The organism is Mesorhizobium sp. WSM4806 (genome assembly GCF_055811635.1).
In genome coordinates, this window is sequence record NZ_JBVVQZ010000005.1 from 282,135 (window position 1) to 337,428 (window position 55,294).

55 protein-coding genes, 1 tRNA gene and 4 pseudogenes (1 of these 60 running past the window's edge) are annotated in these 55,294 nt (G+C 62.1%); 31 read left to right on the top strand and 29 right to left on the bottom strand.

From position 1 onward, the window contains the following. Positions 1-87: 87 nt before the first annotated feature. From AC0L2M_RS10820 to dapD, 6 genes are all read right to left on the bottom strand, one after another. Complete coding sequence (locus tag AC0L2M_RS10820) at positions 88-693, bottom strand: hypothetical protein (RefSeq protein WP_027152135.1); 606 nt, start codon at positions 691-693, stop codon at positions 88-90. 2 nt (positions 694-695) lie between these two features. After that, positions 696-1,895 (bottom strand): succinyl-diaminopimelate desuccinylase, encoded by a 1,200-nt coding sequence (dapE, locus tag AC0L2M_RS10825; protein ID WP_473534823.1) that lies wholly within the window; start codon positions 1,893-1,895, stop codon positions 696-698. Positions 1,896-2,185: 290 nt separating this feature from the next. Beyond that, positions 2,186-3,193, bottom strand: coding sequence for a GGDEF domain-containing protein (locus tag AC0L2M_RS10830; RefSeq protein ID WP_473534824.1), 1,008 nt, complete (start codon positions 3,191-3,193; stop codon positions 2,186-2,188). A gap of 247 nt (positions 3,194-3,440) precedes the next feature. Beyond that, positions 3,441-4,163 carry a hypothetical protein gene (locus AC0L2M_RS10835; RefSeq protein WP_473534825.1) on the bottom strand — a complete coding sequence of 241 codons (723 nt, stop codon included), beginning with the start codon at positions 4,161-4,163 and terminating at the stop codon, positions 3,441-3,443. Between the two features lie 21 nt (positions 4,164-4,184). After that, on the bottom strand, positions 4,185-4,556 hold the full coding sequence (locus tag AC0L2M_RS10840; RefSeq protein WP_027152133.1) for a DUF805 domain-containing protein: 372 nt from the start codon (positions 4,554-4,556) through the stop codon (positions 4,185-4,187). A 27-nt stretch (positions 4,557-4,583) separates the two neighbouring features. Further along, positions 4,584-5,438, bottom strand: coding sequence for a 2,3,4,5-tetrahydropyridine-2,6-dicarboxylate N-succinyltransferase (gene dapD / locus AC0L2M_RS10845; RefSeq protein WP_287345581.1), 855 nt, complete (start codon positions 5,436-5,438; stop codon positions 4,584-4,586). Positions 5,439-5,581: 143 nt separating this feature from the next. Here dapD and AC0L2M_RS10850 point away from each other — a divergent pair, with 143 nt between their 5' ends. Further along, positions 5,582-6,421 carry an LOG family protein gene (locus AC0L2M_RS10850; protein ID WP_287345580.1) on the top strand — a complete coding sequence of 280 codons (840 nt, stop codon included), beginning with the start codon at positions 5,582-5,584 and terminating at the stop codon, positions 6,419-6,421. A gap of 37 nt (positions 6,422-6,458) precedes the next feature. Here the strand turns inward: AC0L2M_RS10850 and AC0L2M_RS10855 are convergent, their stop codons facing one another. Then, positions 6,459-7,166, bottom strand: coding sequence for a pyrimidine 5'-nucleotidase (locus tag AC0L2M_RS10855; RefSeq protein ID WP_023801574.1), 708 nt, complete (start codon positions 7,164-7,166; stop codon positions 6,459-6,461). A 162-nt stretch (positions 7,167-7,328) separates the two neighbouring features. On the opposite strand from AC0L2M_RS10855, the gene AC0L2M_RS10860 reads away from it, so the two are divergent. Continuing rightward, on the top strand, positions 7,329-8,090 hold the full coding sequence (locus AC0L2M_RS10860; RefSeq protein WP_023801575.1) for a GGDEF domain-containing protein: 762 nt from the start codon (positions 7,329-7,331) through the stop codon (positions 8,088-8,090). A 103-nt stretch (positions 8,091-8,193) separates the two neighbouring features. On the opposite strand, the gene phhA is transcribed toward AC0L2M_RS10860, so the two are convergent. Next, positions 8,194-9,030 (bottom strand): phenylalanine 4-monooxygenase, encoded by an 837-nt coding sequence (gene phhA / locus AC0L2M_RS10865; protein ID WP_473534826.1) that lies wholly within the window; start codon positions 9,028-9,030, stop codon positions 8,194-8,196. Between the two features lie 135 nt (positions 9,031-9,165). Here phhA and AC0L2M_RS10870 point away from each other — a divergent pair, with 135 nt between their 5' ends. Next, positions 9,166-9,642 (top strand): Lrp/AsnC family transcriptional regulator, encoded by a 477-nt coding sequence (locus AC0L2M_RS10870; RefSeq protein WP_287065917.1) that lies wholly within the window; start codon positions 9,166-9,168, stop codon positions 9,640-9,642. Positions 9,643-9,699: 57 nt separating this feature from the next. Here AC0L2M_RS10870 and argB read toward each other — a convergent pair whose 3' ends face one another. Together argB and AC0L2M_RS10880 are read right to left on the bottom strand one after the other, a co-directional pair. Continuing rightward, positions 9,700-10,593: an acetylglutamate kinase gene (gene argB, locus AC0L2M_RS10875; RefSeq protein ID WP_128184988.1), complete on the bottom strand. Its 894-nt coding sequence runs from the start codon at positions 10,591-10,593 to the stop codon at positions 9,700-9,702. A gap of 75 nt (positions 10,594-10,668) precedes the next feature. Next, on the bottom strand, positions 10,669-12,192 hold the full coding sequence (locus tag AC0L2M_RS10880; protein WP_473534827.1) for an amidase: 1,524 nt from the start codon (positions 12,190-12,192) through the stop codon (positions 10,669-10,671). Positions 12,193-12,406: 214 nt separating this feature from the next. On the opposite strand from AC0L2M_RS10880, the gene AC0L2M_RS10885 reads away from it, so the two are divergent. The 4 genes from AC0L2M_RS10885 to msrB all read left to right on the top strand — a co-directional run bounded on the left by AC0L2M_RS10885 (position 12,407) and on the right by msrB (position 15,152). Beyond that, a complete protein-coding gene (locus tag AC0L2M_RS10885; protein ID WP_128170241.1) occupies positions 12,407-12,946 on the top strand; it encodes a sigma-70 family RNA polymerase sigma factor in 540 nt (179 codons plus the stop codon). After that, on the top strand, positions 12,943-13,641 hold the full coding sequence (locus AC0L2M_RS10890) for an anti-sigma factor (protein WP_473534828.1): 699 nt from the start codon (positions 12,943-12,945) through the stop codon (positions 13,639-13,641). Before AC0L2M_RS10885 ends, AC0L2M_RS10890 begins: the two co-directional genes overlap by 4 nt. Positions 13,642-13,876: 235 nt before the next feature. Next, positions 13,877-14,434 (top strand): fasciclin domain-containing protein, encoded by a 558-nt coding sequence (locus AC0L2M_RS10895; RefSeq protein ID WP_128170233.1) that lies wholly within the window; start codon positions 13,877-13,879, stop codon positions 14,432-14,434. A 217-nt stretch (positions 14,435-14,651) separates the two neighbouring features. Then, complete coding sequence (msrB, locus tag AC0L2M_RS10900; protein WP_128170234.1) at positions 14,652-15,152, top strand: peptide-methionine (R)-S-oxide reductase MsrB; 501 nt, start codon at positions 14,652-14,654, stop codon at positions 15,150-15,152. Between the two features lie 40 nt (positions 15,153-15,192). Here msrB and AC0L2M_RS10905 read toward each other — a convergent pair whose 3' ends face one another. After that, the gene (locus AC0L2M_RS10905; protein ID WP_287238507.1) at positions 15,193-16,725 is read right to left on the bottom strand and encodes a DHA2 family efflux MFS transporter permease subunit; all 1,533 of its coding nucleotides are present in this window, start codon (positions 16,723-16,725) and stop codon (positions 15,193-15,195) included. 82 nt (positions 16,726-16,807) lie between these two features. Further along, positions 16,808-17,989, bottom strand: coding sequence for an HlyD family secretion protein (locus AC0L2M_RS10910; RefSeq protein ID WP_473534829.1), 1,182 nt, complete (start codon positions 17,987-17,989; stop codon positions 16,808-16,810). A gap of 141 nt (positions 17,990-18,130) precedes the next feature. Here AC0L2M_RS10910 and AC0L2M_RS10915 point away from each other — a divergent pair, with 141 nt between their 5' ends. Beyond that, positions 18,131-18,850 (top strand): TetR/AcrR family transcriptional regulator, encoded by a 720-nt coding sequence (locus AC0L2M_RS10915; RefSeq protein ID WP_287173293.1) that lies wholly within the window; start codon positions 18,131-18,133, stop codon positions 18,848-18,850. A 99-nt stretch (positions 18,851-18,949) separates the two neighbouring features. Here AC0L2M_RS10915 and yihA read toward each other — a convergent pair whose 3' ends face one another. From yihA to rpmH, 5 genes are all read right to left on the bottom strand, one after another. Continuing rightward, positions 18,950-19,609 (bottom strand): ribosome biogenesis GTP-binding protein YihA/YsxC, encoded by a 660-nt coding sequence (yihA, locus tag AC0L2M_RS10920; protein WP_473534830.1) that lies wholly within the window; start codon positions 19,607-19,609, stop codon positions 18,950-18,952. Then, the gene (locus AC0L2M_RS10925; RefSeq protein WP_023801588.1) at positions 19,606-20,244 is read right to left on the bottom strand and encodes a CatB-related O-acetyltransferase; all 639 of its coding nucleotides are present in this window, start codon (positions 20,242-20,244) and stop codon (positions 19,606-19,608) included. Before AC0L2M_RS10925 ends, yihA begins: the two co-directional genes overlap by 4 nt. Before the next feature lie 192 nt (positions 20,245-20,436). Then, positions 20,437-22,260: a membrane protein insertase YidC gene (gene yidC, locus AC0L2M_RS10930; RefSeq protein ID WP_128175791.1), complete on the bottom strand. Its 1,824-nt coding sequence runs from the start codon at positions 22,258-22,260 to the stop codon at positions 20,437-20,439. A 13-nt stretch (positions 22,261-22,273) separates the two neighbouring features. Then, on the bottom strand, positions 22,274-22,627 hold the full coding sequence (gene rnpA / locus AC0L2M_RS10935; RefSeq protein WP_128175793.1) for a ribonuclease P protein component: 354 nt from the start codon (positions 22,625-22,627) through the stop codon (positions 22,274-22,276). Between the two features lie 16 nt (positions 22,628-22,643). Next, a complete protein-coding gene (gene rpmH / locus AC0L2M_RS10940; RefSeq protein ID WP_008833937.1) occupies positions 22,644-22,778 on the bottom strand; it encodes a 50S ribosomal protein L34 in 135 nt (44 codons plus the stop codon). A 315-nt stretch (positions 22,779-23,093) separates the two neighbouring features. Here rpmH and AC0L2M_RS10945 point away from each other — a divergent pair, with 315 nt between their 5' ends. Together AC0L2M_RS10945 and AC0L2M_RS10950 are read left to right on the top strand one after the other, a co-directional pair. Beyond that, the gene (locus AC0L2M_RS10945) at positions 23,094-24,581 is read left to right on the top strand and encodes an ATP-binding protein (RefSeq protein ID WP_128175795.1); all 1,488 of its coding nucleotides are present in this window, start codon (positions 23,094-23,096) and stop codon (positions 24,579-24,581) included. A gap of 149 nt (positions 24,582-24,730) precedes the next feature. Next, a tRNA-Arg gene (locus AC0L2M_RS10950) sits at positions 24,731-24,807 on the top strand. A gap of 152 nt (positions 24,808-24,959) precedes the next feature. Here the strand turns inward: AC0L2M_RS10950 and AC0L2M_RS10955 are convergent. After that, positions 24,960-26,207, bottom strand: a complete 1,248-nt coding sequence (locus AC0L2M_RS10955) for an MFS transporter (RefSeq protein ID WP_473534831.1) — start codon at positions 26,205-26,207, stop codon at positions 24,960-24,962. A 194-nt stretch (positions 26,208-26,401) separates the two neighbouring features. Between AC0L2M_RS10955 and AC0L2M_RS10960 the strand changes: the two genes are divergently transcribed. The 4 genes from AC0L2M_RS10960 (at position 26,402) to AC0L2M_RS10975 (ending at position 30,184) form a co-directional block, all read left to right on the top strand. Next, on the top strand, positions 26,402-27,061 hold the full coding sequence (locus AC0L2M_RS10960; protein ID WP_031254041.1) for an ArsR/SmtB family transcription factor: 660 nt from the start codon (positions 26,402-26,404) through the stop codon (positions 27,059-27,061). 89 nt (positions 27,062-27,150) lie between these two features. Beyond that, a complete protein-coding gene (locus AC0L2M_RS10965; RefSeq protein WP_236378022.1) occupies positions 27,151-27,462 on the top strand; it encodes an ArsR/SmtB family transcription factor in 312 nt (103 codons plus the stop codon). 4 nt (positions 27,463-27,466) lie between these two features. Then, on the top strand, positions 27,467-27,952 hold the full coding sequence (locus tag AC0L2M_RS10970) for an SRPBCC family protein (protein ID WP_473534832.1): 486 nt from the start codon (positions 27,467-27,469) through the stop codon (positions 27,950-27,952). 360 nt (positions 27,953-28,312) lie between these two features. Continuing rightward, entirely contained in the window at positions 28,313-30,184 is a 1,872-nt protein-coding gene (locus tag AC0L2M_RS10975; protein WP_473534833.1) for an adenylate/guanylate cyclase domain-containing protein, read from the top strand. 191 nt (positions 30,185-30,375) lie between these two features. Here the strand turns inward: AC0L2M_RS10975 and AC0L2M_RS10980 are convergent, their stop codons facing one another. The 3 genes and pseudogenes from AC0L2M_RS10980 to AC0L2M_RS10990 form a co-directional block, all read right to left on the bottom strand. Then, the gene (locus tag AC0L2M_RS10980) at positions 30,376-31,629 is read right to left on the bottom strand and encodes a DUF5996 family protein (protein ID WP_473534834.1); all 1,254 of its coding nucleotides are present in this window, start codon (positions 31,627-31,629) and stop codon (positions 30,376-30,378) included. 103 nt (positions 31,630-31,732) lie between these two features. After that, a pseudogene (locus tag AC0L2M_RS10985) lies at positions 31,733-31,908 on the bottom strand (pirin-like C-terminal cupin domain-containing protein); the annotation flags it as partial. A gap of 309 nt (positions 31,909-32,217) precedes the next feature. After that, a pseudogene (locus tag AC0L2M_RS10990) lies at positions 32,218-33,105 on the bottom strand (LysR family transcriptional regulator); the annotation flags it as partial. 154 nt (positions 33,106-33,259) lie between these two features. Here AC0L2M_RS10990 and AC0L2M_RS10995 point away from each other — a divergent pair. Then, a pseudogene (locus AC0L2M_RS10995) lies at positions 33,260-33,911 on the top strand (hydrolase). A gap of 627 nt (positions 33,912-34,538) precedes the next feature. On the opposite strand, the gene AC0L2M_RS11000 reads toward AC0L2M_RS10995, so the two are convergent. From AC0L2M_RS11000 to AC0L2M_RS11025, 6 genes are all read right to left on the bottom strand, one after another. Beyond that, positions 34,539-34,745: a hypothetical protein gene (locus AC0L2M_RS11000; protein ID WP_287120178.1), complete on the bottom strand. Its 207-nt coding sequence runs from the start codon at positions 34,743-34,745 to the stop codon at positions 34,539-34,541. A gap of 79 nt (positions 34,746-34,824) precedes the next feature. Next, a complete protein-coding gene (locus tag AC0L2M_RS11005; protein ID WP_473534835.1) occupies positions 34,825-35,349 on the bottom strand; it encodes a prepilin peptidase in 525 nt (174 codons plus the stop codon). A 9-nt stretch (positions 35,350-35,358) separates the two neighbouring features. Continuing rightward, complete coding sequence (locus tag AC0L2M_RS11010) at positions 35,359-35,904, bottom strand: tetratricopeptide repeat protein (RefSeq protein ID WP_473534836.1); 546 nt, start codon at positions 35,902-35,904, stop codon at positions 35,359-35,361. Positions 35,905-35,960: 56 nt separating this feature from the next. Further along, on the bottom strand, positions 35,961-36,911 hold the full coding sequence (locus AC0L2M_RS11015) for a type II secretion system F family protein (RefSeq protein ID WP_473534837.1): 951 nt from the start codon (positions 36,909-36,911) through the stop codon (positions 35,961-35,963). 18 nt (positions 36,912-36,929) lie between these two features. Continuing rightward, the gene (locus tag AC0L2M_RS11020; RefSeq protein ID WP_473534838.1) at positions 36,930-37,901 is read right to left on the bottom strand and encodes a type II secretion system F family protein; all 972 of its coding nucleotides are present in this window, start codon (positions 37,899-37,901) and stop codon (positions 36,930-36,932) included. Continuing rightward, entirely contained in the window at positions 37,901-39,286 is a 1,386-nt protein-coding gene (locus tag AC0L2M_RS11025; protein ID WP_473534839.1) for a CpaF family protein, read from the bottom strand. Before AC0L2M_RS11025 ends, AC0L2M_RS11020 begins: the two co-directional genes overlap by 1 nt. Positions 39,287-39,812: 526 nt before the next feature. On the opposite strand from AC0L2M_RS11025, the gene AC0L2M_RS11030 reads away from it, so the two are divergent. The 10 genes from AC0L2M_RS11030 to AC0L2M_RS11075 all read left to right on the top strand — a co-directional run bounded on the left by AC0L2M_RS11030 (position 39,813) and on the right by AC0L2M_RS11075 (position 48,026). Next, positions 39,813-40,028, top strand: a complete 216-nt coding sequence (locus AC0L2M_RS11030; RefSeq protein ID WP_473534840.1) for a Flp family type IVb pilin — start codon at positions 39,813-39,815, stop codon at positions 40,026-40,028. A gap of 99 nt (positions 40,029-40,127) precedes the next feature. Beyond that, a complete protein-coding gene (cpaB, locus tag AC0L2M_RS11035) occupies positions 40,128-41,162 on the top strand; it encodes a Flp pilus assembly protein CpaB (protein WP_473534841.1) in 1,035 nt (344 codons plus the stop codon). A gap of 44 nt (positions 41,163-41,206) precedes the next feature. Beyond that, positions 41,207-42,655: a type II and III secretion system protein family protein gene (locus AC0L2M_RS11040; protein WP_473534842.1), complete on the top strand. Its 1,449-nt coding sequence runs from the start codon at positions 41,207-41,209 to the stop codon at positions 42,653-42,655. Further along, positions 42,639-42,929: a hypothetical protein gene (locus AC0L2M_RS11045; RefSeq protein ID WP_287064117.1), complete on the top strand. Its 291-nt coding sequence runs from the start codon at positions 42,639-42,641 to the stop codon at positions 42,927-42,929. Before AC0L2M_RS11040 ends, AC0L2M_RS11045 begins: the two co-directional genes overlap by 17 nt. Positions 42,930-42,989: 60 nt before the next feature. Further along, complete coding sequence (locus AC0L2M_RS11050) at positions 42,990-44,543, top strand: TadE/TadG family type IV pilus assembly protein (RefSeq protein ID WP_473534843.1); 1,554 nt, start codon at positions 42,990-42,992, stop codon at positions 44,541-44,543. Between the two features lie 5 nt (positions 44,544-44,548). Continuing rightward, positions 44,549-45,088 (top strand): TadE/TadG family type IV pilus assembly protein, encoded by a 540-nt coding sequence (locus AC0L2M_RS11055; RefSeq protein WP_473534844.1) that lies wholly within the window; start codon positions 44,549-44,551, stop codon positions 45,086-45,088. Between the two features lie 2 nt (positions 45,089-45,090). Next, positions 45,091-45,708: a TadE/TadG family type IV pilus assembly protein gene (locus AC0L2M_RS11060; protein ID WP_473534845.1), complete on the top strand. Its 618-nt coding sequence runs from the start codon at positions 45,091-45,093 to the stop codon at positions 45,706-45,708. After that, entirely contained in the window at positions 45,705-46,868 is a 1,164-nt protein-coding gene (locus AC0L2M_RS11065) for a CpaE/TadZ family protein (protein ID WP_473534846.1), read from the top strand. Before AC0L2M_RS11060 ends, AC0L2M_RS11065 begins: the two co-directional genes overlap by 4 nt. Then, positions 46,852-47,442: a L,D-transpeptidase gene (locus tag AC0L2M_RS11070; protein ID WP_473534847.1), complete on the top strand. Its 591-nt coding sequence runs from the start codon at positions 46,852-46,854 to the stop codon at positions 47,440-47,442. The genes AC0L2M_RS11065 and AC0L2M_RS11070 overlap by 17 nt, the downstream gene beginning before the upstream one ends. Then, entirely contained in the window at positions 47,439-48,026 is a 588-nt protein-coding gene (locus AC0L2M_RS11075) for a hypothetical protein (RefSeq protein WP_473534848.1), read from the top strand. The genes AC0L2M_RS11070 and AC0L2M_RS11075 overlap by 4 nt, the downstream gene beginning before the upstream one ends. 204 nt (positions 48,027-48,230) lie before the next feature. Here AC0L2M_RS11075 and AC0L2M_RS11080 read toward each other — a convergent pair whose 3' ends face one another. Further along, a complete protein-coding gene (locus AC0L2M_RS11080; RefSeq protein ID WP_473534849.1) occupies positions 48,231-48,842 on the bottom strand; it encodes a hypothetical protein in 612 nt (203 codons plus the stop codon). Between the two features lie 282 nt (positions 48,843-49,124). On the opposite strand from AC0L2M_RS11080, the pseudogene AC0L2M_RS11085 reads away from it, so the two are divergent. After that, positions 49,125-49,271, top strand: a pseudogene (locus AC0L2M_RS11085) (HlyD family type I secretion periplasmic adaptor subunit); the annotation flags it as partial. Next, positions 49,261-49,899 carry a ribbon-helix-helix domain-containing protein gene (locus AC0L2M_RS11090; RefSeq protein ID WP_027152091.1) on the top strand — a complete coding sequence of 213 codons (639 nt, stop codon included), beginning with the start codon at positions 49,261-49,263 and terminating at the stop codon, positions 49,897-49,899. The pseudogene AC0L2M_RS11085 and the gene AC0L2M_RS11090, both read left to right, overlap by 11 nt. Before the next feature lie 59 nt (positions 49,900-49,958). Here the strand turns inward: AC0L2M_RS11090 and AC0L2M_RS11095 are convergent, their stop codons facing one another. Next, positions 49,959-50,852, bottom strand: a complete 894-nt coding sequence (locus tag AC0L2M_RS11095; RefSeq protein WP_473534850.1) for a LysR family transcriptional regulator — start codon at positions 50,850-50,852, stop codon at positions 49,959-49,961. A 341-nt stretch (positions 50,853-51,193) separates the two neighbouring features. Between AC0L2M_RS11095 and AC0L2M_RS11100 the strand changes: the two genes are divergently transcribed. From AC0L2M_RS11100 to AC0L2M_RS11115, 4 genes are all read left to right on the top strand, one after another. Continuing rightward, on the top strand, positions 51,194-51,832 hold the full coding sequence (locus AC0L2M_RS11100; protein ID WP_287064108.1) for a (2Fe-2S)-binding protein: 639 nt from the start codon (positions 51,194-51,196) through the stop codon (positions 51,830-51,832). A 3-nt stretch (positions 51,833-51,835) separates the two neighbouring features. Then, positions 51,836-52,834 carry an FAD binding domain-containing protein gene (locus AC0L2M_RS11105; RefSeq protein ID WP_473534851.1) on the top strand — a complete coding sequence of 333 codons (999 nt, stop codon included), beginning with the start codon at positions 51,836-51,838 and terminating at the stop codon, positions 52,832-52,834. Then, positions 52,831-54,945 carry a xanthine dehydrogenase family protein molybdopterin-binding subunit gene (locus AC0L2M_RS11110; protein ID WP_473534852.1) on the top strand — a complete coding sequence of 705 codons (2,115 nt, stop codon included), beginning with the start codon at positions 52,831-52,833 and terminating at the stop codon, positions 54,943-54,945. Before AC0L2M_RS11105 ends, AC0L2M_RS11110 begins: the two co-directional genes overlap by 4 nt. A 137-nt stretch (positions 54,946-55,082) precedes the next feature. Then, a protein-coding gene (locus tag AC0L2M_RS11115; protein WP_473534853.1) for a (R)-mandelonitrile lyase crosses the window boundary here: on the top strand, positions 55,083-55,294 show its 5' portion. 184 nt of this gene lie beyond the right edge of the window; the window shows 212 of its 396 coding nt (coding positions 1-212); its start codon is at positions 55,083-55,085; its stop codon lies beyond the right edge, outside the window.

Here is a 55,294-nt window from a genome sequence, read left to right on the forward strand (position 1 = left end):
TAGAACACGCGCACAATCACCACGCGCTCGGACTCTACAATGAAGGCGATGGTGACGCGGCGTGTGAATCCGATGATGCGAAGCTATTCAAGTCCCGGTTCCGCTCGGCGCACCGATGCCGAGCAGCGCCTGCAGCGCGAACAGAACGACCAGCGACGCCACGAACATTCCGGCGAAGACAGCGCTGCCGACAGCCGCGCCCCTGCCGATGGCAACGTTTGTCATCCGCCAGGTCAGGATCATCGACAGCGCGAACAAAAGCAGCGACGCCAGTACGGCGAACTCGTTGGTGGACGGCAGGAAAAGCCTGATCAACGCCGCTGGCAGCATCATCCAGGCGATGATCGCCGACGCCCAGTTGCTGGCGACGACATAGTGGACGAAGCGCCCGCCGATGCCGGCGCGCGGCGCGACGAGGGCAAGGCCGACAAGCGGCAACACCCAGACGCCGATGTCGACTGTCGCCAGACGAATCAGCATGCTGAAGCGTCCGGCGAATGCATTCGGATCGCCGATCTCGTTGGCGAGGCCGACCCAACCGACGATCAGCGCCGGTGCCGCGACGACGATGGCGAAGAAGGAATTCCAGAAACCGTCGGCCGAAAGGTCGAACTGGCGCAGCCCATCGGCCTTGCCGAGCATCAGTCGCCAGGCGCCGTTGAGCGAAGCATAGGTTTCATCCGACGAAAGCATGATTACGATGCGCCTTGCTCGAACCAGTCTTCGATGAAGCGCAGATAAATCTGCGTCAGCGTCTCGAGGTCGGCAAGTGCGACGCGTTCATCGACCATGTGCATGGTCTTGCCGACCAGCCCGAACTCGACCACCGGACAATAATCCTTGATGAAGCGTGCGTCGGAGGTGCCGCCGGAGGTGGAAAGCGCCGGCTTCCTGCCGATCACCGCCTTGACCGAACCGCTGAGCGCTTCGATCAGCCGCTTGTCGCGGGTGAGGAAGACGTGGCTCGGCCGGTCGCGCCAGACGAGTTCGTAATCGACCGGTGTCGTCTTGCCGGCCCGGTATTTCTTTCGCTTCGCCGCCTTGTCGAGACGGTTGTGGATTTCCGCCTGGATGGTCTCGGCGGTCCATGTGTCGTTGAAGCGGATGTTGAAGGCGGCGGTCGCCTTTGCCGGAATAACATTGGTGGCCGGATTGCCGACGTCGATCGAGGTTACCTCCAGATTGGTCGGCTGGAAGTCCTTGGTGCCCTTGTCGAAGACTGGGTGCAGCAAGGCTTCGACCAGCGTCATCAGGCCGCGCACCGGATTGTCGGCAAGCTGCGGATAGGCGGCGTGGCCTTGGCGGCCGTTGACGATGATGCTGCCGGACAAAGAGCCGCGCCGGCCGATCTTGATCATGTCGCCCAGCGCATCGGGATTGGTCGGCTCGCCGACGATCGACGCATCCCATTTCTCGCCCTTGGCGACCGCCCATTCGAGCAGCTTTGTCGTGCCGTTGATGGCCGGCCCTTCTTCGTCGCCGGTGATCAGCAGCGAGACCGAGCCTTTCAGGCCGCCTTTCGACTCGAGATGGCGCGCCACGGCGGCGATGAAACAGGCGATGCCCCCCTTCATGTCGACGGCACCGCGACCGAACATCTCGCCCTTGGCGATCTCGGCAGCGAAAGGCGGATGCGTCCATGAGGTCTCGTCGCCGACCGGCACCACGTCGGTATGCCCGGCGAACATCAGGTGCGGACCGTTGCCGGAGCGCCGCGCATAGAGATTTTCGATATCGGGCGTGCCGTCCTCCGAGAACACCGGGCGCTCGACGGAAAAGCCGAGTGGTTTCAGCATTGTTTCCAGCGTGCTCAGTGCCCCGCCCTCGATAGGTGTCACGGAGGGGCAGCGGATGAGGGCGGCGAGATTTCCAGCGGGATCGGTCGGCAACGTCATGGGCAAAAGCGTTAGTCGAAAGCGCAAGGCCTGTCACGGCCAGACATAAGGGCCAGCCATCCCGCCGACACTATGGTTTTCATGGCGTATTGTCGCAGGCCTGATGCATGTCGCCCAAAAGGCATGGCCCTGGGCTTGACCGGTGCGGGCGCAGCGGTTTTGGGCAAATGCGCATAAAACAAACAAAGGCTTAAAGTGCGTCGCAGGAGTCGCTTCAGACGCGACGCACTTAGGCGGGATACGAGATATTGCATGGACTGAGCGACAAAAGGCCCAAATAATCGCTGTGGTCAGTTCGCGGCCCGCACATGCGCCCGGTAACGGCCCTTTCCGGTGCGTTTGGCTTCATAGAGCGCGTGATCGGAGCAGGTGAGAAGAAGTTCCGGCTCGCCGCCGTCGGCAGGCGCGAAGGCACTTCCAATGCTCAACCCGAAGGGTATTGCGGTGCCCACGCCAAGGTCGAAGGGTACCGAAATCTTCTCAATGGCGCGCTTTGCCAGCATGGTGGCTTCGATCTCGGATGTGTCGGGCAGCAGGATCACGAATTCGTCACCGCCGATGCGAAAGACCATATCCCCCGGTCGGAAAGCGCGCTTCAATCGTTCGGCCACCTTGCGCAGCAGCATGTCGCCGACCGCGTGGCCGAAGCGGTCATTGACGTGTTTGAAGCCGTCGAGGTCCATGCTGAGAACGGCAAACGGCATGCCGCCGTTTGCTGCCGGCGCCGCAAGCTCGCTGCACATGCCGCGCAGTTTCTCCTGAAGGAAGATGCGGTTGGGCAGGCCGGTCAGCGCGTCCTTGATCGCCAGATCGCGATTGTCCAGTTCGGCGCGGATCATGCGGGCGTTGATCGCATGATTTTGAAGCAGCACGATGATGACGCCGGCCACATAGAAAGGCACTTGAAATCCGACGATCGACATTCCGGGCGCCGGAGATAACAGCGCGCCAACCAGGAAAGGCAGGCTTACGGCCAGCATGACGAATATGGCGTAGCGCGGGGTCGCTGCGTTGCGCGACGACACCACGCCGACGACGCCTGCGACGTTCAAGGCAGCCAGCACGGCAAGCGCCATATCCCCGCTGACGACGCAGCCATAGCAGCCGAGGCCGAAAATCACCGACCATGACCCACCGGCGGCCATGAGGCCTGTCAGCGGCCCCGTTCCCCCGCGCTTGCGGGTCCGCTCACATTCCCGCATCAGCAGGAAGCGGACGGCAAACAGAATGAGGTCGGCCGCCATCCAGGCGTAAGGCCACCGGTCGCCGGTGAAGACAGTGGCGCCGACTGCCAGCACCAGGACACTGATGGTGCCGAACAGGACAGCGAATTTGCGCTCGAAAGTGGTGTCGAGAAGCCGCGCGCGGACAGCTTCCGGTTCCGCTCTGATCGGTGAAGAAAACCAGGCGAACAGCCGCGCGCCGGCGCTTCGCCTTCCGCGCGTTTTCGGGTTGGCCAGGGGCTCGTCGTGTGCCAGTCGAGTGCTCCGTGCCGGTCGACACAGTCTTCACAGGGCATGCTGGACCAAGGTGATTAAGATTAGCTTAGGTACCTGGACGAGCCGACCGCAATGGACCGTCGATCAGGGTGATCTTTTGCCAGATCTTTCGCGACAGATTGGAGCCCAAGGACTCGATGTCGTTGACGCCATCGACGACCACATCGTCGTTGACCGATTGCGCGAACAGCGCGGCGATCTTGCCGGTGATCGACAGCATTTCGGAGCAATAGTCGAGGTAGCGCGCGAGATCGGCACGGTCGGTTATGCGTGCCGGTGAATGCGATGTCGGCTTGAAATCGGTTGAAAGCGCTGCCGGATCCTTGGTCAGCTGATGCATGTCGATGACATGGATCAGCGATCGCAAGCCATGAAGCTTGCGAAACACCTGCTTGCGCTTGATGCGCTCCTCGGTCCGGATCAAGGCCAGGAAGCCGAGCATCGCGAGGATGATCATGTTGATCAAGGATTCGATGCCTTGCACCGACTGGATGGCGTCGTGGGTTCCCGAGATGCGGCCGAGCGGAAGGATGGTGCCGACGAACAGGAACATCAGCGCGCCGGCGGCAATGGTGACGATGACGACGCCGCGCAGCCACCAGATCGGCGCTTCCAGCGCCTTCGCCGCCTTGGCCAGATCACGCGACAGCGACACAAGTTCTATGGCGACGCCACGCAAGCCGGTATCGGGAAACCGCTCCGCGACGCGTTTTTCCAGTCGCTCGGCAGTTTCGATGATCAGTTTCGCATCAAGCGTGCGGTAGCGCATGGCTAGGGACCCGCCCGGCGCTCAGGATTCGGCCGGCGCATTGGTGCGTTTGCCGTAGCGGTTGGGTCCGGGATCACTTTTGAAAAAGGCCAGAATGACAAGGAGAATGGCGCCGACGATGAGAGAGATCAATGCGTAGTAGGTAGGCTTGCCGAAATCATGGAACCGCTTCGCCGTTAGCGCAAAGGTCGACCATGTCGAGACGACCACAGCGATCCACCAGGCGAGCGCCCAGTACTGACTTGCAGCAGTGCCCAACGGCGTTCGCGAGAACTGGTAGAGCAGGAAAAGCTGAGTGAGGAGCGGCAAAAGACCCGCCAAAACATAGGCGCTGGGGTTCACTCGCCCGGAAAGGCTGAAGAAAAGCCATAGAAATCGAGGTCTGTCGAGCAAGCGGGTAGGTCCGTTTTTTTGAAAAGATCAATCGCGAAGCAGTTCATTGATCGAGGTTTTGGAACGGGTCCTGGCATCGACCCGCTTGACGATGACGGCGCAGTAGAGGCTGGGACCCCAGTTTTCGCCTGGCACGTTCTTGCCCGGCATCGTGCCCGCCACCACCACTGAATTGGCTGGCACTTCGCCGTAGAAAACCTCGCCGGTGGCACGGTCGACGATCTTGGTCGACTGGCCGATGAAGACGCCCATGCCGAGTACCGAGCCTTCGCGCACGACGCACCCTTCAACCACTTCGGAGCGTGCGCCGATGAAGCAGTTGTCCTCGATGATGGTCGGGCCGGCCTGCATCGGCTCCAGCACGCCGCCGATGCCGACGCCGCCCGACAGATGCACATTCTTGCCGATCTGGGCACAGGAGCCGACCGAGGCCCATGTGTCGACCATGGTGCCGCTGTCGACATAGGCGCCGACATTGACGAAGGACGGCATCAGCACGGCACCTGGCGCGACGTAGGCGGAGCGCCGCACGATCGATGACGGCACGGCACGGAAACCTGCCTTCTCAAAGTCGATGGCGCTCCAGCCGTCGAATTTCGACGGCACCTTGTCCCACCACACGGCCTGGCCCGGACCACCCTTGATGATCTCCATCGGGTTGAGTCGGAACGACAGCAGCACAGCTTTCTTCAGCCACTGGTTGACATGCCATGTGCCGTCGGCCTGGCGCTCAGCAACGCGGACAACACCCCGGTCGAGCAGGTCGAGCGCCGCCTGGATGGCGTCGCGCGCTGCGCCGCGGGTTGCCGTCGAAATCGTCTCGCGTTCCTCGAAGGCGGTTTCGATGGTCTTTTCGAGGCTCGCCAGATCGGGCTTTGACATGAATTCGCTCCATTACCAAGCTGTTAAGGGGCCGCACCTTAACCTGTTTTGAAAGTCGCCGGACCCTATGTGAAGGCTTGGTGAGGGTCAATCGCGGCTGCGTCGCGGGACGGCGCAACTGAATAATTGGACGGGTAGGTAATATGACTCCTATGGAAAAGGCGGGGTGGACGCCGCTGCCGCATTCGGACGAGGATCTGGAGCGGTCGAAAAGCGTGCCGGACACGCCGCAGACGCGTGCCGAGACCTACCGGTTGGCATGGAACGATCCCGACTTCATGACACGGCGCGAATTGCGCGCGGTCAGGCTGCAGCTCGAACTGTTGAAGCCGGAGATGATCCTGGCCGAGCGCGGCATCGGCTCGACCGTCATCCTGTTCGGCGGGGCGCGCATACCCGAGCCGGGCGGTGAAGCCTGGGCGGCCAAGAACGAGACGCAGAAGGAAAACCTCGAGAAAAACAGCAAATATTACGAGGAAGCGCGAAAATTCGCCCGGCTCTGCTCGCAGCAGTCGGCCACCTCCTATTATCGCGAATTCGTCGTGGTGACAGGCGGCGGACCCGGCGTGATGGAAGCCGGCAACCGCGGCGCCGACGATGTCGGCGCCCCGTCGATCGGCCTCAACATCGTGTTGCCGCACGAGCAGGCGCCGAATGCCTATGTGACGCCGGAGCTCTGTTTCAACTTCCACTATTTCGCGATCCGCAAGATGCATTTCGTCATGCGCGCCAAGGCTGTCGCGGTGTTTCCCGGCGGCTTCGGCACGATGGACGAATTCTTCGAGACGCTGACCCTGATCCAGACCGGCCGCATGGAGCGCGTGCCGGTGATCCTGTTCGGCAAGGCTTTCTGGAAACGGGCGATCGATCTCGATTTCCTCGCCGAGCAAGGCACGATCACCCCTGGCGACCAGGACATCATCGATTTCGTCGACACCGCCGACGAAGCCTGGGGGATCATCAGCCGCTTCTATCAGCTCTAGGCCGCGGGCTTCGATCCGGCTTTACGAAGCTTACGGCTCAAGCGGTGATGTCGACGATCGCGGTGAGGAATTCGGCAAGATCGTCGGTGACGAAATCCACATCGTCCTCGTGGCCCGGGTCACGTTCCCAGATTTCGGAGAAGGTCGGCTCGAAGTTGCGCGGCACAACCAGCACCGTGGTCATGCCCAGCGATTTCGGCACGGACAGGTTGCGGGCCAGATCCTCGAACATCACCGCATTGTGGCCGGTGACCGCGTGGAGTTCCGCGAACTTCTCGTAGGTCTGGCGGGCCGGCTTAGGGTTCAGCCCGGCAGCGACGATATCGAAGATGTCGTCGAAATGATCGAGGATGCCGAGTTGGCGCGCGGTGCGTTCGGCATGCCTGCGGTCGCCATTGGTGAAGATGAACTTGCGGCCGGGAAGCTGGCGGATGGCGGTGCCGAGAACGGGATCGGGAACCAGCCAGGAATAGTCGATGTCATGGACCTTCTCGAGAAAGTCGTCGGGATCGATGCCGTGGCGCGCCATCAGACCGTTCAGCGTCGTGCCATATTCCCGGTAGAGTTCCTTCTGCAGCTTGCGGGCATCGTCGCGTGGCAGCGTCAGCAGTTCTCCGACATAGGCGGTCATCTTTACGTCGATCTGCGAGAACAGGTTCGAATGGTGCGGATAGAGGGTGTTGTCGAGGTCGAACACCCAGTCGGTGACATGGGCAAAGCGGGCGGGGTCCGGGAGCGTGGTCATGCAACCCCTTATGGCACGAAACAATGCTTTTGGCAGAGGCTTTATCCACAACTTATGCGCGTCATGGGTGGCGAAAATGGCCCGATGATTCAAATTTTAGGCATCGCCGAAAGGGGCCATTCAGGGCTTGCTGGCACACAGACGGTCCAGGGGGAACCAGCGATGAGCCGCATATTTCTGAAGTCTGCCGCCGTCGCTTTCGCCTCCCTCGCAGTCTCGCTGTTGTTGACGCTGATCGTCGTTCCGGCAATGGGCTTTCCGATCAACCGCACGATCTGGCTGACGTCCACGGTCTGCCCGCTGGTGCTCGCCTGGATCGCCAGCGCCTACACGTTCTGGCAGGGCGAGAGGTTGAAAGGCGCTCATCGCGACCTCGCCCGCGCTCATGCCCAGCTCGCCGCTGCGCATCGGCGCCTGTCGGAGAAGGCAAGCCGCGACGACATGACCGGCATGCTCAACCGCGAGAGCTTCTTCGCCGCCCTCGAGGCCACCCGGCGTAAATCCGATCGCGGTGCGTTGCTGATCATCGACGCCGATCACTTCAAGCTCATCAACGACAGCTACGGCCATCTGACCGGCGACGATGCACTGCTCCTGATTGCAAGCGCGATCGAGCGCGGCGTGCGCAGCGGCGACGTGATCGGCCGCATCGGCGGCGAGGAATTCGGTGCGTTTCTGGTCGGCGCCACCGAACAGGAAGCCAAACGCGTCGCTGAACGCATTCGCCGTGAAGTCGAGCTGATCCGCTTCCGTCCCGTCGATGAGCGGGTCATACCCCTCACCGTCAGCATCGGCGGTGTCACCTGCGGCGAGGATGCCGGCGTATCGGATCTGATGCGTGTCGCCGACCGCCGCCTTTACCAGGCCAAGGATCGCGGCCGCAATCTGACCATCCTGGACAGGGACGTTTCCGAAGCGGCCTGAACGCCCTTGCCTCGGCTTCCGGCCTGCCGATGGTTCCTAATCCCAGCGCGCCACCAACAACGCCCGCGCCGATCGGCTGCGAGCGTCCGAGCCGGGCCAGCGTCTAAAGTTTCGCCGGGTCGAGCACCGGCTTGCCCTTGTGGCGTCCGATGATCGCTGCCATGTCGGCGACGTTGTGGAAGGCATCGCGCAAAACGTCGAAGGACGGCAGCACGAAATAGGCGCGCTGGAACTTGTCGATCTCATAGCTGGTGCGCATTACCGTTTTCAGATCGAAGGGAACATGATGCGCGTCCTTGCTTTCAACCGCGAATTGAAGTTCGGCAAAGGACGACATCAGCCCGGCGCCGAAAGCCTTCAACGGTTGGCCGGCCTCCTGGATCAGCCCGTACTCGACGGTGTACCAGTAGAGGCGGCTGATCATCTCGTCGCCGCCGAGCGCGATCAGATGCTCGGCCTTCTCGCCATACATCTGCATGAAATCGGCAAAGACCGGCTGGGTCAGCACCGGCACATGGCCGAAGAAGTCGTGGAACATATCCGGCTCGACGATGTAGTCGAGCTCTTGTTTCGTCCGCAGCCAGTTGGTCACCGGGAAGCGCCGGGCTGCCAGGTGGACGAAGAAGGCCGGTGCCGGAATGAGGCCCGGCACGGCGACGATTTCCCAACCGGTAAGCTTGCGCAGCTTCTCGCTGACCACACCGAAATCCGGAATCCTGTCGAGCAGGCCCAGCGTGGCGACGCCGTCGAGATAGGACTGGTGTGCCAGCTTTTTGGTCAGCTTCGTCTGGCGGTCGCACAGTGTACGCCACACCGCCTGCTCATCAGCAGTGTAGTTGTAGCTCTGCTCAACGGTGAAATCGGCACGGCAGACCGAATAGTCGCCGCGAAGGCCTTGCGCCGCGCATTCGCGGGCGTAATCGGCAACGTTCATCGTCATGGCTGTTCTCCCTGGAAATCACGACTAACATCTTGAAAGTTTAGCCGGATCCGGTGAGGCAAATCCGCTTTGATGATGGCTCGAACGAGCGATTTGAGGTAAAAGCCACCACAGCAAAGCTGCAGGAGAGTGAAAGTGCCTCAGTTTGACGATTTTGAGATCAAGATGCTCGATGTCTTGCAGCGCGATGGGCGCAAGCCTGTGTCCGAACTGGCCCAGGTGATCGGCCTTTCGACGACGCCATGCGCGCGCCGCTTCGAGGCTCTTCAGAGCGCCGGCATCATCAAGCGCTTTGCCGCTGTGCTCAGCCGCCGCGCCATCGGCCTGATGGTCGAAGTGTTCATTCAGGTGCGCCTGGTGACCCACAGCGACGGGTCGCCTGAAACCTTTATCGCCGCCGTGCAGCGTATGGACGAGGTGTCGTCGTGCTGGACGATGACTGGCGACTACGATTTCCTGCTGCATGTGATGGTGCCGTCGGTCGACGAGCTCAACGCCTTTGTCATGCACCGGCTGATGCGGCTCGACGGCGTGCGCGACGTCCACACGCAGCTTGTGCTGCAGAACATCAAGGGGCCGGGCCACGTGCCGCTTGGACACCTCAGGCGATAAGTTCGCCCTGACGCCTGTTCAACCCTGGGTTTCTCACCGACAAGTTGCAGCCTGGGCTTACCGCACGATCAGTGTGCCGGCGCCGTGTTCGGTAAACAGTTCGAGCAGCACCGAATGCGGCGTCTTGCCATTGAGGATGACGACGCCTTCGACGCCGCGCTCGATCGCATCGATGCAGGTCTCGACCTTGGGGATCATGCCGCCCGACACCGTGCCGTCCTTGATCAAGGCCTTTGCCTCGGCGACGGTCAGTTCGTCGATGAGCTTCTTGTTCCTGTCGAGCACGCCGGGCACGTCGGTGAGGAACAGAAGGCGTGTCGCCTGGCAGGCGCCGGCGATAGCGCCGGCGAAGGTGTCGGCATTGATGTTGTAGGTGTGGCCGTCACGGCCCGGCGCCACCGGCGCCAGCACCGGGATCATTTCGGACCGCGCCAGAAGGTCGAGCAGGGTGCGGTCGACCTCGACCGGCTCACCGACGAAGCCGAGATCGAGCACACGCTCGATGTTGGAGTCCGGGTCGATCATGGTCTTGCGCGCCTTTTCGGCGAAAACCATGTTGCCGTCCTTGCCGCACAGGCCGATGGCCCATTCGCCCTCGGCATTGATCAGCGCGACGATCTCCTTGTTGATCGAGCCGGCCAACACCATCTCGACGATCTCGACCGTCTTCTGGTCGGTGACGCGCAATCCGCCCTCGAACTTCGATTCGATGCCCATCTTGCTCAGCATGGCGCCGATCTGCGGCCCGCCGCCATGCACGACGATCGGGTTGACGCCGGATTGTTTGAGCAGCGCGATGTCGCGGGCAAAGGCCTTGCCGAGCGCGATGTCGCCCATGGCGTGGCCGCCATACTTCACCACGACCGTCTTGTTCTCGTAGCGCTGCATATAGGGCAGCGCCCTCGAAAGCAGCGCGGCCTGCATTTCGGCGGTGGCGGCGAGGTCCGTCATTCGGCTTGGTTCCCAGCTTGGCATGAACGGCGGCGTCTTAGCGGGAATTGGAGCAGGGGGCAAACGGCTTTGCTGTCACGTCAGGTGAAATCGGCCTGCTTTCGTACCGGGCACCTGCAGTGGCGCCCGCCGCGCCAGCCATCCCGAAATCTTTTCCATTTGCGCGGCGAGGGACAACAAGGTCTCCTCGTCGCCGGGGCGGCCGGCGGCCTGGATGCCGAGCGGCAGGCCGGCATCGGTGACATGAACAGGCAGCGCGATCGACGGCTGGCCGCTGACGTTCTGGATTGCCGGCCAGTGGGTGAACCACAGGCTCTTGTCCATCAACTGGCCGAACAGCGGCTTGAATTTCAGCAAGCGGGCAAGCCGCAGCCTGTCGATCATTTCTTCCAGGAACGCATCTGCGCCTTTTGGATCCATCGCGCCGCAGGCTAGTGGCGGATGCGCGATGACAGGCATCAGCACGGCATCGTACCGCGCCGTCTCGATGATCAGCCGGCGCGAGGTGGCATGCAGCCGCTGCAGGCTGGCATAGATCTCGCCGGCCGAAAGGACTTCGCCGAAGGCGCTCATCACCCGCGTGGCGCGTTCGATATCACCCGAAATGGAGCGGCCGACGCGCAAGACCTCGCCGCGCATCGTGCCGGCCACCGCCGCGGCGACGGTTCTGGCGAAATCAGCGATGAAATCGCGATCGATATAGGGCAGGTCGATCTCCTCTATCGTATGGCCGCCTTCGCGCGCCAAAGCTATCGCAGTGTCCAGCGCCGCCAGCGTCTCGGCCGATATCGGCAGGCCGAGCGGCGATTTCCGGTAGACCGCCAGTTTCAGCTTGCCGGGGTCACGCACTGCTGCGGCGGCGAAAGTTCCTTTCGGCGTCGGCGCCGCATACGGCGACAGCGGATCGGGCCCATGCGTCAGGTCGAGCAGCAAGGCCGAATCACCGACCGAGCGGGAAACGGCGTGGTCGATGACCAGGCCGTACCAGCTTTCGCTGACCAGCGGCGTCAGCGGCACGCGGCCGCGCGAGGTTTTCAGCCCGACCAGCCCGGTGCAGGCGGCGGGAACGCGAATCGAGCCGCCGCCGTCCGAAGCATGTGCCACCGGCACGACGCCGGCCGCGACCAGCGCCGCCGCACCTCCAGACGAACCGCCGCTGGTATGGGCTGTATTCCACGGATTGCGGGTGATGCCGAAAGCGGCGGATTCGGTCATCAGCCTCAGCCCATGTTCGGGCGAGGTGCTGGTGGCGATCGGGACGAGGCCGGCGGCCAGATGGCGTTCGGTCATCACCGAGTCGAAATCGGCAACGAAAGCCGGAATGCGGCTGCCGCCGTGCGTCGGCACGCCTTTCATGGCGATGCCGAGATCCTTCAGCGCGAAGGGCACGCCGGCCAGCGGCAGCTTGCGGTCGATGGTTTTCGCCCGCGTCCGCGCCGCCTCGTAAAGCGGCTCGGCGATGGCATTGATGTCCGGGCGAGTGGCCTCGGCCCGCGCAATCGCCGCGTCGACGAGCTCCTGCGGCGAGATTTCTCCTTTGCGCACCAAGCCGGCCAGGGCGGTAGCGTCATGTTCCCACAGGGCCCGTTCGACCGACATTCTTGCTCCCCCAACTATCGGCAAGCTAGAGCATCGGATGCAAAAGTGGAAACCCGGTTTTGGGAAATCCGATGCTCAAAAGGTCGGCTCTTTCTCGTCAATGGAAGCCGACGGCGCTCCCGGTGCACAGGAACGCTTCCGCCGTTGCAATACATTGCAGTGGAATAATTTGGGGCAATTGCCTAATTTGGGCAATTGCTTAATTTGGCAGCCGATGACGCCGCAGGACATCAGCAACCTGATCGTCCGGACTTCGATGAAGGACCGGGCTGCGTTCGATCTGCTCTACCGGCAGACCAGCGCGAAACTTTTCGGCGTCTGCCTTCGTGTATTGAAGGACCGGGGAGAGGCGGAAGAGGCGCTGCAGGAGGTCTTCGTCAAGATATGGACGAAGGCGGACCGTTTCGCCGTTTCGGAGCTAAGCCCGATTTCCTGGCTGGTGGCCATTGCGCGCAATCACGCGATCGATCGGATAAGGGCGCGGCGAGAGCCTGCTGCCTATATCGACGCTGCGCTCGACGTCGCCGATCCGGCGCCGGGACCTGAGGCTGCGGCTGTTGCGGGCGGTGAATCCGGGCGCATCTATCGTTGTCTCGACGAATTGGAAAAGGACCGGGCGGCGGCCGTCCGGGGCGCTTATCTGGACGGCGAAAGCTATGCCGAACTGGCGGCGCGCCATGACGTGCCGCTGAACACGATGAGAACCTGGCTGCGGCGCAGCCTGTTGAAGCTCAGAGAGTGTCTTGAAAGATGACGCTGGCAGAGGATGACGGACCGGAATCTGGGGGCGACGACCTGTTTGCCGCCGAATACGTTCTTGGCGTCCTGGCCGCGGAAGAGCGCGAGATTGCGTCACGCCGCATCGACGCGGACGCCGCTTTCGCGCACCTTGTCGATGTCTGGGAGGCGCGTCTTTCGCCGATGGCCGACGCCTATCCGGAGACAGAGCCGCCGATCAGGGTCAAGGAGGCATTGGATCGCCGGCTGTTCGTCGCAGAGCCTCGCGCCGGCCTCTGGTCAAGCCTTGCCTTCTGGCGCGGTCTTGCAGCCGCTTCCGTCGCGGCGTTGGCGATCTATATCGCCGAGCCTTACCTCAACCCGCCGGCCGAGCCGCCGCGGCTCATCGCCTCGCTGGCTGCCGATGGCAGCGACGTCAGATACCTCGCCGTCTATGATGCCGCCCGTCGCGAGGTCGGCCTGTCGCATGTCTCCGGCGAGCGCGCCGCCGGCAAGGATTTCGAGCTTTGGATGATCGAGGGCAAGAATGCGCCGGTCTCTATGGGCGTCATCCCGGCCGGCCAGACCGCGCGTATGACCATCTCCCCGGCCGTGCAGGAAAAACTTGCGCAAGGCGCCGTGCTTGCGGTCAGCCTTGAACCGACCGGCGGTTCGCCGACCGGCCAGCCGACCGGCCCTGTGGTCGCTGCGGGCGATCTGAAGAGCATCTGATCGCCCCTGTCTGCTAATCACCCCGATCTGCCGATTTTTCGAGAAGATTTTAAATCTATCACCTGTGGTGACTTTGGCGGGGAAGCATGCAGGCTGTAAGAGTCCTGCCCTGAAAATCATGCTCGCCGTTATAAAAAATAAAATTTTCTCCTGAATGGGCGAAACTCGGGCATTTATCCCCCGTATCTCCTTGCGCCCCAAAGAGGGGAAAAAATAAACTGAGGAGATAGAAATAATGCGTAAGTTCGCCACACTTTTGCTTGCCGGAACGGTCGCCGTCTCCGCGCTTGCCACCGCCGCCTATGCCGAAAATCCGATGGTCGGCGGCGCCGCCATGTATGCCACCAGGAACATCGTCGAGAACGCCGTCAATTCGAAGGATCACACGACGCTGGTCGCGGCCGTCAAGACCGGCGGTCTCGTCGACACGCTGCAGAGTGCCGGTCCCTTCACCGTGTTCGCGCCGACCAACGAGGCCTTTGCCGCCCTTCCGGCCGGCACCGTCGATACATTGCTCAAGCCCGAAAACAAGGACAAGCTGGTCAAGATCCTGACCTGCCACGTCATCGGTGCCAAGGCGATGTCAGCCGACGTCGCCAAGATGGCCATGGACGATGGTGGCGCGCACAAGGTCAAGACGGTTGGGGGCTGCGAGCTGACGCTCAAGGCCGAAAACGGCAAGGTCACCGCGACCGACGAGAACGGCAATGTCGCCAATGTGACTGTCGCCGATGTCGAGCAGTCGAACGGCGTCATCCACGTCATCGACAAGGTTCTCCTGCCGAAGATGTAACGAAGCGCCCGTCGCCAGCGAACATATGGCTGAGGCTCCATGCCGAGTGCGCGGGTTTCCGCTTGCGTGACCCGCGCAATCGACAGGCGTACACTCCGCACCGTCCGCTGTAAGTGTGGGGCAGGTGCGGAGTGCCCGGTGTCGGGAGCTGGCCGTCACCGGCTTTTGATTTCCATGTGACGGTCGAATTTGGCAAACGGAAAGAGGAGGAATGGTGATGATCCGGCGCGACTTTCTTTGGAGCGGTGCCGCTGTGGCATTGTTGGCAGGCACGGCAGCAGCGCTGCGCATCGGCAGGCCGCAGGACGCACACGCGGCCGAAACCTTCGAGGTCACCAAGACCGAGGCCGAGTGGCGCGCCATCCTGTCCGATGCGGCTTTCAATGTGCTGCGCAAGGAAGGCACCGAATATCCCGGCACCAGCCCGCTGCTCAACGAACACCGCAAGGGCATCTTCGCCTGCGCCGGCTGCGACCTGCCGCTCTATTCCTCCGATACGAAGTTCGATTCCGGCACCGGCTGGCCAAGCTTCTGGCAGGAGATTCCCAACGCCGTCGGCATGACCGCGGACAGGTCCCTCGGAATGACCCGAACCGAAGTCCACTGCCGCCGCTGCGGCGGTCATCTCGGCCATGTCTTCGACGACGGCCCGCCGCCGACCGGCTTGCGTCATTGCATCAACGGCGTCGCCTTGACTTTTAAGCCGGCCACGGCCTGACCCACAGCGCCGCGTCCTTTGGGCGCGCAAAGTTGCTCAATCAGTGTCCGCCGCCTCCGCCCGCCGGCTCGGCCGGCTTGCGGATGACCATGGTGAAGATCGCCAGCGTCGCGAACAGCGCCGTCAACAGATAGAACACGTCCATGAAGGACAGCAGCGAAGCCTGCTGCTGGACCATGCCGGACAGTTTCGAGATCGCCGCCTTGGAGGCGTCGAGGCCGGCATTCTGCTGGAAGTCGAGCGTCATGTTCTGCAGCCTGGTCTGCGCCTCGGCGCTGCCCCATTGCACATGCTCGGCCAGCCTTGCGTAGTGGAAGGCGCTGCGGTCGATCAGCACGGTGTTGATGACGGCAAGGCCGACGGCGCCACCGAGATTGCGGGTGAGGTTGAACAGACCGGATGCATTCTTAAGCCGGTCAGGCGGCAGCGTTCCAAGCGCGATGTTGTTGATCGGCACCATGCACAGCATCATCGAGGCGCCGCGCAGGATCTGCGGCAGCAAAAGCTCCCAGAAATCCCAGTCTGCGGTCAGATAGGTCATCCGCCAGGTGCCGGCAGCGAAGCCGAAGAAGCCGATCATCATCATCAGCCGCGGATCCATCTTGCGCGACAGGATGCCGGAAATCGGCGCTGTGACGAACATCGCCAGGCCGCTGACGAACAGCGCCTCGCCGATCATCAGGGAGTCGTAGCCGCGGATGCGCCCCAGATACACCGGATAGAGATAGGTCAGGCCGTAGAGGCCGATGCCGATGACGAAGGAGAACAGCGAGCCGAAAGCGAAGTTGACGTTGGCGAAGGCCTTCAGGTCGACGATCGGCTCCTCGGCAGTGAAGGCGCGCCAGAAGAACAGCACCGCGCCGGCCGTCATCAGGATGGCGCAGATGAACACGGCCTGGTCCTGAAGCCAGTCGTTGTTGGGACCTTCCTCGAGCACAAATTCCAGCGAGCCGAGGAAAGCCGCCATGCCGGCGAGGCCCCACCAGTCGAACTTGCGGAACAGGCTGAGATTGGGCTTGTCGAAGTCGATCAGCGACCATGCGGCTGCGGTCACCATGATGCCGGGCACCACATTGATCAGGAACAGCCAGTGCCAGGACATGGCATGGCTGATATAGCCGCCGACAGTCGGGCCGATGGTCGGCGCCAGCGTCGCCACCAGGCCGATCATCGGCGACACCATGGCACGGCGCGACGGCGGGAAGATGGTGAACGCGGCAGCGAACACGCTTGGGATCATGCCGCCGCCGATAAAACCCTGGACGGCGCGGTAGACGATCATCTGGTCGATGTTGGTGGCGGTCGCCGCCAGCGCGCTCGCGGCGGTGAAGCCGGCCGCGGAGACGGTGAACAGCACACGCGTCGACAGCATCCGGCTGAGAAAACCGGACAGCGGGATCATGATGACTTCGGCGATGAGATAGGCGGTCTGCACCCACGGAATTTCGTCGGAGCTGGCGCTCAAGCCGGCCTGAATCTCGGCCAGCGAGGCCGAAACGATCTGGATGTCGAGGATCGCCATGAACATGCCGAACACCATCGCCAGGAAGGCGATGATGCGGCGTGTGGGAATGGTATCAGGCGTAGCCGGCCTCGCCGGCGGCGATCCTGCTGTCGAGGTTGCGGTTGCCACGGCATTGCTCCCAAGCGGCCGCTCAGTTCGACGCCGAAGGTGCGGTGCGGCTGTCGACGGCGACGACGACGCTGAGGCCGGCGCGCAGCTTGCCTGTCTTCAGCACATCCGCCGGCACGTCGATGCGAACCGGGACGCGCTGCACGACCTTGGTGAAGTTGCCGGTGGCGTTTTCCGGCGGCAGCAGCGAGAACACCGCGCCGGATGCCGGCGCCAGCGACGAGACGGTGCCTTCGAAATCCTGGCCGTCGATCGCGTCGACCGAAATCCTGACCTTTTCACCAGGCACCAGCCGGGCAAGCTGGGTCTCCTTGAAATTGGCGACGATATAGAGCTTGTCCATCGGCACGATGACGGCGAGCTTCTGTCCGGGGCTGATCAGGTCGCCCTGCTCGACCGAGCGGTTGCCGACGACACCGTCATAGGGCGCGCGCAGCACGGTGAAGGACAGGTCGCGTGCGGCCTTGTCCCTGGCAAGCTGCAGCGACGCCAGCGTGCTTGCCGTCTCCGCGCGCTGCGCTTGGAGCACACCGATATTGGCCTCAGCCGCCGCGATCTGGGCGTCGGCACCGACAAGGGCGGCATTGGCCTGCTCGACCGCGGTCTGGGCATCGTACAGTTGGGCCTGGGTGCCGACATGTGTCTTGAGCAATTGGGCGGCGCGCGCTTGGACACGCGCCGCATTGGCGGCGGCGGCCTGGTGGGCGGTCTTCTGCGCCTGCGCCTGCTCGAGCGAGGCGCGCGCCGCCTCGGTCTGGGCGTCGATACGATCGAGCGTCTTGCTCAAGGTGGCGATCTGCGCCTCGGCCTGGGCGACCGCTATTTTGTAGTCGCCATTGTCGACGACCAGCAGCGGGTCGCCGGCCTTGACCTGCTGGTTCTCGGTCACCTTGACCTGATCGACATAGCCGGAAATTTTCGGCGAAATGAACGCCATGTCGGCCTGGACATAGGCGTCGTCGGTGGAGATCATGAAACGCCCGTCGGTCCAGTAATCATAGCCATACCAGGCGCCTGCGCCCAGCAAGCCAAGCGCAATGATCGGCAACAGAAAGGAGCGTGCCGAGCGTTTCTTTTTGGCCGGCGCCTCGGCCGGAGGGCTTGTTGCGGGCTCAGTCGGTGGGTTCGGCGCTTCGATTGCCGGCGCAACCTTGGCGTTGGGGAAGGGACGGACTTCGGCGGTTGGGGTCGCGTTCGAGGACATGGCATCTCTCTTGGCATCGCTAGAAACCGGGCATCAGACTGAACCGTTCGGTTCGATGTTGACGTTGACTTAGCGCGGTGAGAGGCCCATATCAAGGATGATCGAACCGATCGGTTCGAATTTTTTTCGAGGTGTGACGTTATGACCGAGCCCGACAAGGACCAGTGCGATCCGCTGGATGGCCTGCGTCGCGGCCGCCCGGCGGCGGGACAGGACCCGGTCAAACGCAGCCAGATCATCGAGGGCGCACGTCGTGTCTTCATCGACAAGGGCTTCGAAGCGGCGTCGATGAACGACATCACCCGTGAGGCCGGCGTTTCCAAGGGCACGATCTATGTCTACTTCGCCAACAAGGAAGAGCTGTTCGAGGCGCTGATCGAGGAAGAGCGCGGCACGATCTTCAAGAATATGTACGATCTGCTCGACCGCGCCGACGACCTTCGCGAGACGCTGGTGAAGTTCGGCAAGGTGCTGTCCCTCAAGATCACCTCGGCCAAGGTGGTCCAGGCGCAGCGCACCGTGATCGGCGCGTCCGACAGGATGCCCGAACTTGGTGCGCGTTTTTACGAACGCGGCCCGAAACGCGGCCACGACAAGGTCGTTGCTTTTCTCAATGCCGCCATCGAGCGCGGCCTGCTCGAGATCGACGATGTCGATCTTGCCGCCTATCAGTTCACCGAACTGTGCCTGGCGGGTCTTTTCCGTCAGTGCATATTCGCCTACCGCACCAAAGCCCCGAGCCAGGATGAAATCGACCACATCGTCAGGTCGGGCGTCGGCATGTTCCTGAAGGCTTACGGCACCGAAAGGCTTGTCACGGAAGAAAGCACCCAGACGATCGCCCTGGAGGCAAAGTCCTAGAGCATTTTGCAGCCAAGTGGAATCACTTGGCGTCGCAGAAATGCGGCTAAAAACAAATAGATAGAGCGGGATGCCAGTTCAATTTGAACGCATCCCGCTCTAGCCGCCATTGGCCGCCAGCACGATCGCCGCGCGCAATTCCTCGAGTCCCTCGTTCTTTTCCGACGATGTGGCGAGGACGAACGGAAACGCGGCCGGCCGCTTCTTGATCTTCTGCAGTGTCTCTTCGATCAATCGCGGCACGCCGGCCGTCTTGATCTTGTCGGTCTTGGTCAGCACGATCTGATAGGACACCGCCGCCTTGTCGAGCAGCGACAGCACTTCGTCATCCTTGGCCTTGATGCCATGGCGGGCGTCGATCAGCACGTAGACGCGCTTCAGGGTGACACGGCCTTTGAGATAGTCGAAGACGAGTTTCGTCCAGTCGTCGACCTTTTCCTTGGGCGCGGTGGCGTAGCCGTAGCCTGGCATGTCGACCAGCGCCATCGGCGGCAGGTCGGCGCCTTCGCCGGAAAACCCGCCCGGAACGAAATAGTTGAGTTCCTGCGTCCGCCCTGGCGTATTGGACGTGCGCGCCAGTCCCTTCTGATTGACCAGCGCGTTGATCAGCGACGATTTGCCGACATTCGAGCGGCCGGCAAAGGCGATCTCCGGCGGTCCTTCCGGCGGCAGGAACTTCATCGCCGGCACGCCGCGGATGAAGATCCACGGCCGCGTGAACAGCTCGATGCCGATCACGGACTTGTTAAACGCGTTCAAACCGCTGCCTCCAGAACAGAAATATCGGCGCCACGAATGGCATTGAGGTTGCGGCTGATCTTTTCCACCGGCCAATCCCACCACGCCGCCGCCAAAAGCCGCCGGATGGTCCTGTCGTCGAAACGCATCTTCACCACCTTGGCCGCATTGCCGGCGACGATCGCATAGGGCGCCACGTCATGCGTCACCACCGACTTTGCCGCAACGATGGCGCCATCGCCGATCGCCACGCCGGGCAGGATCGCCGCTTCCATGCCGATCCATACATCATTGCCGATCACTGTGTCGCCGCGCAATTCCTTCGACCAGGTCGCCGGATCGAAACCCTCTTCCCAGCCATGACCGAAGATGTTGAACGGATAGGTCGAAAAGCCGGACATGGCATGATTGGCGCCGTTCATGATGAAGCGCGCGCCCTCGGCGATGGCGCAGAACTTGCCGATGATCAGCCGGTCGCCGATGAATGGATAGTGATGCAGCACGCATCGCTCGGCGAATTTGTCCGGCCCGTCCGGATCGTCATAATAAGTGAAGTCGCCGATCTCGATGTTCGGCGCCGTGACCAGCCCCTTCAGGAAGCCGACGCGGCTATGCATCGGGATCGGGTGCTTGATGTTGGGGTTGGGTCCGATCATGGTCTGGCTCCATCGACGAAACAACAGGTCAAAATAGTGCGATCCGCCCGGCAGCACGGACCGCGTGCGCAGCGGATCATCCTTACCTGTTCATCGACGCAGCGCTCCTGAAACGACAGCGGAGCTTATAGGTCGCGGCGGCGTCTACCGCCGCGCCGGGGCTTTCCTGGATTCGGCAGAAGGCAGCGCCTTCTATTCCGCCGGCGACGGTTTCTTCCGGAACAGCGCGACCAGATTGTCCCACAATTCGATCTTGGCGCCCTGCCGCTTCATGATCACGCCTTGCTGGATAATCGAAAGCAAATTGTTCCAGGCCCAGTAGATGACGAGGCCGGCCGGAAAACCCGCCATCATGAATGTGAAGACCACCGGCATCCAGGTGAAGATCATGGCCTGCGTCGGGTCCGGCGGCGTCGGGTTCATGCGCATCTGCAGGAACATGGTCAGGCCCATGATCAGCGGCCAGACGCCGATCATCAACATATCCGGCAGCGCGATCGGAATGAGGCCGAACAGGTTGAAGATCGAGGTCGGATCGGGCGCCGCCAGATCCTGGATCCAGCCGAAGAACGGTGCGTGCCGCATCTCGATGGTGATGTAGAGCACCTTGTAGAGCGCAAAGAAGACCGGGATCTGCAGCGCCACCGGCCAGCAGCCGGCGAGCGGATTGATCTTCTCGGTCTTGTAGAGCTCCATCATCGCCTGTTGCTGCTTCATCTTGTCGTCCGCGTATTTCTCGCGGATCTCGAGCATCTTGGGCTGCACCTTCTTCATGTTCGCCATCGACGCGTAGGACTTGTTGGCGAGCGGATAGAAGGCGGCCTTGACGACGACGGTGGTGGCCAGGATGGCCAGGCCGAAATTGCCGAAGAATTTGTACATCGTGTCGATCAGATAGAACATCGGCTTGGTGATCCAGATGAACCATCCCCAGTCGATCAAACGGTCGAACAGCCTGATGTTGCGGTCTTCCGCATAGGCGTTGACCTTGGCCACTTCCTTGGCGCCGGCGAAGATTTCGCTCTCGACTGTCGCCGACTGGCCGGCATCGACGGTGATCGGGTCGGTGAGGAAGTCGGCCTGGTAGCGCGGGCGGCCGTCCTCGAAATAGGCGTAACGCGGCTGGAACTGCTGCTTCTCGGTCGGCACCAGCGTCACCGCCCAGTATTTGTCGGTGATGCCCAGCCAGCCATCGGTCGACTTGCTCGGCGTGAACTGCTTGTCCTCCTCGATCGACGAATATGTGTGTTCCTGCAGGCCTTCCGTGCCGGTGACGCCGATCAGCCCCTCATGCAGCACATAGATGCTGGCAACGGCAGGCTTGTCGAAGCGGGTGACACGGCCGTAATTCGACAGGGTAATGGCGGCCGACCCCGAATTCTGCACCGTGTCCGACACCGTGAACATGTAGTCGCCGTCGACGGAGAAGGTGCGCTTGAAGGTCAGGCCCTTGTCGTTGGTGAAGCTCAGCGTGACCGGGGTCGCCGGCGTCAGCGTCGCATTGCCGTCGACGGTCCACACGGTTTCCGGGCCCGGCACCGTGCCGGTCTTGTCGCTGCCGATAAAGCCGATCTCGGCATAGTAGCCCGTAGGCAGCGCTGCCGGGTTGAGCAGTTCGATCTCGGGCGAGTTCTTGTCGACCGTCAGCCTGTAGTGCTTGAGCTTGAGGTCGTCGAGACGGGCGCCGGCGAGATTGATCGAGCCCTCCAGGCTCGGCGTGTCGATCCTGACGCGCTTCGTCGACGCCAGCGCCTGTTCGCGGCTGGCCAGCGTCGTGCCGTCAGTTCCAGGTGCATTGGGTGCATTGGGAATGGCGCCTTGCTGCGGCACCGGCGTGTCGCTGCCGCCCGGACTGGCGGCTTCGGCCGCCTTCTTCTGCTCCGCTAGCCGCTGCTCTTCGATACGGGCCGCCTCGCGTTGCGCCTCGCTGTGCGGCAGCACGTAAAAATACTGCCAAAGCGACAGGATCAGCACCGACAGCGCGATGGTGATGAAGAAGTTCCGGTTGTTTTCCATCGAAAGCCTTGGCCTATCGTGTTCCGCGCAGTCGGCGTGAGAGTTCGGCCTTCAACTGACCGAACGGAATGGCAAGCACATCTTCGCGCCCGACGATGACATAGTCATTGCCTGGCTTCATGTCATCCGCGGCATGCGTACGCACGGCTTCTCTCAGCCGCCGCCGGATGCGGTTGCGGACGACTGCGTTGCCGACCTTCTTGGTGACCGTGTAGCCGACGCGAGGCGCCGCTGCGTCGCTGCGGTCGAGAACCTCGACGAGAAAAAGCCGCCCGCGGCGCTTTTCGCCACGCCGGACGGCCAGAAATTCCGCGCGCTTCAGAAGCCGCTTGGGATGTGCTCCCACTGGCTTGCCGGTTGCGGGCAACGATCTCGTCTTCCGTTCAGGCGCTGAGCCGCTTGCGGCCGCGGTTGCGGCGGGCTGCGACGACGCCACGACCACCCTTGGTGGCCATGCGGGCACGAAAACCGTGCCGGCGTTTGCGGACGAGTTTGGACGGTTGGTAGGTACGCTTCATTTGTTTTAATACCGCGGGGTGCGGCCCTTCTTGATTCTGTCACTCTGTAACAGGAGCTTTGCCCGGCCGGCTTTGGCGCGATCGAAACCGCGCCGGGACGAATGGCCCGAGCGTGAGCGGGCTTATAGAAAGAAGGGTTTTGGAAGTCAATCCGGGGCCGACACCGGCCCCGACATTCCGGCGTCTCGGGCCAACGGCTGGCGTGTGGCCGAGGTCTGGGCGGTCTTATCACTGATTGGGACGAAGGATGAAATTGGCAAAAAAGCCGCAATAGCCTAATCTTGGCCGATCAAGTGATCGTGAAGAAAAAGCAGCATGAGTGAAATCCCATCCGTGGACGAAAGCACCGATCGGGCGACCGCAGCCGCCCGCAGGGTGCCGTTGTCGCGTGGATTGTCGACAAAGCTCCTGCTGCTCACCATCGTCTTCGTGCTCCTGGCTGAGGTCCTCATCTTTCTGCCCTGGATCGCCAGCTACCGGCTGAGCTGGCTGAAAGAGAGGCTGAGCACCGCCGCGGCCGTCTCGATCGTGCTGGTGCAGGGAGAGCCCGCCTCGCTGTCGCGCGCTGCCCAGAACGATGTGCTGATGGCGATCGGCGCCAAGGCGATCGCCGTGCGCGACGGCGGTGTCTCGCGGCTTCTGGTGGTGGCTGAGATGCCGCCGCACGTCGACGAGCATATCGACATTGCCAATGTCGGCCTGATCGAGGGCATGACCGGCGCCTTGGACACGCTGTTGTTCGGCGGCGAGCGGATGCTGCGCGTTTTCGGGCCGGTCGGCGACAGCGACAAGGAATTCGAGCTGATCATGCCCGACTACAGCCTGCGCAATGCCATGCTCATCTATTCGCGCAACGTCGCCTTCGTCTCGCTGCTGATCTCGCTGTTCACCGCCATGCTGGTCTATGCCGCCATAGACCTGATCATGATCGGCCCGATCCGGACGATGACGCGCTCGATGCTGGCCTTCTCCGAGGCTCCCGACGACCCCGGGCGGATCATCCGCCCTGCTGCCCGCGCCGACGAAATCGGCGTTGCGGAGCGCGAGCTCTCGCAGATGCAGGAGCGGCTGCAAAAGATGCTCTCCGAGCAGAAGCATCTCGCCGACCTTGGCCTCGCGGTATCGAAGATCAACCATGACATGCGCAATATCTTGGCGTCGGCGCAGCTGATGTCGGACCGTCTGCGCCAGGTCAAGGACCCGACCGTGCAGGCCTTCGCGCCAAAACTGCTGCGCGCGCTCGATCGTGCCGTATCCTATTCGGAAGGTGTGCTTGCCTATGGCCGCACCCAGGAGCCGCCGCCCTCGCGCCGCAGGCTCAGGCTGCGCCAGCTGGTCGATGACGTCCACGGCCTGCTCGACACCGAAGGCGGCATAGAATTCGTCAATGCCGTCGAACTGGCTTTCGAGGTCGATGCCGATTCCGATCAGCTTTTTCGCGTGCTCACCAATCTTTGCCGCAACGCCGTCCAGGCGATGGCGGCGGACGCGGAAAGCGCGGTGGTGCGTCGGTTGGAGGTGTCGGCCGAGCGCGTCGGCAGCGTCAGCCGCATCACCGTCACCGACACCGGCCCCGGCCTGCCGCCGAAGGCGCGCGAGAACCTGTTCGCGGCGTTCCGCGGCTCGGCCCGCAGCGGTGGCACCGGCCTTGGCCTGGCCATCGCCCATGAACTGATCCGCGCCCATGGCGGCACGGTGGAGCTCGTCGAAAGCAGAGGCGGCCGCACCACATTCGCGGTCACCATTCCCGACCAGCCGGTCCGGCTCGACCAGGCCCGCAACGGCCTGCGCCGTCCCGCCTGATCCTCGCCCGCCCGGTCCCCGTCAAGGCACAACAGCAAAACTTTGCCGGATCGGCTTGCTTTTCGGAAATTCAGTCGCTAGGGAACACGTCACATCGCGGCCGGTCGTTAAGGATCGGATCGCGGGCCATTCAAAGCATGGCCTGTTGCGCGCCCGTAGCTCAGCTGGATAGAGCACCAGACTACGAATCTGGGGGTCAGGAGTTCGAATCTCTTCGGGCGCGCCAATAATCTCAATCAGTTAGCGGCGCGACACCGTTTCAAATCGGTTTTTGAAACGGTTTTGAACGGCCGGATGCTTTTTCGTGTGATTTCGCGCGAGTGGCACGTCAGGAACCCGACGCTGGCGCGGCGGAGGCGGACGCATCCGGGGCGACGTTCAACTGCTTCGTCCGGCATGACCTTCGCGCATCATGAAAGCGACCACGGTACCGGACAGGAAAGTGAGGGCGGCGATCGAGGCAATCGCCCACGCCAGGCCGAAGAAGTCGGCGATCAGTCCCGCCGACAGCGCACCGATCGCGTAGCCGAGATCGCGCCAGAAGCGGTAGACGCTGAGCGAGCGGGCGCGCCATGAAGGATGCGACGCATCCGATACCGCGGCGATCAGGCTCGGATAGACCATCGCCGTGCCAAGTCCTAGCAGGAGGCAGGCCACCAGCCACCAGCCGAAATTCGCGGTCAGCGCCGTGAGAAAGAGCGCCGCCGCCTGCACCCACATGCCGGCGACGATCAGGCCCTTGCGGCCCCAGCGGTCGCTGAGCGGTCCCGTCACGACCTGCAGCACACCCCAGGTGACGGGATAGACGGCCTTCAGAATGCCGATGCGCTCCACGCCAAGCCCGCCGGCTGCGAAGAAGAGCGGAAAGATGCCCCAGCTCATGCCGTCATTGAGGTTGTTCACCAAACCGGCCTGCGAAGCGGCAAAGAGGTTGCGATCCCGAAAAGAGGTCAACGCAAAGACCTCGCGGAAGGAAAGGGGTGATGCCTCGCGCGGATGGTTCGCCAGTTCTGCGCGCACATGATCGCGCGTGTCGCGCACGAGCAGGATCGAGAGCACCGTGCCCACCACCGCGTAGCCGACGCCGAGATAGATCGGGATTGGTCGCAGACCGTAGCGGCTGGCGAGATAGCCGGTGAGGAAGGCGGTGATCCCGACTGCGAGGTAACCGGTAAACTCGTTGAGCCCTACGGCGAGGCCACGCCCCTTCGGGCCGACAAGGTCGACCTTCATGATGACGGTCATCGACCAGGCGAAGCCCTGGCTGATGCCAAGCAGCGCGTTGGCGGCGATGACCCAGTTCCAGTCTGGCGCCCAAATGATCATGAAGGGCACCGGCAGGCCGAACAGCCAGCCGATAACCAGCACGCGCTTGCGCCCCCATTTGTCGGCGAGCTGTCCGGAGACAAGGTTGGCCAGCGCCTTGACGACGCCGAAGCTGACGATGAAGGAGACGACCAGCGTGGTCGAGGCGAGCCCGAATTCCTCTGAGCCGATCAACGGCACGACGGTGCGTTCGATGCCGACCATGCCGCCGACGAATGCATTGATAAGCACAAGCAGCGCGAACTGCCGCCAGTTGGCCTTGAGACCGAGGCTCACTGCTGGCGCCGCGATCGTTGTCATGCGGCACCGGCATTGATGGCTCGGGTGCGTGCGGCCATCACTACATCAATCCCGTTCGGGAGCCGTCAGAGCCGGAGCCAAGGCTGCTAAGCGATTGAAGGGGCTTCTCGGCCACGGACTTGTCTCCTCGGGGGCCGTGTGATACCGCATCATTCAATAATTATGTTGAATGAACTAGCGTGGCTGCTACCCTGATGTCAATCCGCAATCCGAAGCAGGCACTTTACGAGCAGTTCGCGGTTGTCGCGAAGGCTCTGGGCAATCCGCAGAGGCTGGAACTGATCGAGCAACTCGCGCAGGGTCCGCGCAGCGTGGAAGCCTTGGCCGCCAAGCTTGCGCGTCCGGTGGCGAATGTCTCGCAGAATCTCCAGGCGATGCGCCGCGCCGGACTCGTGACGTCAGAGCGCGCTGGCAAGTTCGTCAACTACCGGCTCGCGGATGAAAGCGTACTTGCCGCCTTCGCCTCCATTCGAGTCGTTGCCGAGCGGCATTCGGCCGAGGTCGAACGCATCGTGAGGGGCTATTTCGACCGGCGCGACGATATGGAGCCCGTGTCCCGGGAAGAGCTGGCCGCGCGAATGAAAGACGGGCTCGTTACAGTCATCGACGTCCGACCGCCCGATGAGTTTGCGCTCGGACATCTGCCCGGCGCGATCAACGTCCCCCTCGGCCAACTGGAGCAGCGGTTGTCCGACCTCGAGGCGAAGCCCGAGATCGTCGCCTACTGCCGCGGTCCGTGGTGCGTGATGTCATTCGAGGCGGTCGCATTGCTGCGTGAGCACGGCTTCCGCGCACGCCGCATGGAAGATGGCCTGCCCGAATGGCGTGACGCGGGCTTAGCTGTCGAGGCTTGATCGACTTCAACTTCAAAGTCCCCCTCACTCAGCCCTTTTTGCCGTAGCAAGGTTGACTCATCACGTTAGTCCGTGCTAACGCGTTAGTGGTGACTAACGTGAACAACAGCTGGACCGCCCTGGGCGACCCCACCAGGCGCACGATCTTCGAACTCTTGGTCGAGCATCCGCGTTCGGTTACCGAGTTGGCGCGTGCCCTGCCGGTGACCCGGTCGGCGGTCTCGCAGCATCTGAAGGTGTTGAAAGAGGCAGGGCTCGTTGCGGACACGCCGGCTGGCAAGCACCGCATCTACCGCGTCGAACCCGACGGGCTGGCGGCGCTTCGCACAGAGCTCGACCGGTTCTGGATGAAGACGCTCGCTGCCTTCAAGCAAGCTGTCGAACAACCGCGAAAGGAGTGAAAAAATGAACACGCAAGCAGCAGAGACCTTGGTGAGGCACTCGATCGTGGTCGAGGCGCCGATCGAGCGCGCCTTCGAGGTCTTCACGGAGGATTTTGGCAAGTTCAAACCCAGGGAGCACAATCTGCTCGCCGTGCCGATCGCCGAGACCGTGTTCGAGCCGCGCGTCGGCGGCCATATTTATGATCGCGGCGCCGACGGCAGCGAGTGCCGCTGGGCGCGCGTGCTGGCTTATGAGCCGCCGCACCGTTTGCTGCTAAGTTGGGACATCAGTCCGCAATGGCGGTTGGAGACCGATCCGAACAAGGCCAGCGAGTGGGAAGTCCGCTTCACTGCCGAGACGGCTAATCGGACCCGCCTGGATCTCGAGCATCGCAAACTGGAGCGCCACGGCGCCGGCTGGGAAAGCGTGCGCGATGGTGTCGCCGCCGATCAAGGCTGGCCGCTCTACCTGCAGCGATACGCCGACCTGTTCGGGCGTCGGGCCTGACCGCCACATCCGCAAGCATCAGACCGAATCCGGTCTCGCGGCCTGCAATCCCGTAAGCTCAGGAGTTATTCGCGGTGGCGACACTGCCGCGAATAACGTCCCTTGCCTACCCGGAGCCCGACAAGCGTAGGCGCAATAATTGCCTGACCAGCATGCCCAACGCCGCTTCGGATGCGGGGACGGCTCCGCGCGAAGCGGATGATGGCTGACGAAGGTCAGAACGGTATAGGCCACAATGGTCACGCATTTGTGAGCTGTATGATAAGCCTATTCGGGATTATGGGTCTAATCTTGAAGCGTGCGTCGTCTTAAGTGTCACTATAATAGTCCCTGCAGGGCCGCCGCTCAGGAATAATGCTGATGGAACGCAAGCTCGCGGCAATCATGGCCGCCGATATCGTCGGCTACAGCCTGCTAATGGCTGAAAACGAGGCTTCCACCTACACGAAGCTGCGCGCTGTTTTTGATGAGCTCATTGACCCGACCACTGCCCGCCATGGCGGGCGCATCGTCAAGACGGCGGGAGACGGCTTTCTCGCCATGTTTCCAAGCGTCAACGAAGCGGTCGATGCGGCGCTGGCCATACAGGAAGGCTTCGACAAGGGCCCGTTCGAGCTGCGCATCGGCATCAATCTTGGCGATGTCATCGAAGATGACGGCGACGTATACGGCGACGGCGTCAATGTGGCCGCCCGTCTTGAGGCCATGTGCGATCCGGGGCAGATATTCGTCAGCGGCGCCGTGGTGATGGCGGCCGACCGCAACAGCGCTGACAGGTTCGTCCGCATCGGCCGCAGGCGGGCCAAGAACATTCCCGAACTTCTCAACGTCTACCGCGTAAGGCGCGCGGGCTCTGCGTGGTCGCCATGGCGGCACGTGCCGCAGGTGCTGCGCAGCACCGCTGCCCGCTGGTCTTATGGCGTAGCCGCCATAGCCCTCATCCTCATCGGCACCCAAATCCAGCCGCTCCCCCTGGCAGCCATGGTCAGCCGCATCCCGGGGGTCTTGTCGATGGACCAGGGCCGCGCCGACCCCCGGCCGTCAGTGGCGGTGATGCCTTTTGCCGCGATGAGCGGCAGCGGCGAGCAATCGTATTTCGCGGACGGACTGGCCGAGGATGTGACGACAGCCCTTGCCCGCAATTCAGAGCTGCAGGTAATCGCGCGCGATTCCACCTACGCCGTGCACGGGCAGGGTACGGACGTGCGCAAGCTCGGGGCGAAGCTCGGCGTTGATTATGTGGTTGAAGGCAGCGCCCGCCGTGAAGGCGACCAGCTTCGCGTGTCGGCGCAGCTGATCGACGTAAAGACAGGCGCGCATCTGTGGTCGCGCAGTTTTGACCGGCAGGTCGCCGACGTGTTCACCGTCCAGAGCGAGCTGACCACTGAAATCGTCGCGCAGATCGCGCCCTATATCGGCAGGAGCGAGGCGGCGGCGGCAGCGGAACGCCCGACCGACAACCTGCAGGCCTATGACCTCGTGCTGCAGGCCCGCAACCGCTACCGGCACGGCGGCGATGACCCGCAGGACATTCTGGAGGCGCGGGGCCTCTACCAGCGCGCCCTTGAAATGGACCCGTCCTATGCGGCCGCCCGCGCAGGCCTCGCGCTGACCTTTATCGCCAGCGTGGCGCAGAGCGGTGACGGCCGGGAAAACGCACCGGAACTCCATCTTGGGCTTAGCGAAGCTCGGCAGGCGGTCCGTCTCGACCCCAATCTTGGCCTTGGCTATCAGGTCATCAGCTTCGGGCTTGCCCTGCAGGGCGACTATTCAGGCGGCTTGCAGGCCGCGCGGCGCGCTGTGGAGCTCAACCCTAACGATCCCGACAGCATGATGGCGCTTGCAAAGGCGCAGGTTCGCTTCGGGCAATATGATGATGCCGTCGCCAACGCAGAGCGGGCCCGCCGCCTTCATCCTATGGCGCCCGAGTACTACGCCTATGTGCACGGGCAGGCGCTCTACGCGGCTGACCGCCGCGACGAGGCTTCCGCCGTCATAGAAGAATGCCTGATCCGGGCGCCGCGCGATGCAAACTGCCTTCTGATTCAGGCGGCTTTGCAGGCCGGGGGCGGCGAGATCGAGGCAGCCCAGCAGACGATGGCAAAGCTGGTCGAGGCGCATCCGGCATTCTCGCTGGAAGCAGAGCGCGCTTACCGCCGGTTCGGTGACAGGCCGCTGATGGAAGAGTTCCTGCAGGATCTCGCAAAGGCCAAGGCTCCTGAATCCGCCTGACTGTTTTTACATAGCGACTTCAACCATTAGCGGTGCCCGGTTTCATCTTCTGCGGCGCGCCAATTTTGCCATTTCCACGACGCCAACACCGAAAATTGCCGCCAATTGCCGCTGGAACTACGTCCGCCGCTTACGGTGGTAGGAGTCGGTCGGAGCCGGTACGTTGGCGGGTGGAGGAAGTTACGCGCAGCCTATGACCGACGCAGCACGTCCTGCCATTCGACATGACGGTCGATCTGCGCTTTTGCGGACGGACAAAGCGGAATGATGGCGACCCCTTCGCGCCGCGCATCCTCGACCGCCTGGCGTACCAGTCGCTCGCCGACCTTGCGGCCACGCAACGCCGCTGGAACTTCGGTATGGTCGATGATGATCAACCCTTCGCCGGCCCGGCTATAGGTCATCTCAGCTTCGACGCCGTCGACGAGCATCAGGTAGCGTCCCTTCGATGCGGTATCCTCCCGCTCGACCTTTTCGACGGTCAAGGGAGAGGCAGGGCCCGGCTGCTCGGCGTCATGCGGCCGCACCTGACCGCGCCGCCCCGGCATGCAATCCAGTAGGTCGCGGTCCCATCTTCCGAGATCGGCCGCAGCGTCGTAGGTCGAGACGAGAAACTCCATAAGCGCCGCGTCGGGATTTGCAGCCGACTGAACGGCATCGTACGGCAGGATGAATTCCGATAGGCCCTCATGCCAGAACGCGCCCTCGGGCCGGACCGACGCGCCCCTGAAGCCACTCGGCGCCGGATAGGCGTAGGCATAGAACGCGGGGTAATCGATGCCGCCACCGCCGGGCCAGAAACCTGCTGAGGAGACCTCGCGGTCGTAGGCTTCCTGTGCCACATCGTTGGGCAATGAAGGAATGCCGCCGGGATGGAGAGGCGCGCGCCGCCCGGAAAAGCGGGTGACGGCCAGGTCAAAACTGCCCCAGAACAGGTGAACGGGACTGGACTTGCCAAGAAAGGAGGTCCGGAACCGATTGAATACCCTGTCGACCGCCACCGATGCGTGATGGAAGCGCTGAACGGCTTCCCGGTCATAGGGCCGGTCGCGATGATCTTCGGTGAACGGCACGGGGTTGGGCACCTCGTTCGGATTGCCGTTAAAGGTCGGCGTGCCTCCAAGTTCGGAAATCAACTGCACGAAATTGGCGTGGAACGCCGCGACTGTGGATGGCCCGAGCGCAAACGATGCCTCGCGACCATTGCCGCTTGTGCCGACAACCGTATGGTCCCGAAGGTCGAAGAGGATCTCAATGCCTGGGCCGTCGGGGATAGGCGAGGAGGTCAGGCCGCGCGGCGTGACATAGAAGGTCGCGTTCCAGGAATGGTTGAGCCACGGGGTATGAGCAAGGCGATATTTCCCGGCGATCTGCAAATGGAGATGCAGGGCCGAACACGTCTCGCGCCAGCCGAGGTAGTCCAGGTGGGGCCACTTGTTGCTCATTCTGCTTTCTCCATCCAGAACACACCCGGCACGCGACGCGTCATCTCGTCTGAACCGCCCGGGTCCGTGCACCCAGGCGACCTCGTTCTAGCGCCGGTCAGTCTTAGCGCCGGTCAGTCCGGTACGGAATGTGCTCATCTCGGTCATCGATCGGGAGATCGAAACGTCCCTTGCCCCAGTCCTCGGCGCGCCATTCGGCCTTCGCTTCTTCGATGCGGTCCTTCGAGGAGGCGACGAGTTCCACCAGATATAGCGCGGTCCGCTGAGCGTTGCGCCGCCGCCCGGTTCGATTGCTGGGTTCCAACTCATGCGCGTCATCCTCACTTAGGCCGTCCAGACAGCCTCGCCCTTGCCGATGCGAATGCCCGATCGCGATTAATCCGGACCGTGCGAGCGGGAAAAGCGCTTTCGGCCCGACGAATGCCTAAACTGGCGAGCGACCGTCTCCCCAACTAGTCCTGTGATACGTCAAGCTGTGTCGCAGCAAGTGGAACGTGCGAGCAATGTCGTCGAGCTCAGCGGCTCGCAGTAGAGCGACCGTCGAACGCAATCCTTTAATAAGGCTTCGCCCCGTTCGTGTTTTGACGGGTCGAGACCCCAAACGTCCGGATTTCGTGCGAAGTACTCGATCAGCATCTCGGTGAGGACCCGGACTTTCCGTGTCGGGTGCTTACCCGGCGGTCGGACGACATACGCGCCTGCCGAAGGTGGCGGATAGCGTGTCATAATCGGAATGAGCGCTCCGGAGGTCACATAGCCATATGTGATGCAATCAGGGAGCCAAGCGATGCCGAGCCCTGCCACTGCGGCGGCGGCAAGCGCCGTAGCGTTATCTGCCTTGAATCTGCCCTGCGGCTGAACTGTGACGATCTTGTCGCCATCCATGAACTGCCAGGCTTCCGTCCCCTGCATGAGGGCCTGATGGGTGACGAGCTCATCTGGCGTCTGAGGTGAACCGCTTGCTTTGATATAATCCGGACTTGCGACGAGCTTTCCATAGATCGGTCCGATGCGCTTCGCGATCAGGTTGGAATCCTGAAGGTACCCGACCCGGATCGCGCAGTCGAAACCCTCTGCGATGAGATCAACGAAGCGATCGCTGTAGGAGGTATGGATGTGGAGCTGGGGGTGATGTTGCGCCATTTCCGCAAGCACGGGGGCGAAGTGGGTCGGGCCGAAAGTAAGTGGCATGGCAACTCTCAGGCGGCCGCGCAGCTCACCGGTTGGGAGGATCGTTTCCCTGGCCGTATCGATCTCGGCGCTGGCTCGGGCCGCATGATCCCTGAACGTGATCCCCGCTTCTGTGAGCGCGGCGCCGCGGGTCGTGCGGGCAAGAAGCTGGACGCCAAGCTCCGCTTCAACCCGAAAGAGCCGCCGACTGACGATTGACTTGGAGACGCCGAGCCGGCGCGCGGCGGCCGATACGCCCCCTGCATCGGCCACTGCAACGAATGTCTGTAGGTCTTCGATGTCCAATTCGGCGTTCGTCATTTCGCGACACAGCTTGCCTGACTATGGCACTACCGCATCACGAAAAGGAACAGCAAATTGCGCCCAGGCAAAGTCGCCCGCTGGAGTATGTCTCCCGTGAACCCATTGCCGTCCATAGCGGCAGAGAAAGGAAGTTTTTATGACCCCTCGTAACGGCCTTGATTCGCTTCTTCGTCCTGAAGACTCGGTCCTCGTTCTGATCGACCACCAACCTTATCAACTCGCGAACCTGAACAGCCACGATCCGCATATGGTGGTCAACAACACGACCGCGCTGGCGAAGCTAGCAAAAGCCTTCAATGTTCCGACCATTCTCACCAGCGTGATCGCGGCGCGCGGTGGACTTCTCTTTAAGCAGATCACCGACGTGTTTCCGGACCAGGAAGTCATCGATCGCACCCTGGGTGAACACCTGGCAGGACGAGAAGGTGGTGAACGTCGTCAAGGCGACCGGCCGCAAGCAACTGATCATCGCCGGCCTGTGGACCGAGGTCTGCGTCGCAATGCCTGTCATCCAGGCCGCCGGCGAAGGCTGGGACGTGACCGTGATCACCGACGCGTCGGGCGGGATTTCGAAGGAGTCTCACGAAGTTGCCATCCAGCGCATGATCGCGGCCGGCGCGAACGTGATGACCGTGATGGCGCTCGCTGGCGAATGGCAACGCGATTGGGCGCGCACCGAGCATGTCGAGGAGCTGACCGAGATTCTCATCCAGCACTTCGGCGGCAGCGGCATCGCGTATCTTTGGGAGCAGCAGCTTCTCAACACGCCGGTGCGGAGCGAAGGCTGATCCGAGCCGGATGGCGAGCATTTCGGTGAGCATCGGGCCGCGGCCCGGGTTGCGCCGATGCCGATTGTCGTAAGTCAGGCGACACAGCACTTCAGCAACCATCGGCTCTCGCCGCTTCGGAAAGGCATCAGTTCGCAAACTGTCATCGAGGCAGCCTGTTGAACTCACAGCGAGATTTGATCCGGGATCGCTACCATTGCGCCAGAATTTGGTAATCAGAACGTCAAAAAATCTGGCAGCGGGAGCCTGTTTTGCTCACACCCGAAATTCGGCGGTCCCGATCAGCCGATGAGTCGCCTTGAGTCAGTGCTGCGATAAGCAGAGAACAATCCAATTCCTCAGGGAATGAAAACCTTAGGTCACTCTGAGTCGCCATACGAAGCGATTTCAATCTGGCTGTCTTCGCGGCGCGTTCGGCACGCTCAGCCTCAGCCATCACCTTCGCTGAGCGAGTAATTTGCCTATTTTCCAGCCAACACATCTGTTCGATCCCGCAAAAAATTTCTTCTCGGACGCTTGCCGTAGTTTCCGGGCGGATTTGCGCGACCACCAAGGCCAGTTCGGATCCGATTCCGCCTTTCCTCTTGCCAGGCCCTTTTTCGCGCCGGTACGCCTTAATGCCCTGACTCAATTGCGCTTGTCGCCCTTCATTGTGATGAAGTCGGTTCGATCGTTGACGCTAAGATTCGCGTTGCCGCCAGGCGCGGGCCGATCGCCTTGGCAATAGCCGTTGGCTTGGCGCGCGGCGCCAAAGCGCGAGTAGCCCGAGCCGTGCAAATCATACTGCTTACGCTCGATGTGGCTGCGCTCTGGCCGGCGCCTATCAGGGGCCATCACCAAGATCGCCGCGGCAAATGACTAGCGGAACAGATACTTTGATACCTCTGGAGGCAGTTGCTGCAGTCCTGTCCTCTCAGATCGCCGGGCCAGCATGGGGCATCAAGGTGACGTAGATCATGAACCCTATCGTGCAGATCGCTGCGAGCGAGATCGGCACGCCAAACGGCACAACGCCTTTGCGGTCCAGGTGCTGAACGTAGAGGCGGAAAGCGCCTGCGGGCAGCATGAACGGGTTTTTAACGATCAACGCTGTGGCGAGGGCGAAAACCAGCAGCAGTACGGAGAACACAAGGAGGCCGCTGCCGCCGATCAGCAACGGCACCACCGCCATCAGCTTGACATCGCCGGCCCCGACCTTGCCCAAAGCCCAGAACGGAAACAGCGCAACGAACAATAAAAGGCCGGCGATTGCGCTCAGGCCCATGTCCCACCACGATCCGGATTGCACCGACAGGAGCTGCAGCGAGCCCAAACCCAGGCAAAGCAGCAGCAGCACATTCTGGTTGGATATCTTCTGGGTGGTGAAGTCGAGCCAGGCGATCCTTGCCAGCAAAGGAATGGCTAGCCCCTTCAGCAGCAGCGATGCAGCGAGCAACATGCTGTCGCCTTACCGCTCGAGATTCTTCACGCTGGACGACAGGAGCTTCAGATTGTTGGCCACGGTCGGATCGTTGGGCGCCAGCTCGTAAGCCTTGAGGAAACTGCTGCGTGCGTCCTGCAGCTTGCCGCGCAGCAGGTAGGAATAGCCGACATTGTTGTAATATTCGGGCGTCCCGCCGACCAGCCGGAAGGCCTGGCGATAGGCGTGGTCGGAGAGGTCGAAGCGGCGGATGCGATCGCTGGAGGCGGCTAGGCCCATCCAGGCACCACCATCATTAGGCGCCAGCTGCGTCGCCTTGTAGAACAGGGCGCCGGCATTGCCGTAGTTTTCCGCACGGAACTGGTTCTTGGCTTCGGCAACAGCCTGGTCCGAGGCATAGTACTCGACGTCGCTGACCGTCTTCAGCCCGTCGAAGGCATCGCCAAAGGCTGTCACGTCACCTTTCGAGGGCTCGTTGGTGCGGACGACGCCGTTGGTATCAGCCGTCTGACAGCCGGAAAGCACGATAAGCAGCAAGCCGGCTACGGCTGCGAGGCGCATTGGCCCTGTCATTTCGTCCCCCAAAGAGTTCTCTCCGACTCTCTATTTCGACCAAAGCACGGACGTGCCTAGAAGAAAACACCCCTCATGCGAATGATCACCGGCAACATGATGACCATCATCACCACTGGGAAGATGCACAGCCCCAACGGAATCATCATTTTGACCGGCAGCGAATTGGCGCGCTCCTCGGCACTTAGAATTCTCTGGCTGCGCATCTCTTCGCTGTAAACGCGCAAAGCCTCGGTCAGGCTGGTCCCGAGTTCTTCCGATTGCCGAAACAGCACAGCCAGCGCCCGCGCCTCGTCAAGCCCAATACGATCAGCGAGTTCGCGCAGTGCCTCCCTTAGCGGCTTGCCGGCACGCAACTGCAAATTCATGATCGCAAGCTGGATGCCGAGCCATTTATGGGTGCCGGCCAGTTCACTGCTGACACGCTCGACGGCCGCCTCGAGGCTCATACCGGCGTCGGCACATGTGATCATCATATCCATGAAATCGGGAAAGCCGCGGCGATAGATTTCCTTCTGCGCATTCTCGAAGCGATCGAGCATGACGCTTGGAATCACGATGCAGGCGAGCCCGAACAAACCAGCTCCGGCAAAGGCTACGAAACCGGGCAAGGAAGGTGGGAGCACTCGCGTCAGGAGCGCATAGACGGCCAGAAACCCGGCACAGACCGCACCAAGCCGCGACAGTGTATAGATGAGCGGAGCGCTCGATTGATAAAAGCCGGCGCGGAAGAGCTTCGCGTCCAAGGCGCTGGGCTGATCCCGCTCCTTTTCGATCGATCGAAAATATGCATCGACCGGCCGCTGCGCTGCGATCTTGGCAAGCTGTTCTTGTCCGACGAGTGAACGGCGATCGGCGATACCTTTGTCCATCAAGCTCTGTGCGACCAGCTTGCGCGTCTGCAGTGCTGGCAAGAAGACGAGCGCGCCGAACAGAAAAAGCGCCGCGGCCGCCAGGAAGACAGCGACGGAGACCAGAGTGCTAAGATCCTGAATAGCCGAAAACAAGATTATGGCTCGCTTCTGTCAGAAATCGAAATTGACCATGCGATACATGATGAAGTCCCCCAGCAGCGCCCATAGGCCGAAAATCAGGAACACCGGCATGATCAGCGGGTCGTGCCAAACCTTCCCGTAGTAGGTCGGGGAGAGCAGCTGAAGGATCAAGAACATCACGAGCGGGAACAGTGAGATGACCCATGCGGACACGCGGCCCTCGGCCGAAAGCGCCTTGATCTTCCTCCTGAGTTTTTGCCTTTCGCGCAGCACTGACGAAAGATTGGACAGAATTCCGGTCAAATTGCCGCCAGTTTTGGCCTGGATCGACAGCGATACCGAAAGCAGATGAAGGCCCTCGAAGCCTACACGTGTCGACAGCTTTCGCACGGCTTGTTCCATGCTGAGGCCAAAGGTAATCTCGTCGGAAACGATGCCGAATTCGGTACCGAGCGGATCGGGCATTTCACGAGCGACGAGACCAACCGCCACCGAAGCTGGATGTCCGGCGCGCAGTGAACGAACGATCATGTCAAGTGCATCCGGGAGCTGGTTTGCGAATTTCTGAATTCGCTTGCTCCGTGCGCGCCGGAGAACGAGAAGCGGCAGCACAAATCCAATCACCAGAAAAACAACGATCGACACCAAGGTCGAAAACCCCAAAAAGAACGACAGCGGCAACGCCAGCGCCAACCCCATCAGGAGGAACTTCGCAGCGAAAGTCAGCGGGTTTCCGGTAATGCCGGACTGCGTATAGAGCCTGTTCAGCCCGATCAGGCCAAAAAGAAAGTCGCCCGAACCCGTCAGCCCGCGCTCGCGCAGCAATCCTTGCAAGGTCTGTTCGGCCGGAACGTCATCAGCAAGCCGCCTCAGCCGATGGTTGATCGCGCCAATTCGTGCCCGGCTCTTGGCAAAGGAAAGATACATGGCCTCGCCGGCGAGAATAACCGATGCCGCCGCGAGCACATAAATGAAGTAGAGCAAAGTCTGACCGGTCGGCATCAGAGCGCAACCTGCGGGTTGAACGCGTCCTTGGCGAAATGATGGCCAAGCGTCGCCGCCTCCGGGGCAAAGCGCGGGCGGATGCCGGTGGCGCGAAAATCGCCGATGATCTTGCCTTCCGGCGTCACCTCGCGGCGAACGAAATGATAGATTTCCTGGAGCTGGATGACATTGCCTTCCATGCCGGTCAGCTCCGATATGGAGACGACTCGCCTGCCACCGTCCGCAAGACGCTGCGTCTGCACGATGATGTCGAGGGCCGACGCGATCTGCGCCCGGATGGACTCATGGGTCATCGGCATACCGGCCATCCCGACCATCTGCTCGAGCCGTGATATCGCATCGCGCGGCGTGTTGGCATGGATTGTGGTCATCGAGCCTTCATGGCCGGTGTTCATCGCCTGCAGCATGTCGAAGGCCTCCTCGCCGCGCACCTCGCCGACGATGATGCGGTCCGGCCGCATACGCAACGCATTCTTGAGCAATTCGCGCTGACGAACCTCGCCCCTGCCCTCGACATTGGGCGGACGCGTCTCCAGCCGGCCGACATGCGGCTGCTGCAGTTGCAGTTCGGCGGCGTCCTCGATGGTGATCAGACGCTCCCTGGCCGGGATGTAGCTCGACAGCGCGTTGAGCAAGGTCGTCTTGCCGCTGCCGGTGCCGCCCGAAACCAGGATCGACTTGCGCGCCTGCACGGCAATGCGCAGCAGATCGATCATCGGCTGGCGGATTGAATTGAACACCATCAGTCGTTCGAGCGAGTAGGGATTCTTCGAGAATTTGCGGATCGACACCAGTGGGCCGTCGACCGAGATCGGCCGCACCGCGATGTTGACGCGCGAGCCGTCTTCCAGGCGCGCATCCACCATCGGCGCCGATTCATCGACGCGCCTGCCGATAGCAGAAACGATCTTGTTGATGACGCGCAGCAGATGCGCCTCGTCGCGGAAGCGGATCGCCGTCTCCTCGATCATGCCGCGCCGCTCGATGAAGACGCGCTTGTGGGTGTTGATCAGGATGTCGGTAATGGAGTCGTCCTTGAGAAGCGGTTCGATCGGCCCAAGGCCGAGCATCTCGTCGGCGGTCTCGCTGGTCAGCCGGTCAAGCTCACGCGCATTCAGCGGCACAGCGCGAGCGCGAACGAACTCGCGCACGATCGGCCGGATCTCGTTCAGGATTTCGTCCTTCGATGCCGTTTCAAGTGCGGCAAGATTGAACCGGTCGATCAGGTGGCGGTGGAGCTCGACCTTGAGCGTCAGGAAATCGTCGCCCTGCGATTCGATGTCGGCTGCAGGGGAAGGCGCCGCGACTGGCAGCATCACGATCGGCTCAACCTTTGGCTCGACCAGCGGTTCGCTTGGCCCCTTGGTGAATCGGCCCAACATGATGCTTCTTCCCCCGTTTAATCCCCACGCTGAAACTAAGCGTTAACCACGCGTGGCACAAGCGCCCGCCGCGCACCATGCAATTTAATACTTCAGACATAGTTAAGATCAAGGATCAGAAAACGCGACGTTTATTTGGTCAGCGGCGCTGTCCTTAGGGAAAACGAGACTCGCCTTTCAATGCACAGTGCTTTTCTGCCACAAAGTCGTCATGGAGCCCACCTAAGGCCTTACATATAAAGGAATATGCACTATCGCCAATGCCGCCCCATTTCCGCCATACCCACGGCCAAATTGTGAACGAATGGTTAAGAGGGATTGAAAAACGAGCCGAATCAATGTTTTGGCCGATCTAAGATCGGCGATATTCTTGCCAAATCATGTATAGGAAAGTTAAGGAACTCTTAATCCCGTTTGACTCTGATTTTCGTCGGGACTTAGATCGAGATGACGGGGGATGCTTGGGTATGGGGTTCATCCTTGGCTCTGTCTCGTCGGGTTCAAACCTCCAAAGGGAGAAATTGGCATGAAGAAGCTCATGACGATGGCCCGGCAGTTCCGCGACGACGAAAACGGCGCTGCCATGGTCGAATATTCCATCCTTATCGGCATCATCGCCGTTGCATCGATCCTGGTTGTCATCGCCATCGGCGCCTGGGTGAGCGGTCGGTTCACAGAACTTTGCACCGGTCTCGACGGGCACCCGACTGGCACTTGCTCGGCGGCTGGCGGCGGAAGCTGATCGCCTAACAAGCTCAGGTCCGGGTCTCACGACCCGGACCTGAACCGGTCGCACTGGGCGAGTGCGGTTCATTTTTCTGGCCTTTTGGGGTTTAGGCTCATGCGCGCCAATACACTTATCATGATCGTTCTCGCCGGCGTGTTCGGCGTTCTGGCGGTGGTGCTTGCCAACATCTGGTTGGCCAGCCAGCGCAGCGCTATGGCGGAGGTTAACGGAGCTCAGCGCGATACAGTCGTGGTGGCGGCGGTGGCGCTGAAGTTCGGCGACACGCTCTCCGCCGACAAATTGCGCGAGATCGCATGGCCAGCGGGCGCGGTTCCGGCGGGCGCCTTCAAGACAACAAAAGAAGCTTTGGCCGGTGACGGCACCAGGCAGGCGCTGCAGGCGATCGGCGTCAACGAGCCGGTTCTCGCAACCAGGATCACCGGCCCCGGCCAGCGCGCCACACTTTCGGCGGTGCTCGGCGAAGGCATGAAGGCCGTTTCTATCAGGGTCAACGACGTGCTCGGCGTCGCCGGGTTCGTTTTCCCCGGCGACCGGGTCGATGTGCTGCTGACGCGCAAGGTGCGCACCGGCCAGGGGGCGGACCAGAGTTTTGTCGACGTGCTTTTGCAGAGCATGAAGGTGCTCGCCGTCGACCAGGTCGCCGATGAAAGCACCGACAGCCCGACGGTCGTGAAGGCGGTCACGCTCGAGGCCAGCACCAAGGACGCACAGAAGCTTACACTCGCCGCCGACGCCGGCCAGCTGTCCCTGGCGCTTCGCCAGGCTGCCGCCAGCAAGGGCGAGACGACCGAACGCATCACGCTTTCCGACCTGACCGGTGACACGCCGGCCGATATTGCCGCCAGGCAGGCCGAACTCGCCAGGCAGGCTGCAGCCGAGGCTGAGGCGGCAGCCGAGCGCAAGCGTGCCGAGGACAAGATCAATGGGCTGACCCAGGCCGTGGAACGGGTGGGGAGCAGGCTCGATCTGTTGAGCAGCGCAAAGCCAGCAGTGGCCTCAGCACCCCAGATGCAAGAAGTGGTTAAGGAAGTGATCAAGTATGTGCAGCCGGAGCCGCCGGCGCGTGCGACAATCGGCGTGTTCAGGGGAGTAAAACTCGAATCTTACGACGTGCCGCGACAAAAATAACGTTAGGATATTGCCGAACGAATCGGCAAGAGGGGGTAGTCTAGATGCGTATGTTCCGGGGACCACTGGCGGCTGCCGCGCTGGCCTGTTCGGTCATGCTGCTGCCGATCGACCTTGCTGCTCATGCAGCCGACCGCAGGATCGACGTATCGAACCCCAGCGTCCACCGTATTTTCCTGCCCATGTCGCAGTCGGTGACGATCCAGGTGAACGCCACGCTGGGTGACATCGTCGTCGGCGACGAGAAGATCGCCGACGCCCAGCCAATGACCGACCGGACGCTCTATGTCATCGGCAAGAGCGCCGGCACCACCACCGTCAATCTCTTTTCAGAAGACAAGCGCTCGCTTGGCGTGATCCAGATCGAGGTCGGCGTCGATGTGAGCGACATGGCGCAAGCGATCCGACAGGTGGCGCCCAGGTCGCGCATCGATATCGGTTCGATCAACGGCAAGGTCAGGCTTGGCGGCCATGTCAAGGACGGCGCCACGCTGGCGGCGATCATGCAGGTGGCCCAGCAATATGGCCCCGACGCGATCATAAACGCGGTGACGGTCGACGACAGCCAGCAGGTAAACCTCGAAGTGCGCGTGCTCGAGGCCAAGCGCAATGCCGGCCGCGATCTTGGCGTCTCAATCAGGAGCACCAATGGCAGCGGCACGACCCGCACCGGGACGGGCATAGCCGCCGTCGACGAAGACAATGTGGTACTGGGGCCGGGCGGTCTGCTTACCGGCCTTCTTTCGAACACCAGCCCATTCGCGGCGCTGATCACCCGCGTCATCGACAGCAACATCAAGGTCGACCTGATCATCGAGGCTCTCGAGGCCAAGGGCGTTGTGCGCACCCTTGCCGAACCCAACCTCACCACTCTGTCGGGTGAGATTGCCAGCTTCAACGCCGGTGGCGAAGTACCTATCCGCACCCTGAACGAAGATGGCGAAATCAGCATCGAGTACAAGCAGTTCGGCGTCAATCTGCTGTTCACGCCGGTCGTGCTCAACGACGACAAGATCAACATCAGGCTGGCGCCGGAAGTGAGCGACCTCACCGGTTTCACCACCGCCGGCGACCCGATCTTCACCAACCGCAAGCTGGCGACCGTCGTCGAACTGCGCGACGGCCAGAGCTTCGCGGTCGGCGGGCTTTTGTCCAGCAAGAACACCAAGATCCAGAGGCAGGTGCCTTGGCTCGGCCAGGTGCCGATCGTCGGGACGCTGTTCCGCAATTCGAGCAACCAGAAGGAAGAGACGGAACTGGTCGTGATCGTGACGCCGCGTATCGTGCGACCGGTAAAGCCCGGGGAACAACTGGCGACGCCGTTCGACAAGACGCGGCCCGCCAACGACCCGGAACTCTTCATCCTCGGTCAGCTCGAAGTGACCAAGGACATGGTTCGCAAATATGAACTGGGCGAAGGCGTGGTCGGCCCCTATGGCCACATGCTCGACCTGAAATCCAAGGACAAGATGATCTATGTCAAAAAGAAATAGCGCCTTGATCCTGCTTTTGTGCGCCGGCGGGCTGACGGGCTGCGCCGCCGACTACCTGAACAATTACGAAACGGTGACACTGGCTGCCGGCGACACGCAGAAATACAATTCGCTGCTGCAGACGGTCGATCCGCTCAATCCGGCCTCCAGGAACACGGCGATCGAAGGCGACGGCGCGCGCGCTGCCGCTGTTGCCCAGAGTTACAAATTTCCACCACCACCACCGCCGCCGCCGGCCATAACGGTCAACGTCGGCAACACCGGGGTTGAATAGAAGGGTGCGAGTTCAGCGTCAGGCAAAGCGACTGGCGTCAGGGGAGCTAAGAGTAAGGCCATGCTGCGGATTGTTCGCGCGTTCTGGCACGATCAACGGGGAATAGCGCTGATACTGGTCAGCATCACGCTGCCGGCAATCATCGGCTTTTCCCTGCTGGCGATCGATATGAGCCGGGTCAATAACCTCCATAACGATCTTCAGAAGGGCGCTGACGCGTTTGCGCTCGCGGCGGCAGCGGAACTGGACGGAAGCAGCGGTTCCTGGGCACGAGCCGAGCGCGCCATGGCGACGCTCGTAGATAACGAAAGCAATTTCTCCACGGCAGGCCGGTTCACTCTGACCTCCGGTCAGCCGGGAGGCACGCAGCGCTGCAACAATGCTGGCAATATTTCCTGGTGCTTCCTCAAAGCGATCCCTGCCAACGACGGAACCAGGATTACAACCGCCAATCAGGCCAACTATCTTGCAGATGCCAACCTGGCTGTCGGACAGGCGGAAACACGGTTCATCCAGGTGACAGTCGCTCCCCAAGGGTTTGCCGCGATCTTCCCCGCCTCATTTCTATCATCCGGCGCCAGCGACGGCTTCAACGTCGGGGCAGTCGCGGTCGCGGGCTTCACCTCCGGCGTATGCAACTACACGCCCGTCTTCATGTGTAACCCGTACGAGATGGTGAACGGTACGAACTCGGCAGGCGGCGTTACGCTCGAGCAGGCCGTGGCAAATCCGGCAATCCGTCGCCGGCTCATTGAACTGCGAATGGTGGGAAACAATGCTGCTTATGGGCCGGGCAATTTCGGCTTCCTGGCTCCTCCGCAGGGTGTCGGCAACGGTGCACACGCGCTTGCGCAGACGATCGCCACGTCGACGCCTGTTGGCTGCTATTCGGCACAGGGCGTAAGCACCAAGACCGGCCAGAACACAGGCCCGGTGCAGGATGCCTTCAATGTCCGCTTCGGAATCGAGGCGAGCGGCAACGCGTTTAACAGTCCCGAATACGGCCCAGCGGAAAATGTCCGAAAGGGCGGGGTGTCGTCTGGGGGAGGAAATGGCAATGGCAATGGAGGCGGTAATCAATGCCCTCAATATAACCAGTTGACCTTCAACGACGCCGGCAACATGGGTCTGCCCAGAGATGCAACTACGCCATACATGACTGACCGGATGGGCGATGGAGATTGGGATTTCTCGGGCTATTGGAGCACCAACTTCGGTTCCGCTACCTATCCGTCGTCATGGGATACGACCAAGCCGACGCGCTATGAGGTCTACCGTTACGAGATATCGGCCGGGTTGGTTGGCACGGCGTCGACCGGTGGAGAGATCGGAACGCCGCCGAGCTCTTGCGAACCGCCCGTCACGACAATAGATCGGCGGCTGCTGTATGGCGCGATCCTGAACTGCAATGCGCTGCAGGCGGCAGGAAACAATCTGAACGGCAACAGCACCAACCTTCCTGTCGAAGCGTTTGCGAGTTTCTTCATTACCGAGCCGGTCGCGGGGGCCTCGACCGGAGCATCGGTGATGGTCGAACTCGTCGACGTAACAGGGGGTGCCGGCCAGGGTACGCTCGACAATTTCCTTCGCGACGAAGCTCAGCTTTACCGGTGATGCCGATGATCGCAGCGCTGTACCATCACCTCCACAGATTTCGACGCGAGCAGCGCGGTACGGCTCTCGTCGAAATGGCGGTGATCGCGCCGCTGATGCTGATGTTGTCGGCGGGCGTGTTCGAGTTCGGCAATCTGATCCACGAGAAGCTGCTGATGGAGGCCGGGCTTTCAGACGGGGCACGGTTTGCCGCGCGCTGCAATAGCCAATTGTATACCCAAGCCGGGCTGACGATCAATTGCGCCGATATCGCCACCAATATCGCGGTGTTCGGCAATGCCGCGGGGACAGGGAGTGCGCGCATCGCCGGCTGGCAGAAAGCGGATGTGACGGTGACCATCGCCGATCCGGTCTCCAATCCGCTCGATTGTCACAATGCTGTGGATTCCGCCGGTGTCGTCCAATATCGCTCCACCACTGCACAGGTTTGCATCGTCAGAGCGGCGGGCACCTTGGACTACAGCGGCGTTGGCATGTTGTCGCTGCTCAGCATCGGCACGATTACCCTGAGCGGCTTCCACGAGGAGCGGTTGATCCGGTTCTGATCATGACCAGGCGTTTCGCAAAATCGGAGGACGGCACAGCGACGGTGGAGATGGCCATCGTATCTACACTGCTGTTTACCCTTGTTCTCGGCTTCGTCGATTTCGGTTACGCTCTCTATCAGTGGAACGCCGCCACCAAGGCTGTTCAGTTTGGCGCGCGCCTGGCCTCGATCTCCGATCCGGTTGCCACCGCGCTAGCTACAGCCGCACCGACGACGACACCCGGCGCTCCGGTCATTGCAGCGGCCTACGGACCATTCACCTGCACATCTACCGCCGTCGCAGGGGTTTGCGACCCAGCCAATTTCAGCCGCATCTTCCGCGGCGATACGGCAGTCACCAATGACGACGCCTGTCCCGCGCTGGCGGCAGACCAGCGGCCGGGTATGTGTCATTTCTTTCCTGGCCTCAGGCGCGACAATGTTGTCGTCACCTATTCCGCCACCGGCCTGGGTTACCAGACCCGGCTGGGCGGACCGGTGCCGACGATCACCGTCAGCCTTCAGAACCGGGCCTTCCAGTTTTTCTTCCTGGGCGGCCTGCTAGGATTCGGAAACCTCACCATGCCCTCGATGCTCAGCACGGTCACGGGCGAAGACCTGAAGAGTATATCCCCATGAACGCCATCAACACCAAGGTACTCCCGACCAAACGAAAGCAGGTGGCCCTGTTCTCGTCGGATCCGCAGTTCAAGCGCGAGGTGGCGACGCGACTCGACGCGCTGGCGATCTACGATGTCAGGATTTCCGAGACGGCTGACTTCCTCAACGGCCCGCCTGTCGACACGCGCCCGGGCATCGTCATCCTCGACCTGGCCAATGGCGAGCTGCTCGGCGAGCCCGGCATCGTCGCGGCGCGCGCCTTGTGGGCGACCGTGCCGCTGATTGCGGTCTCCGACGAGTTGACCTCCGAAAAGACGCGCATCCTGGTTCGCATGAACGCCTCGGACTGGCTGCACAAGCCGCTCGACGCCAAGGAGCTGCTGAACGCTGTCACCTTTCACGACACCGGCAACCAGGGCACCAAGAGCCGCATCATCACTTTCATCAGCGCCAGCGGCGGCGCCGGCGCCACGACGATCGCTCTGTCGGCGGCGGAATTCCTGGCCTCGAAATCCACCGAACGGGCGGCCTCGACCTGCCTCGTCGACCTCGATTTCCAGAGCGCCAATTGCGGCGCCTATCTCAACCTGTTCAACCAGTTCGACCTGGCCGGCATCATCGGCCAGCCGGAAAGGCTCGATGTCGAACTGATGGACGTCATCAAGCTCTCTCGTCCGTCCGGCCTGACCCTCTATTCATTCGAGAGGCCGCAACTGCCGTTTGAGCCGCAGGGCGGCGATTTCGTGTTCCGGCTGCTGGACCTCGTCGCCTACCGGTTCGACGACATCGTCATCGACCTGCCGAATATCGAAACCCCCTGGCAGAATTCCGTGCTTTCGACGAGCGACGAGATCTTCATCGTCTTCGAGCTTAACGTCGCCTCGCTGCGGCAAGGCAAGCGGCTCTACACCAAGATCCGCGAACTGCGCGGCAATTCGGTGAGCATCACCCTGGTCGCCAACAAGCATAAGCGCAAATGGTTCGGCAACCACTTTTCGCGCAGCGAACTCGAGAAGATCTTCAAGGCGCCGCACATCAAGTCGGTCGGCCTGGACAATGCGCTGCTGACCGACGCGCTGAACCGGGCCATCCTGCCTTCCGAAGTGGACGGGCGGGCGCGCTTCAACAAGGACCTGAAGCGGATGTTCAAAGAGCGGCTCGATGACGCAGCCCGGTAGATACCGCATCGTCCCGAGGCTTGCCGGCGCCTGCATAATGGGTCTGGCCTTGGGGATGCCGGCCTGGGAATTCGCCCATGCCCGATCCGCGCTGTCCGACCGGCCGCCGCTGCCGGCGATGGGCCCCAGCCTGCGCAAGCCGGTTGCTCTCCAAACCGCGGAACAGCCCGGCACGATCATCATCCGCAAGGACGAGAAGGCGCTTTATCTGGTCACCCGGCAGGGCCAGGCGCTGCGCTACCAGATCAGCGTCGGACGCGACGGCTTTGGCTGGACCGGCATCGTCAAGGTCGGGGCGAAAACGGAATGGCCGGAATGGCGCCCGCCCAGGGAAATGCGCGCCCGCCAGCCGGAGCTGCCGGAAATGGTGCCCGCCGGTCCCTATAATCCACTCGGCGCCAGGGCACTCTATCTGCTGCGGGACGGGCGCGACACGCTCTACCGCATCCACGGCACCAACGATCCCAAGGGCATCGGCTTCGACGGAACATCGGGATGTTTCCGTCTTACCAACACTGATGTGATCGATCTTTTCAAGCGCGTCTCGGTCGGCGCAAAGGTGGTGGTCCAATGACGATGATCAGCGACCCGGATATGCCGGCAATCGACATTGGGCCGACAACCCACACTGAAGAGCAAGCTCCAGTGTGGAAACCGAGCAATGCAAGGATGATCGGCGTTGTCGCCGTGGGCGCCTTGCTGATCACGGCGGTGAACATAACCGCCGCGGTCTATTTTTACCGCGGCATCAACGATCTGCGCCTTATCGAACGGCGGCTGGAACAGCTCGGATCGTTCGAGCAACGGATCGCAGCCCGGCTCGATACGGTCAACAACGGCTTTCAAAGCCGGTTCGAAAAACTGGACAGTCAACTGCAGGGCAGCTTCAACGAAGTCAAAGGCAGTATTGCCCGGCTTGAACAGGAGCTGCCCCTGGACAGTGACGACGACATGTCGAGCATTGCGGAGCCTTCCGTGATCACGACCAGCACCATGGCGGAAGCAGCCACCAATCTCGAAGAAGCGACCGAACCCAGTATCGTCGATGTGCCGCGCCCGCTCAAAAGGAAGATCGCCGCGGCGCCCCCTCCCCCGAACGCCTCCTACCAGCGCATAGTGCAGCCTGACGGCAAGGTCCATTACAAGAAAATCAACTAGTTCCTCTCTACAGAGGATTTGGTTCTTAGCCTGAAAGGGACTGTCGACGGTCGCTGTCGGCCGGCCTTCAGCCGCCAATCTCCAACCCAACGTCTGCGATCAGCCCAAACACCTCAACTTCGTCATCCCAGGGTCTGCGCCGCGTCGCTTCGCTCCTTGCTCCGCCCTGGGATGACGAAGTTGGCACGGCTGTGCCCCGGGGTCCTAGAGATCCCGCTGCAGAGCAATAAGCCGTACGGCGAGCGCTTCGGAACGCTGTCGCGCTTCGCTGAGAAACGCAAAATGACAGTAGGCGCAGGCTGCAGTGCCGAGACCCAGCACCAGACTGTTCTGCCATGTGAAATCGAGCACCAGCGAGAATGGATGGCCGCTGGGCGCGGTGAACGCCGCTATCGTGCTCGCTGTTTCAGAATGGCTGCTGGAAGCGATCATCAGCCCGGCGAAGAGCAGAGCGGCGTGGTTGGCAAGGAAGAACGCGGCCGACTTTCTCGTCCGGCAAGCCATCCAGCAGAGGATCGATGCGGCGATCAGGATAGCGGCATCAAGGACCATTGAACCGCCGAGATAGAGGTCGACCTGCTGCCAGAACATCGTGGCCAAAGGGCGCAACTCAAGCCAGATCCGCCACAGGGCAGGGCTGGCCGGATAGGTTCCGAGCAGGAACGTCGCTGCTCGTTCCCCTGCCAGAATGAGAAGAATGAGAGCCGGGAAGGCAAAAAGCAGTAGCGGCTTGCGCGTCATGTTCCCTCGCCAATCGACAAGCAGAATAGACTGCAAAGATTGCGCGAGGCTTAAGGAAAGCGCCGCGAACAGCATTGATCACAGGCGCAGGCGCTTGCCGCAACCCAGCGAGCGCCCGTTTTATGTGCCATTTTTGCTACATTCCCGAAACTTATGGCCCGAATTCGGTTCTTAGCCGGCCCTAGATCAACAAACACTCACGTATTCGAAGAATCTGTCGGATAATTTGTCAAAGCTTCGGTGAGAAGGCTTGGCCATAAAAAGTACCGGGCAGAAGCGTGGGTGGGGTAGAAACGAATACGATAATCAAAGTGGCCATTGGCAAGCGCCTTGGCCTCCTGATCACATTTTGCGATTTCGACGATCGAACGGGATGGCGAGGCTTATCCGATCATCCCGGGCGTGATCTGCTCTGTCGACATCAAGACCAGACGCAAGACGATCCTGAGTTCCCTTTTGAAGCCGATCAACAAGGCGCGTCAGGAGGCCATGAGTGAGCGCTAGCGCCACCTCTCCCTCCACCAATACCGATCAGCGACTCCTGCCGCTCGCCAAGGAGGATTTTGGCCTGGAATTTCGAGTTGTGGCGCGTGGCGGAACACGCCGCGGGATCCGTCTGGAGCGGGCTTTTTGGATATCGCTGAAGCAGATGGCTGAGAGCCGGAAGTGCACGATCGGCATGCTCATAGATGAGATAGCCGGAGTTCAGGCACAGAGTGGCAATCTGACATCGGCGATCCGGGTAGCCTGCATACGCGGACAGGCGAAGGAAAACGTGACGTTGAGTAAGCTCGCGTCAATAACGACAATCAACGCCATACTGGTTGCCTGCCCCTCGCCTGCGTTTGCCTTGACGTCATCGAAGAAGATCCTGACTTTCAATGTTCCGTTCCAGCAACTGGTGAAGCGCCAACTGCCTTCCGGACCAAAGGACGATGCGCGGCACGACCTCAAGCTGGCGTTGGACCTCAACGTCGCCGACATTTTTGCGCGCCTCGACATCAACGGTGAAACGCCGGTCACCAGCGGATTTGTCCTCGGCACGGGCGAACGTCGGTACCGTGGTCAATTGAACGTCGTGCGGGCGCCGGTGATCGAGCCGGAGCTGCTGATGGCGTTCGTCTTCGGCTGACCGGTTCCGGCGGTACTGAACGGTCAATCCTGGCCGAAGACGCTTCGCACTGCATTGCCTCAACCCGAGAAGCGGAGCGCATCGACGAGCAGGGCGAAAGCCGGCGACGCTTGGCGACGGCTTGGATAGTAGAGGTGATATCCCGGCCAGGGCGGGGACCACTCCTTAAGCACCCGCATCAGGCGGCCGCTTTCCAGATGACGCTCCGCGACATCCTCCGGCACATAGGCGAGGCCGAAACCGGCCAGCGCCGCCTCGACAATCTCGAGGGTGCCATTGAGGACAATCTGGCCGTCCACCCGCACCTTCAGCTCGCGACCATCGCGCTCGAAATCCCAGGCCCAAAGCCCGCCATTGATGGAAAAGCGCTGGTTGATGCAAACGTGTTCGGTCAGCTGCTGCGGCGTCGTTGGCGGCGGCCGCCTGGCGAAATACGACTTCGTCCCGACGACGGCGAAGCGGATGTCCGGTCCGACGCGCACCGCGATCATGTCTTTTGCAACACGCTCTCCCATTCGCACGCCCGCGTCGAACCGTTCGGCAGCAATATCCGTCAGTGCGTTGTCGAGGAAGACCTCGACGGTGACGTCGGGATAGTCCGGCAGGAGCTTCGCCAGCTTCGGCCAGATGACGGCGTTGAACGCGTGATCGCTTGCCGTGAGGCGAATGGTGCCGGCGGGCTTCTCCCGCAATTCGCTCAACGCCTCGACCTCGGCCTCGATCTCCTCAAAGCGCGGGCCGATGTTGCGCAGCAGCCGCTCGCCGGCCTCTGTAGGCGAAACGCTTCGGGTCGTTCTCGTCAGCAGCCGAATGCCCAGCCGCTCTTCCAGATCGCGGACCGTGTGGCTGAGCGTGGACTGCGAAATTCCGAGCTGCGCAGCGGCGCGCGTGAAGCTGCCCTCCCGCGCAACCGCCAGAAAGGCCAGAAGCATATCTGTTCGTCCGCGCTGCATTTATGGTTCCCCCCCATAAGTTTGGGCGGATTATACGGACTAATCGAGGGAACTGCACACACTCAATCGATCGCGATTGCCGAGAGCACCGCAAATTTCCCGGACGGTGGCGCGAACCCGTCTGAGCAATGACGATGAAGGAAGAACCGGCGGCAGTTCACTCGCGTCGCTGCCATTCATGGCCCCGACCGATAAGTCCTATCGGGGAGCGAGCGCTAATCAAGGCGCCTCAAGCGCTCTAAGCTTTTAGCGTCGCACACGCACCCAGCGTGTCTTCGGGCCGGGGGCCATCCATATCTTGGGCCGCGAATTGGCGGATCATCACGAAAGCGACAATCGACATGTCTGATAGCCAAAGAACCTCGACAGCCAGTTCGGACATAACGCGCCGGGAGCTCATGCAAGCGGCTGCTGTGACTGGCGGTGCTCTTCTAGGAGAACAACTCGTGTCCGGAGCTATATCGCCGGCGCTGGCACAGGCTGCCGGCGCCGCGACGGCGCCGCTCGATGTATCGCTGCGCATCAACGGGACGGAGCACCGGCTTTCGCTCGATCCGCGCACGACGCTGCTGGATGCGCTGCGCGAGCACCTGCATCTGACGGGCTCGAAGAAGGGTTGCGGCCTCGGCCAGTGCGGCGCCTGCACGGTGTTGATGGATGGCATGCGCGTGAAGGCGTGCCTCTCGCTTGCGGCGCTCGCGCAGGGCCGCGACATCAAAACCATCGAAGGATTGGCGCAGGGCGAGGATCTCCACCCGCTGCAGGCAGCCTTCATCGGGCGCGATGCCTTCCAGTGCGGCTATTGCACGTCGGGGCAGATCATGGCCGGCGTCGCCTGCATCAGCGAAGGCCATGCCGGGTCGCCGCAGGAGATCCGCGAATGGATGAGCGGCAATCTCTGCCGCTGCGGCGCCTACGACCATATCGTCGCGGCCATCCAGGACGCGGCTGCCGTGTCCAGCTCGACGCAGGAGGGCTGAGCCATGCATCCCTTTGTGCTCGAACGTCCGCGTGATCTCGCCGCCGCACTTGGCTTCGGCGCTCAAGCCGGCCGCAATGATGCGCCGGTCGAATACATCGCCGGCGGCACCGACATGGTGCAGCTTCTGCAGGAATATGTCCGCCGACCGGATCGGCTTGTGAGCCTCGCGGGAATTCTCGACGACGGCATCGAGATCGGTCCGCAAGGCCTGAGGCTTGGCGCCGCCGCCACGATGGCGGAGGTGGCCGCCCATCAAGCTGTGGTCGAGCAGTTCCCTCTCATATCCCAGGCGCTGCTGAATTCGGCGAGCCCGCAGGTCCGTAACCAGGCGACCATGGCCGGCAATCTGCTTCAGCGAACACGCTGTCCCTACTTTCGCGATGTCGGCTACGAGGCATGCAACAAGCGCGTGCCTGGCTCCGGTTGCGCCGCCTTGGACGGTGAGAACCGCTGGCACGCGGTGCTCGGCACGAGCGACGACTGTATCGCCGTTCACCCGTCGGACCTCGCGGTTGCCCTGGTGGCGCTCGATGCGTCGGTCGAGCTGCGAGGAACTGGCGGTGACCGTTCCGTGCCGCTCTCCGATCTCCATCGCCTTCCCCGCGATAAGCCGCACCTCGAAACCGTCCTGGAGCTAGGCGAAGTGATCACCGCGATCACGGTCCCGGCCAATGCGGCAGGACTGCGGTCTCACTATCTCAAGGTACGTGATCGCGCCTCCTTCGAGTTCGCCGTAGTCTCGGCCGCGGTCGCAATCGAGACCGACGGCGCTCGCATCCGGCAGGCCCGCGTAGCGCTCGGCGGCGTTGGAACGAAACCCTGGCGCCTGCCGAACGTCGAGACCGCTCTCGCGGGCGCCGACTTCGAGCCAGCGGCACTCCGCCAGGCGGCGGCGCTCGCAGCAGACGGCACACGGGGTCGCGGCCACAACGGTTTCAAGATCGAACTCATGCAGCGCGCCATCGTGCGTGCGGTCGAAATCGCGGGAGCACGCGCATGACTGCTGCCTTGATCGGAAAATCCGTCAGCCGCGTCGATGGCCGCCTGAAAGTTGCCGGCGCCGCGACCTATGCCGCCGAGTTTGAGGTACCCAACCTCGCCCATGCCGCCGTCGTCAGGAGCATTGTCGCGAACGGCCGCTTTGCCATTGATACGGCGGAGGCCGAGCGGGCGCCCGGTATAATCGCGGTTGTGACGCACAGCAAGGCGCCCCGCCTCGCCTACCAGCCGCACAAAGGCCTCCCCGACGCCGCCGTTGGCGAGCGCCTGCATGTGCTGCAGGACGACCGGGTGAATCACCAGGGCCAGCCGATCGCGCTGGTGGTCGCCGAGACGCTTGAACAGGCGGTTTACGCGGCGGACGTCGTGCGGGTTACCTACCGGAACGAAGCGGCGGCCACCGACATGGAAAGCGTTGATCCAGTTCTGCCTACCGGGAAACCGGCGGAGTGGGAGATACGGCGAGGCGAACCCGACAGCGCATTCGAACAGGCGGAATTCCGGGTCGACCAGACCTATGTGATCCCGCGCGAGAACCACAATCCGATAGAGATGTTCGCCACCATTGCCTCATGGCAGGGCAAGAGCTTGACCCTGTGGGACAAGACACAATGGGTGCACAACGTTGCCGAGGAGATCGCCGCCGTGTTCGGCATCGCTGCTGAGAACGTGCGTGTCATCTCGCCCTTCGTCGGCGGCGCGTTCGGCTCGGGCCTGCGCTGCTGGCCGCATGTCACGCTCGCCGCGCTGGGCGCCCGTGTAGCCGGACGGCCGGTCAAGCTGGTGCTGTCGCGGCGCGAAATGTATTATGGCGTCGGCTACCGTCCGCACACGGTGCAGCGGGCCGCACTTGGCGCCTCCCGTAACGGCCAGCTCCAGGCCATCCGGCACGAGGGCCACCAAGAGACCTCGACCTACGAGGAATTCACCGAAGCGCTGCTCAGCGCGACCCGGTTCCTGCACTCCTGCCCGAACGTCCACACGCGCCATCGCATCGCGCCGATGAACGTCCACACGCCGACCTACATGCGCGCGCCCGGCGAGGCGAGCGGCATGTATGCCCTGGAATCGGCCATGGACGAGCTGGCGGTCGCGCTGAACATGGATCCCGTCGAACTGCGGCTGCGCAACGAGCCGGACCGGGACGAATTTAGGGATCTCCCGTTCTCGAGCCGATCGACCAGGGAATGCTACCGGGCCGCCGCCGAGCGTTTCGGGTGGGCACAAAGGAACGCCGCGCCGCGCTCCATGCGCGATGGGCGCTCGCTGATCGGCTGGGGCATGGCCAGCGCCACCTATCCGATGAACTATGCACCCGCCTCGGCCATGGCCCGGCTCTTGCCGGACGGCACTGCCGAAGTGATGAGCGCAGCGAGTGACATGGGACCCGGCACATGGACATCGATGACGCAGGTCGCGGCGGACACGCTGGGCCTGCCGATCGAGCGGGTCAAGTTCACACTTGGCGACACCCGCCTGCCGCGCGCCCCTATCCACGGCGGTTCCATGACCATGGCGAGCGTCGGCAGTGCGGTGCAGGCGGCTTGCCGCAAGGCGCGCGACGACGCGCTGGCACGCGCCGGCTCCAACGATCTTGAAGAGGCCATGGAGCGTCTCGGCCAAGTCATCGAGGCAACGGCCGATGTCGCTCCCGGAGATGAGACGAAGCGGTTTTCCATGCACGCCTTTGGCGCCGTGTTCGTCGAGGTTGCCGTCGATCCCGATCTCGGCGAGACGCGCGTGCGGCGCATGGTCGGCGCCTATGGCGCCGGCCGCGTCGTCAACCCGAAGATCGCGCGCAGCCAGTGCATCGGCGGCATGATCGGCGGCATCGGCATGGCTCTCCTGGAGCACTCGGTTGTCGACCCCCGCAACGGGCGCGTCACCAATGCCAATCTCGCCGAGTACGCCGTGCCGGTGCACGCCGACGCGCCGCCTGTCATGGACGTGATCTTCGTCGACGAGCACGACCCGCACGTGAACCCGCTCGGCGTGAAAGGCCTCGGCGAGATCGCGCTGGTCGGCGTCGCGCCAGCGATCGCCAATGCCATTTTCCACGCGACCGGAAAGCGCGTCCGCGAGCTACCGATCACGCCGGATAAGCTGCTCTGACCCACCTCGTCGAAAACGAAGGGGCTTGAGACATGATCATCACCCGCAGAGACGTCCTTGCCGCGACAAGTGCTTTCGCTGCTTTGGCTGCAGCAGGCCAGGTTGGCGCAGCTTCTGTTCAAGGAAGGAATGAGACAATGAAGATCACGCGAGTTGGATCGCAGCCGTCCGGCCCCGGGCCGGCCGATTATTTTACCGGAGCCGTGCGCATCGATCCGCTCTTCCAGGCGTCCGCGCCGGCCCGCGTCGGTGGCGCCAGCGTCACTTTCGAGCCTGGCGCCCGCACCGCCTGGCACACGCACCCACTCGGCCAGACGCTGATCGTCACGGCCGGTCTCGGCCGGGTCCA

Excerpts from the sequence above, each read along its gene's own strand:
- AC0L2M_RS11075 (WP_473534848.1), top strand. The coding sequence starts at position 47,439 with ATGACGATGATCAGCGACCCGGATATGCCGGCAATCGACATTGGGCCG.
- AC0L2M_RS11010 (WP_473534836.1), bottom strand. The coding sequence starts at position 35,904 with ATGACAGGGCCAATGCGCCTCGCAGCCGTAGCCGGCTTGCTGCTTATC.
- AC0L2M_RS11045 (WP_287064117.1), top strand. The coding sequence starts at position 42,639 with ATGTCAAAAAGAAATAGCGCCTTGATCCTGCTTTTGTGCGCCGGCGGG.
- AC0L2M_RS11060 (WP_473534845.1), top strand. The coding sequence starts at position 45,091 with ATGACCAGGCGTTTCGCAAAATCGGAGGACGGCACAGCGACGGTGGAG.
- AC0L2M_RS11020 (WP_473534838.1), bottom strand. The coding sequence starts at position 37,901 with ATGCCGACCGGTCAGACTTTGCTCTACTTCATTTATGTGCTCGCGGCG.
- AC0L2M_RS10910 (WP_473534829.1), bottom strand. The coding sequence starts at position 17,989 with ATGTCCTCGAACGCGACCCCAACCGCCGAAGTCCGTCCCTTCCCCAAC.
- cpaB (WP_473534841.1), top strand. The coding sequence starts at position 40,128 with ATGCGCGCCAATACACTTATCATGATCGTTCTCGCCGGCGTGTTCGGC.
- AC0L2M_RS10945 (WP_128175795.1), top strand. The coding sequence starts at position 23,094 with ATGAGTGAAATCCCATCCGTGGACGAAAGCACCGATCGGGCGACCGCA.
- argB (WP_128184988.1), bottom strand. The coding sequence starts at position 10,593 with ATGACGGACCTCGCCGCCACCGCCGAAATGCAGGCCGCGCTGCTTTCG.
- AC0L2M_RS10955 (WP_473534831.1), bottom strand. The coding sequence starts at position 26,207 with ATGACAACGATCGCGGCGCCAGCAGTGAGCCTCGGTCTCAAGGCCAAC.
- AC0L2M_RS10960 (WP_031254041.1), top strand. The coding sequence starts at position 26,402 with ATGTCAATCCGCAATCCGAAGCAGGCACTTTACGAGCAGTTCGCGGTT.
- AC0L2M_RS11105 (WP_473534851.1), top strand. The coding sequence starts at position 51,836 with ATGCATCCCTTTGTGCTCGAACGTCCGCGTGATCTCGCCGCCGCACTT.
- AC0L2M_RS10890 (WP_473534828.1), top strand. The coding sequence starts at position 12,943 with ATGACGCTGGCAGAGGATGACGGACCGGAATCTGGGGGCGACGACCTG.
- AC0L2M_RS11005 (WP_473534835.1), bottom strand. The coding sequence starts at position 35,349 with ATGTTGCTCGCTGCATCGCTGCTGCTGAAGGGGCTAGCCATTCCTTTG.
- msrB (WP_128170234.1), top strand. The coding sequence starts at position 14,652 with ATGATCCGGCGCGACTTTCTTTGGAGCGGTGCCGCTGTGGCATTGTTG.
- AC0L2M_RS10980 (WP_473534834.1), bottom strand. The coding sequence starts at position 31,629 with ATGAGCAACAAGTGGCCCCACCTGGACTACCTCGGCTGGCGCGAGACG.
- rpmH (WP_008833937.1), bottom strand. The coding sequence starts at position 22,778 with ATGAAGCGTACCTACCAACCGTCCAAACTCGTCCGCAAACGCCGGCAC.
- AC0L2M_RS10885 (WP_128170241.1), top strand. The coding sequence starts at position 12,407 with ATGACGCCGCAGGACATCAGCAACCTGATCGTCCGGACTTCGATGAAG.
- AC0L2M_RS10880 (WP_473534827.1), bottom strand. The coding sequence starts at position 12,192 with ATGTCGGTCGAACGGGCCCTGTGGGAACATGACGCTACCGCCCTGGCC.
- AC0L2M_RS10975 (WP_473534833.1), top strand. The coding sequence starts at position 28,313 with ATGGAACGCAAGCTCGCGGCAATCATGGCCGCCGATATCGTCGGCTAC.
- AC0L2M_RS11070 (WP_473534847.1), top strand. The coding sequence starts at position 46,852 with ATGACGCAGCCCGGTAGATACCGCATCGTCCCGAGGCTTGCCGGCGCC.
- AC0L2M_RS10925 (WP_023801588.1), bottom strand. The coding sequence starts at position 20,244 with ATGATCGGACCCAACCCCAACATCAAGCACCCGATCCCGATGCATAGC.
- AC0L2M_RS10860 (WP_023801575.1), top strand. The coding sequence starts at position 7,329 with ATGAGCCGCATATTTCTGAAGTCTGCCGCCGTCGCTTTCGCCTCCCTC.
- yidC (WP_128175791.1), bottom strand. The coding sequence starts at position 22,260 with ATGGAAAACAACCGGAACTTCTTCATCACCATCGCGCTGTCGGTGCTG.
- AC0L2M_RS11000 (WP_287120178.1), bottom strand. The coding sequence starts at position 34,745 with ATGGCCCCTGATAGGCGCCGGCCAGAGCGCAGCCACATCGAGCGTAAG.
- AC0L2M_RS10835 (WP_473534825.1), bottom strand. The coding sequence starts at position 4,163 with ATGCGCTACCGCACGCTTGATGCGAAACTGATCATCGAAACTGCCGAG.
- AC0L2M_RS10895 (WP_128170233.1), top strand. The coding sequence starts at position 13,877 with ATGCGTAAGTTCGCCACACTTTTGCTTGCCGGAACGGTCGCCGTCTCC.
- AC0L2M_RS11055 (WP_473534844.1), top strand. The coding sequence starts at position 44,549 with ATGATCGCAGCGCTGTACCATCACCTCCACAGATTTCGACGCGAGCAG.
- phhA (WP_473534826.1), bottom strand. The coding sequence starts at position 9,030 with ATGACGATGAACGTTGCCGATTACGCCCGCGAATGCGCGGCGCAAGGC.
- AC0L2M_RS11080 (WP_473534849.1), bottom strand. The coding sequence starts at position 48,842 with ATGCTGTTCGCGGCGCTTTCCTTAAGCCTCGCGCAATCTTTGCAGTCT.
- AC0L2M_RS11050 (WP_473534843.1), top strand. The coding sequence starts at position 42,990 with ATGCTGCGGATTGTTCGCGCGTTCTGGCACGATCAACGGGGAATAGCG.
- dapE (WP_473534823.1), bottom strand. The coding sequence starts at position 1,895 with ATGACGTTGCCGACCGATCCCGCTGGAAATCTCGCCGCCCTCATCCGC.
- AC0L2M_RS11040 (WP_473534842.1), top strand. The coding sequence starts at position 41,207 with ATGCGTATGTTCCGGGGACCACTGGCGGCTGCCGCGCTGGCCTGTTCG.
- AC0L2M_RS11100 (WP_287064108.1), top strand. The coding sequence starts at position 51,194 with ATGTCTGATAGCCAAAGAACCTCGACAGCCAGTTCGGACATAACGCGC.
- AC0L2M_RS11095 (WP_473534850.1), bottom strand. The coding sequence starts at position 50,852 with ATGCAGCGCGGACGAACAGATATGCTTCTGGCCTTTCTGGCGGTTGCG.
- AC0L2M_RS10915 (WP_287173293.1), top strand. The coding sequence starts at position 18,131 with ATGACCGAGCCCGACAAGGACCAGTGCGATCCGCTGGATGGCCTGCGT.
- AC0L2M_RS10970 (WP_473534832.1), top strand. The coding sequence starts at position 27,467 with ATGAACACGCAAGCAGCAGAGACCTTGGTGAGGCACTCGATCGTGGTC.
- AC0L2M_RS10850 (WP_287345580.1), top strand. The coding sequence starts at position 5,582 with ATGACTCCTATGGAAAAGGCGGGGTGGACGCCGCTGCCGCATTCGGAC.
- AC0L2M_RS10855 (WP_023801574.1), bottom strand. The coding sequence starts at position 7,166 with ATGACCACGCTCCCGGACCCCGCCCGCTTTGCCCATGTCACCGACTGG.
- dapD (WP_287345581.1), bottom strand. The coding sequence starts at position 5,438 with ATGTCAAAGCCCGATCTGGCGAGCCTCGAAAAGACCATCGAAACCGCC.
- AC0L2M_RS11110 (WP_473534852.1), top strand. The coding sequence starts at position 52,831 with ATGACTGCTGCCTTGATCGGAAAATCCGTCAGCCGCGTCGATGGCCGC.
- AC0L2M_RS11065 (WP_473534846.1), top strand. The coding sequence starts at position 45,705 with ATGAACGCCATCAACACCAAGGTACTCCCGACCAAACGAAAGCAGGTG.
- AC0L2M_RS11030 (WP_473534840.1), top strand. The coding sequence starts at position 39,813 with ATGAAGAAGCTCATGACGATGGCCCGGCAGTTCCGCGACGACGAAAAC.
- AC0L2M_RS11025 (WP_473534839.1), bottom strand. The coding sequence starts at position 39,286 with ATGTTGGGCCGATTCACCAAGGGGCCAAGCGAACCGCTGGTCGAGCCA.
- AC0L2M_RS10820 (WP_027152135.1), bottom strand. The coding sequence starts at position 693 with ATGCTTTCGTCGGATGAAACCTATGCTTCGCTCAACGGCGCCTGGCGA.